We start from the raw sequence: 57,671 nt of genomic DNA, 5'->3' as shown, positions 1-57,671 counted from the left end.
CATTATCGCTCGATTGGCGATTCGCTCTGCTAGACCACGCGATCTTGCTCGCCTTCGCACCGCATTGCAACAGTTACCAGAACTAGAAGCAACATTAGAAGACCTAGTCAATCCGCACCTCAAGAGCTTGTCTCATGATGCTAAACCATTAGATAGTTTATGTGAGTTATTAGAGCGAGCAATCAAAGAAAATCCTCCTGTCGTCATTCGTGATGGGGGCGTACTTGCCGAAGGATATAACGAAGAACTCGATCAATGGCGAGATTTAGCTAATGGTGCGAAAGAGTACTTAGAAAAGCTTGAATCCGATGAACGAGAACGACACGGTATAGAGACCTTGAAGGTAGGCTACAACGCTGTTCATGGCTTTTACATTCAAGTGAGTCGTGGGCAGAGTCACCTTGTGCCTCCTCATTACATTCGTCGCCAAACGCTGAAGAATGCAGAACGCTACATTATTCCTGAGCTAAAAGAGCACGAAGATAAAGTTCTAAATTCTAAATCTAAAGCTCTGGCAGTAGAAAAGGCGTTATGGGAAGAATTATTTGACCTCATATTACCTCACCTTAATAGGCTGCAATTGCTGTCGTCTGCCGTTTCTGAAATTGACGTATTGCAAAACCTTGCCGAGCGCGCCGAAACCTTGGAATACTGTCGTCCAAACATTAAAAATGACATTGGATTATCGGTCACTAATGGTCGGCATCCTGTTGTTGAGCAAGTATTAGAAGACCCGTTTATTGCCAATCCTATTGAGCTTAATCCTGAACGTAAAATGTTGATCATTACCGGTCCGAATATGGGCGGTAAATCCACTTATATGCGTCAAACGGCTTTGATTGCATTACTTGCTCATATTGGTTCCTATGTTCCTGCGGAATCCGCGGATATTGGTTTACTTGATCGGATATTTACACGAATCGGTGCTTCCGATGATCTAGCCTCAGGACGCTCTACATTCATGGTAGAAATGACGGAAACGGCGAATATCCTGCACAATGCCACAAAACGAAGTTTGGTGCTAATGGATGAAATAGGGCGAGGAACCAGTACCTATGACGGACTGTCGTTAGCATGGGCTAGCGCCGAATGGCTGGCAAATCAGATTAGCGCCCTTACCTTATTTGCCACTCATTACTTTGAGTTAACGGAACTACCTTCTCAACTCAAAGAACTAGCAAACGTACATCTAGATGCTATTGAGCACGGCGACGATATTGCCTTTATGCACGCAGTACAAGAAGGTGCGGCTAGCAAGTCTTATGGTTTAGCGGTTGCAGGTTTGGCGGGTGTACCTAAACCTGTGATCAAGCAAGCGAGGCAAAAGCTCAATTTGCTTGAGCAGCTTAGCCATCAGCCTCAGACAAACAGTCCAAGTAGTGTCGAGATTGCAAACCAACTTAGCTTGATTCCAGAGCCAAGTGAGGTGGAAATAGCATTAGGTGCTATTGATCCTGATGATCTTACACCGAGGCAAGCTTTAGAAGAACTTTATAGATTGAAGAAGATGCTTTAGGTTATTTTAGTTATTAGCCTAGTTCTTGTGCATAGTGCATAGTGCATAGTGCATAGTGCAGGCTATAGGATATTAGTCATGTCCGAGTGCTTTTATCGGACATCTAGTTTCAAGCAATGCAACTACAAGGTCCCCGATAGAAGCGCTCGGGGACGACGGTTTGTTTAGTATTAATTCGAACTGAATTAACTTCTACATAGAAGCCAAGCTATCAGCTATCAGCTATCAGCTATCAGCTATCAGCAAATTTGAAGCTAAGGGCGAGTTATACAAACAAAAAGGTCAGCTTACGCTGACCTTTTTCAATTTAACCTATAAAATTTTATTCACTGTCAAAGTTAAACAGCGACTCCATATTCAGTCCTTGCTTTAACAGGATTTCACGTAGTCGACGTAGACCCTCTACTTGGATCTGACGTACACGCTCACGAGTTAGGTTAATTTCGCGTCCTACTTCTTCTAGGGTTGAAGGTTCATAACCAAGCAAACCGAAGCGACGAGCAAGTACTTCTTTCTGTTTTGGATTTAACTCATCGAGCCAATCGATAAGAGAGTGCTTAATATCGTCATCTTGAGTAGACACTTCAGGATCTGAGTTGTTGATATCAGGAATAATATCAAGCAATGCCTTGTCACCGTCGCCACCAATTGGTGTGTCCACAGAGCTCACACGTTCGTTGAGGCGTAGCATCTTACTTACATCATCAACGGGTTTATCGAGTTGCTGAGCAATCTCTTCCGCGGTAGGTTCATGGTCTAATTTCTGAGATAACTCACGCGCTGTTCTGAGATAAATATTTAACTCTTTAACCACATGGATCGGCAAGCGAATAGTGCGGGTTTGATTCATTAGGGCGCGTTCGATGGTTTGTCGAATCCACCAGGTTGCGTAGGTTGAGAATCGGAAGCCACGCTCCGGATCGAATTTTTCTACCGCACGAATTAGACCGAGGTTCCCCTCTTCAATTAGGTCCAATAGCGCTAAGCCACGATTGCTGTAACGACGAGAAATTTTGACAACCAGACGAAGGTTACTTTCAATCATACGCTTGCGTGCTGCTTCATCTCCGCGAAGTGCTCGTCTTGCGTAAAGAACCTCTTCTTCTGCTGTTAGGAGTGGTGAGAAGCCAATTTCGCCTAGATAAAGTTGCGTTGCATCTAGATTCTTCGTTGAAGCGTCAAATTCTTCTTTTACCTGAGTTTCGACCTTTTCAACAATACTATTTTCTTCTACTTCCGCACTTACTTTATCTTCTGTTAGGTCTTCCACTTTTGCTGCAGTGTTATCCATACTCATAGCGCCTCCAATGGCTCAACAGGTTGGCATTACTGCTTATAATGCCGTCAGTTAGGGTAAATATCTTTCCGGATTAACGGATTTTCCTTGATACCTAATCTCAAAGTGCAGTTTAACGCCGCTAGTGCCGGAACTACCCATAGTTGCAATCTTTTGCCCGGCCGATACTGTCTGTCCTTCTTGGACTAACAAACTATCATTGTGAGCATAAGCACTAAGGTAATCATCATTATGTTTAACAATAATAAGGTTGCCATAACCACGAAGCGCACTACCGGAATAAACTACACTGCCACTGGCAGCTGAGATAACCGATTGGCCACGTTGACCTGCTATATCAATCCCTTTATTGCCTTGTTCTCCTGATGAGAACTTGTTGATGACTCTTCCTTTAGTTGGCCACTTCCATGACGAGACCGCTTTATTTGCTGGCGGTTTCGATGTTGCGACACTGTTAACACCTTGTTTAGAACCAACATACTCCTTTGTCGACTGCTGATCAACCTTTGCAGTAGCACTATTTTGTAGATTTGTCGAAGTCTGTCCCGAACTTTGTGCTGTAGTCTGCGCAGTCTGAGGACTCTTTGTCGTGGAGGCTTGAGCTACAGCAACAGGTTTACTTGAACTATACACTGGAGTTGTATCTTTATAATCAGGATGCCAAAGCTTAATTCTCTGACCAACGCGCAGAGTATAAGGTGCTTTAATATTGTTAAAGCGGATAAGATTATTGACGTTTCGGTCAGTAATATAAGCGATATAATAAAGGGTATCCCCCTTATTCACCGTATAAAAGCTGCCTCGAAAGCTACCTCGATCAACCTGCTTATAATCACGATTCTTGCCTGAATACCCACTAGGGGCACAACCGACTAAGGTTGCAATCAGTACTATTCCAATAATCGAACGCAAAATCTTATCCATAAACCTAAGCTAGCTCTCCCTGAACTAAAGGCACAAATCGTACATCTTCTATGATTTCAGACTGAACTCCAGACTCATGTTTAACAATTTTCAATAACTGTTGTTGTGAGTCTCCAATTGGAATGATCAGTCGTCCACCAATCGCCAACTGGTCAACAAGAGCTTGGGGAAGCTCCGCTGCGGCTGCTGTTACAATAATAGCGTCAAATGGTGCATGTACGCCCCACCCTTTCCAGCCGTCGCCGTATTTTGATGATACATTGTAGATATCGAGCTTAGATAAGCGACGCTTTGCATCCCACTGTAATGTTTTAATACGCTCAATGGTATGCACACGCTCAACCAACTGCGCTAACACCGCAGTCTGATAGCCAGAACCAGTTCCAACCTCTAAGACCTTAGAGTTGTAATCCAGTTCCAATAGCTCAGTCATTCTTGCAACAATATAAGGTTGAGAGATGGTTTGCCCACTTCCGATAGGCAAGGCATTATTATCATAGGCTTGATGCCTCATCGCCTCTGATAAAAAAGATTCTCGCGGCAAATTAGCCATCGCCTTCAACACAGCAGAATCACGTATGCCCAACTGCTGCAAATGCTCTGACAAACGTTGAGCTTGATAATGTCCCATCTATGATCCTTTCAACCACTTATTCATACTCGGCAGTGACTCATGTGCGGTCAGGTCTACCTGTAGAGGTGTGATAGAGACTTTTTTCTGCTCTAACGCATGAAAGTCAGTGCCAACCCCTGCATCCTGCTCTTTGCCCGGAGGACCCAGCCAGTAAATCTGTTGCCCTCTTGGATCGAGCTGTTTAATCATGTTTTCTGCATGATGCCTAGCACCTAAGCGAGTCACCTCAATATCACTGAGATCTTCCCAGGCAACATCAGGAATATTCACATTAAGAAGTCTATTGGTTGGTATAGGTTGACGTTGGTGCTGTTCCACCAACTGACGCGCTATTTTAGCCGCAGTATTAAAATGTGTGTTTCCAACCAGAGACAATGCTATAGATTGCACGCCGAGAAAATGCCCTTCCATTGCAGCTGCAACGGTTCCAGAATAAAGCACATCATCACCAAGGTTTGCACCATGGTTGATGCCACTTAATACTAAGTCTGGATAGTCATCTTTCATTAGTTCATTCAGAGCAAAATGCACACAATCAGTTGGCGTTCCCTGCACTGAATGAACATTAGGAGCGATCTCATTAACTCTCAGTGGATTTTCCAATGTTAGTGAATTTGATGCGCCACTACGGTTTCTATCTGGTGCTACGATGATCACTTCTGCAATCTGTTTTAGCTCATCAGCAAGAACACGAATACCTTCGGCATGTACGCCATCATCGTTACTTAAAAGAATCTTCATTAAATCAGGTACTCTTAATCAAACGAACGTTCGAAAGGAATCTCTTCAATCACCTCTCGCATGATAGACGTAGCGAAGCACCCTGAGTCTAGCCAGAATTTCACCACAACTTGGTCATCACTGCTTTCCCAACTAAGCTGCTCAGGCAGCAATTTGATTGTTCTGCGGTCATGACGCATGCGATTACCTCGGATCAAAGCCATAAGATCAGGCTCTGCATCTACTGTGGCTTGTTCTATTTCCAGTGCTATACCAGAGGTGGGTAAAGCGTTATCACCAGCTAAAGCTGCCGTAATTTCACCCGATGGCTCAGAGAGCACATCCCCTGCAATAGTAGAGTCAAAGCATTCTTTGTTTAAACGTTCAGAGACGATCTGATTAAAGATCCATGAGCGTGCTGTTGAGAGATACAAGCTGCGCTTGTTTTGGTTTCGAGTACGAACGTTTTCCCGGCCCCAGCGGCGAGCTTCATCAAGGTTGTTACCATTATTTCCAAAGCGCTGTGCACCAAAGTAATTTGGCACGCCAGCTTCAGAGATAGCTTGCAAACGTGCTTCAACTTCAGTTATATCCGTTACTTCGCTCAAGGTAAGCTCGAAGAAGTTGCCCTTTAAATCACCAGGACGAAGTTTTTTGTTATGTCTGGTAACTTCTAGGATCTCGATACTTGGATGCATTTTTGTAAACAATGCAAAATCTAAATCATCGCCTTTTGGAAGGTGCACACTTAACCACTGCTCAGTAACAGCATGGCGGTCTTTCAAGCCAGCCCAACTTACGTCTTTAGACTTAACGCCGCAGAATTTAGCTAACTCATTTGCCACAAAACTGGTGTTCTCACCAATTTTGCGAACACGTAACATCAAATGCTCACCGGCGCCTAATAACTCAAAGCCTAGGTCTTCTTTCACTACAAAATGTTCGGCTTTAGCCTTAAGTTTAGCTTTCGCAGTTGGTTTACCGTGCTGATAAGCAAGATTTGACAATATGTCACTCATAGTCTGGAGTGCGCCTCTAATTAGAATGTTGAATCAGAACTACGGCTTCTACCGCAATCCCTTCTTTGCGTCCAGTAAAGCCCAAACGCTCTGTTGTTGTCGCTTTTACATTGACGTTGCTAAGCTCTGTCTGCAGGTCTTGTGCTATAGCCTCTCGCATACTTTGAATATGGGGTGCCATTTTAGGCGCTTGCGCCATGATAGTCACATCGAGATTACCCAATACATACCCTAGCTCTTGCACACGTCGGTATACATCCTTGAGTAATTCACGGCTATTTGCACCTTTCCATTTGTCATCGGTATCAGGAAAGTGATGGCCAATATCTCCTGCAGCAATAGCGCCAAGCAATGCGTCGCATACAGCATGAAGAGCAACGTCACCATCTGAGTGGGCAATAAGACCTTGCTCATAAGGAACCGCAATGCCACCTATGATAACAGGACCTTCACCGCCAAATTTATGTACATCAAAGCCATGCCCTATACGGATCATAATTACTCCTGAGTTGTAGGTCGTAAATAGAATTCTGCCAAAGCTAAGTCCTCTGGCTGGGTTATCTTAAGGTTGTCTGCACGACCTTCAACAAGAAGAGGGGATAGCCCTATCAATTCCATACAAGAGGCTTCGTCCGTCACTTGAGAGTGATTATTTAAAGCTGATTGCAAGGCTTGTTGCAAAGAGCAGCAACGAAACATTTGAGGTGTTAAAGCATGCCAAAGGTCAATGCGATCTACCGTACTTTCAATCTCTTTGGTCTGAGATGAACGCTTCATGGTATCCCGCACCTTAGCCGCCAATATAGCGCCGACTTGGTGTTTGCCCCCTTGCTCAATTAAAGCACTAATATCCTCATGACTGACATTAGGTCTGGCAGCATCATGCACTAAAACCCAGTCTTGATAGCCTTGTTGTTTGAGATAATCGAGAGCATTCAATACTGAATCACAACGCTCTTTTCCACCAGCAACACGAGTCACTAATGGGTGATTAGCGATAGTAGTTTCAGAGAAATATTCATCTTCTGCACTAACCGCAATCACTACCTCAGAAATTGCAGGATGCGATAGCAATTTTGCTACCGTATGCTCCAAGATAGTTTTTCCATGCAGCATGAGATACTGCTTCGGTCGATCTGCCTGCATTCGACTGCCAACACCGGCAGCAGGGACAATAGCGATATATTTATTCAAGTTAGGAACCGGTTATAAAAATTAGTCCGAATCGATAATACGGTAGAAGGTTTCTCCTTCTTTAACCATTCCGAGTTCATGGCGAGCTCGCTCTTCGATGGCATCAAGCCCTTGCCTTAGGTCATCAATTTCCGCAAACATTTCATCATTACGCTTGTGTAACTCCGAATTCACTGAGCTTTGAATGGCAATTTCATCCTGAACCTGGCGGTAGTCATTCACACCATTTTTGCCAGCCCACAGCTTTGCTTGCATCACTACCAGTAAACTAAACAGCAATACGGAAAAAATACGCACGTAAAAAATCCTTCTCCAATAACCGACCTACTGGCCTTTTAGCTCGAGAGCCAAGCTAACCTTAGTGAGTTAATATTTATAACATATTCGCGTAATAGACGACACGCATCAAACTTAATGACGAGAAAAATACAAAAAAAAACACCCCGCGAACGCGAGGTGTTTATGTTTTAAAGCTGACAGCTATAAGCTGTAAGCTTCAGGCTCAGCTAATAATTAAGCTTGGCCTTTAACTTCTTTAAGACCGTTGAAAGGAGCACGCTCACCTAGTGCTTCTTCGATACGGATAAGTTGGTTGTACTTAGCAACACGGTCAGAACGGCTCATAGAACCAGTCTTGATTTGACCTGCAGCAGTACCTACCGCTAGATCAGCGATAGTTGCATCTTCAGTTTCGCCAGAACGGTGAGAGATAACTGCTGTGAAACCAGCATCTTTAGCCATCTTGATTGCAGCTAGAGTCTCTGTAAGTGAACCGATTTGGTTGAACTTGATTAGGATTGAGTTAGTGATACCTTCTTTGATACCGCGCTCAAGAATCTTAGTGTTTGTAACGAATAGATCGTCACCTACTAGTTGAAGCTTGTCACCTAGTAGCTCAGTTTGGTGCTTGAAGCCAGCCCAATCAGACTCGTCAAGACCGTCTTCGATAGAAACGATTGGGTATTGGTTAGCAAGGTCTTGTAGGTAGAAGTTAAACTCTTCAGAAGTGAAGATTTTGCCTTCGCCTTTCATGTTGTACTTGCCAGTTTCTTTGTCGAAGAACTCAGAAGCAGCACAGTCCATAGCAAGAGTAACGTCTTTGCCTAGCTCGTAACCAGCAAGCTCTACAGCTTCTTTGATTGCAGCTAGTGCAGCAGCGTTAGACTCAAGGTTAGGAGCGAAACCACCTTCATCACCAACTGCAGTGCTCATGCCTTTAGACTTAAGAACTTTAGCTAGGTTGTGGAATACTTCAGCGCCGATGCGTAGAGCTTCTTTGATGTTTTTCGCGCCAACAGGTTGAATCATGAATTCTTGGATATCAACGTTGTTATCAGCGTGCTCACCACCGTTGATGATGTTCATCATTGGTAGAGGCATAGAGAATACACCTGGAGTGCCGTTTAGTTCAGCGATGTGCTCGAACAAAGGCATGCCTTTAGCTGCTGCAGCTGCTTTAGCGTTTGCTAGAGATACAGCTAGGATAGCGTTAGCGCCGAACTTAGACTTGTTCTCAGTAGCGTCTAGGTCGATCATGATTTGATCGATAGCAGCTTGGTCTTTTGCATCTTTACCAGCAAGAGCTGCAGCGATGTCGCCGTTTACAGCTTCAAGAGCTTTAAGTACGCCTTTACCAAGGAAACGAGACTTGTCACCGTCACGTAGCTCAAGAGCTTCACGAGAACCAGTAGATGCGCCAGATGGTGCAGCAGCCATACCTACGAAACCGCCTTCTAGGTGTACTTCAGCTTCTACAGTTGGGTTACCACGTGAGTCGATGATTTCACGACCTAGAACTTTAACGATCTTAGACATTAAATATATCCTCTTATAATCAAAAAAATGTCAATTTTAAGGGGTGCTGTACATCTCCGCTCAACACCCCTGCATTCCTTTACTTGTCGAATTCACCGCGTTGGAATTGACCTGCCGCTTTAACGAAACCAGCAAATAATGGGTGCCCATCACGTGGTGTCGAAGTGAATTCTGGATGGAACTGAGCCGCCACGAACCAAGGGTGCGCAGGGTTCTCGATAACTTCCACCAATTTTTTGTCTGCTGATAGACCCGATACTTTAAGACCAGCTTTCTCGATCAACGGACGTAAGTTGTTGTTCACCTCATAACGGTGACGGTGACGCTCGTGGATCTTAGCGCTGCCATAAAGTTCATGAGCTTTAGTGCCCTTCTCTAGGTGACATAACTGAGAGCCAAGGCGCATTGTACCACCAAGGTCAGAGGTTTCGGTACGCTCTTCAACGTTACCTTCTTTATCAACCCATTCGGTGATCAAGCCTACCACAGGGTTTGGTGTTTCTTTATTAAATTCTGTTGAATGCGCATCAGCAAGGTTAGCAACATTTCGCGCGAACTCAATCAGCGCTACTTGCATACCTAGGCAGATACCTAGATATGGAATGTTGTTCTCACGAGCGTACTGAGCAGCACGAATCTTACCTTCAACACCACGGTCGCCGAAGCCACCTGGTACTAGAATTGCGTCTAAACCAGCAAGTGCTTCTTCGCCCTTACTCTCAACATCTTGAGAGTCTACATACTTAATGTGGACGTTAAGACGGTTTTTCAACCCTGCATGTTTCAATGCTTCGTTCACAGACTTATAAGCATCTGGTAGTTCGATGTATTTACCGACCATACCAATAGTTACTTCGCCCGTTGGATTCGCTTCTTCGTAGATTACTTGTTCCCACTCAGACAAGTCTGCTTCTGGCGCATTAATGCCAAAACGTGAACAAACTAGATCATCTAGACCTTGTGACTTTATGTGCTGAGGGATTTTGTAGATAGAATCTACGTCTTTCATTGAGATAACTGCTTTTTCTTGAACGTTACAGAACAAAGCAATTTTCTTGCGTTCGTTTGCAGGAACCACACGGTCACTACGACAAACAAGAATATCTGGTTGAATACCAATCGAAAGCAACTCTTTAACCGAGTGCTGAGTTGGTTTTGTTTTCACTTCACCCGCCGCCGCTAGGTAAGGTACCAACGTTAGGTGCATGAACATAGTGCGCTCACGGCCTAGTTCTACCGCTAGCTGACGAATCGCTTCCATAAATGGTAGTGATTCAATATCACCCACAGTGCCACCCACTTCAACGATCGCTACTTCATGACCTTCAGAACCGGCAATTACACGGTCTTTGATCGCATTAGTGATGTGAGGGATAACCTGAATGGTAGCGCCTAAATAGTCGCCACGACGCTCTGCTGCTAGAACGTCTGAGTAAACTCGTCCCGCAGTAAAGTTGTTACGCTTAGTCATCTTGGTGCGAATGAATCGCTCGTAGTGACCAAGGTCAAGGTCAGTTTCAGCGCCATCTTCCGTGACAAACACTTCACCATGCTGAGTTGGGCTCATTGTACCCGGATCAACGTTGATGTAAGGATCAAGCTTCATCATGGTCACTTTAAGACCACGAGCTTCTAAAATAGCTGCAAGAGATGCTGCTGCAATACCTTTACCGAGTGAGGAAACAACCCCGCCAGTAACAAAAATGTAATTTGTCGTCATGTTTAACCTGAAATTGGTTGAATGAGGGAAATGGATATCTTCTGGACGGGATGCAAATATACCAGAAGCCCTTTATCGCCACAACGTGAAACTTATCACAGGCATTTTTTTTATTTTTTGCTTCAAATCAATTCAAACTTGTAAAGCCAGTTTTACGCCCTTTCATCTTGCTTTACTGAGTCCCACAAAGAATCAAGATACTCTAGATCACAATCGTCTAAGTTTCGACCTTGTTCTTGAACCTTTTTTTCTACAGCTCTGAAGCGTCTTTCGAATTTATTATTTGCTTTGCCTAGCGCCACTTCTGGGTTGCATTTAAGGTGTCGAACTAGGTTCACTGTAGCGAACAAAAGATCACCCAACTCATCCTCTACTTTTTCTTGTACAACAGTGACTTGTAGAGCTTCCTCTAGAACCTCTTGCACCTCTTCATGTACCTTGTCTACCACCGGTCCTATGGTATCCCAATCAAAGCCATGCTGAGCACAACGTTTTTGAATTTTATTGGCTCGACTAAGTGCAGGCAAAGACTTAGGTACAGAGTCTAGAATACTTTTTTCAACATTGCCTGAACGAGCTTTCTCTTTCGTTTTTTCCGCTTCCCAGTTGTCATTAATTTCTTGTTCACTGGCAAATTTCTCATCAGAAAAAACATGCGGATGACGACGCACAAGTTTTTCATTAAGTACTTCTAGCACATCTTCAAAATCAAACAGTTTTTGTTCCTTTGCCATTTGAGAATAGAAAATGACTTGAAAAAGTAGGTCACCCAACTCTTCTTTTAGGTTATTCCAATCTTGATTTTGAATGGCGTCCACTACCTCATACGTTTCTTCAATAGTATGCGGAACGATCGTGTCAAAGCTCTGTTTTTTATCCCACGGGCAGCCCTGAACAGGATCTCGAAGCGTAGCCATTATGGATAACAATTGTTCGATAGAGTTTGAAGCTGACATAAGATTTCCAATTCATATTCAAAAATAAAGCCCCTTTTCAGGGGCTTATTAGACGGGTTAACCAAGACGTTTGACTGAGATAACGTCTTTGATCTGTTCTATTCGAGATTGAACTCGAGAACTGATTTCGACACTGTTCACTTGAACATCTAAATCCATAATCGACATTTGGCGCTTATGGTCAGTCCGTGAACGCATACTTGCTACCTTAAGTTTTTCGTTCGTAATCAAGGTGGTGATATCCTTTAACAGACCTGTACGCTCTAATGCCTCAACCCTCAAGGTCAGAATAAACGAACCGACAAAACCACTGCCCCATACCGTATCTATGATTCGCTCTGGAGCATGATGCCTTAGCTCGTTAAGCTGGTCACAGTCACTGCGATGCACTGAAATACCTCGCCCTTGTGTAATGTAGCCACTGATTCTGTCTCCCGGTATAGGCTGGCAACAACGCGCCAAATGGATCATAAGATTATCAACACCCTCAACTACAACCGCGTCTTTATGTGGCTTACTTTCAAGCGGAGCTGTCGAGTCTACACTCTTCAGTTTCTCAAGCGCTTGCTTGTCTTCCTCTTCTGCTGTTGGCTTATTCACGAGGGCATTAATGTGATTAACCACTTGGTTAATGCGCAAATCACCACTGCCAATACCCGCATACAGCTCATCGGCTGAGTTTACGTTGAAGCGTTTTAAAGCGTAAAGATCGGCATCTTTCAAATTCGCGCCAATCTTATTCAGCTCAACTTCTAGAATATCCTTACCTGCATCGATGTTTTTCTCTCTACTCTGCTTTCTAAACCAAGCATTTATCTTGGCGCGAGCACGGCTTGAGTGAACAAAGCCTAAAGATGGATTTAGCCAGTCTCGAGATGGATTCGGCTCTTTTTGAGTGATGATCTCGACCTGATCACCCATCTCTAATTTATGGGTAAACGGAACAATCCTTCCTGCAACCTTAGCTCCAATACATCGATGCCCTACCTCTGAGTGAATGTGGTAAGCAAAATCGAGAGGCGTTGCCCCCATTGGCAAATCGACTACATCGCCACGAGGGGTAAAGGCGTAAACACGGTCATCAAATACTTGAGAGCGCAGTTCGTCCAGCATCTCGCCAGAGTCTGACATCTCTTCTTGCCAATCCAGTAGTTTGCGTAGCCACGTGATTTTTTCATCATAGCCACTGCGTCCACCTGAGCTACCCTCTTTGTATTTCCAGTGTGCTGCTACACCAAGCTCTGAGTCTTCATGCATTTGCTTAGTACGAATCTGAATTTCTATGGTTTTCCCTTCAGGTCCAAGCACAACAGTATGGATAGATTGATAACCATTAGGTTTAGGATTCGCGACATAGTCATCGAATTCACTAGGAAGGTGTTTATATTTGGTGTGTACGATGCCAAGAGCACCGTAGCAATCTTGAAGTTGGTCAGCAATAATTCGCACTGCTCGCACATCAAAAAGCTCATCAAAGGCAAGCTGTTTCTTCTGCATCTTACGCCAGATACTAAAGATGTGTTTAGGGCGACCGCTCACCTCTGCATTGATATGAGTAAGCTTCATTTCTGATTCGAGATCATCAACAAAGTCTTTGATATAGTGCTCACGATCTATGCGTCGCTCGGCCAGTTGCTTAGCAATTTTTTTATAGGTGGTCGGGTTTTGATAACGGAAAGCGTAGTCTTCAATTTCCCATTTCAGCTGACCAATACCTAGACGATTGGCGAGAGGGGCATAAATATTGGCACATTCTTTAGCAACAGCGTGGCGTACTTCATCTGGAGCATTTTTTACTTCACGTAGATTACAAATACGCTCGGCAAGCTTGATAATGACACAACGGAAATCATCCACCATAGCCAACAACATGCGCCGAACATTATCGACCTGAGAAGAAGCGCTACTGCTCTCCAAAGAGGCGTTTAGTTGACCGATGGCGGCCATCTCTTCAACACCTTCGATCAATTTCATGATCTCTTGGCCGTAGCGTTCTTTGAGCTCTTCAGTATCAAATAAACCACTGGATACTACTGGGAATAGCTGAGCGGCAAGCAGTGTCGCCCTATCCATAGATAGAGTGATCAATATTTCGATCATTTCACGCCCACGCCACAGCAACAATTCCTTTTGCTCATGACTTGCTAGCATTTCTTCACAATCGATGTACAGCTTGCGCAGCTTGTTCTCGGTTTTTTGCCCTTGCTTTAGGCTGTCTATCCAGCCATCAAGGTTAAACTCTTCATCCTTTTTTATGTGCGCACTACGTACCGCAACCATATTTCTTCCCTAAATAACTATGATTTTACTCTCGTACATTTCTTGCAACAGTATACCCTTAGGGCGATTCAGCTGTTTAACAAAATTTGGAAATTTGCGTTATTTCTCAAATAACACCATCGATTCCAGATGCCCAGTGTGAGGAAACATATCCAAAATTCTCATTTTTATTACCTTGTAGCCTTGTTCAAGTAATGATTCACTATCACGGGCTAGAGTCGATGGGTTACAAGATACATACACGATGCGCGAAGCACCAAATGAAGAGAGCTTTTCTACTACACCTGCCGCACCAGCCCGGGCAGGATCTAAAAGGATTTTATCAAAACGCTCGCTTGCCCAACTCTCCTTTCCAGTAAGTTCAGCAAGGTTGGCCTGATGGAATTTAGCAATATCTACGCCTAACGTTTGAGCATTATCATTCGCTCTTGAGACCATCTCCTCGACTCCTTCAATACCAACAACTGCTTTTGCCTTAGCACTGAGGGGAAAAGTAAAGTTGCCAATCCCACAAAACAGATCTAACACTCTTTCATTCTCACGAACATCAAGCCACTCGATAGCTTGAGACACCATTTGGTGATTCACTGAGCGATTGACCTGAATAAAGTCAGTAGGCAAAAAATCCAATTCAAAGCCAGTCTCATCACACTTTGGTGATTCGCCACACAATTTTCTCGGCTTACTTTGTCCTTCATGAAGATACAAAGTGAAATTATTCTTCTGTGCAAAGTCGAGAACTGCCTTGCTGTCTTTAGATCTTAATTCAGCACTAGTGCGAAGTAATATAACGTTGGTATTGTCGGCTTCAACCAGTTCCAGATGACCGAGAATCTTAGGTTGAGATACCCCTTCTAGCAAAGCCTTCATTTCTGGAAACAAGCTCGCAAGCGAATCAGCTAGAACAGGGCACTGATTAACGGTGACTATATTTTTGCTCTGACCTTCTCTAAAGCCAAAGTGTAATTTATTCTTTTTAGTATCCCATAGCAGACTGATGCGAGCTCTACGACGATAGCTGCGGCTATTACCCACTATCGGTGCTTCGAGTTCTTGTTGTGGTGCGACCTTGGACATTACCTTTGCAAAAGCTTGTTGCTTCACCTCTAACTGCTGCTCATAAGGCATATGTTGCAAGGTACAACCTCCACATTGCTGAAAGTGAGGACAAAATGCAGTAACACGCTCATCACTGGCCTTTAATACTTTAATTAATTTGGCCTTTATGAACTTTGCTTTGCTTTCCACAGGCTGACATACCACCTTTTCACCGACCAAGGCGCCAGAAACAAATACAGGCTTTCCTTGGGTGTATGCCATCCCTGCTCCCTGAAAATCGTACTTCTCGATAGTCAGACTCAAGTGCTTTTGCGTACGGTTGTTATTTTTTTGCGGTTTATAAAAGTTAGCCATAGAGGTGTGCCTAGTAAATTTTAACGGTCATGCATCAAGCTTTTGACTGAGTTTTCAGTCTGACAGAGTTCTTGGGAAGCAATTTTAATTTCAATGATTTAGACTTAGGTTCAAGTTTAGGAAACTCAAAAGCCTTTGAAGGCTTATTTTTTCACATCCGGCACATTAATAAAACATGACAAGATACGGACTTCGCGCACGCGTAATAACATTGACTCTCGCCCCAACACTCATCGTTGGGATGTTGCTGAGCGTGTTCTTTACTTCAAATCGATATAACGACCTTGAAGCGCAATTGATCACTGCTGGAACCAACATTGTGGAGCCACTAGCGATCGCGAGTGAATTCGCTATGTTACAACAAAATCGCGAAGCTGTGAGAAAACTGATTAGCTATAGTCATCGTAAGCGCTCAGATGTGGTGCGAAGTATCGCAGTATTCGATGCCAATCACGAACTATTTGTTACCTCAAACTTTCATCCTAATTTCCAAAGCCTGATGTTTCCTCAATCAGAGCCTATTCCATTGCACAGCACCGTTCAGTTAATTGATACCAAGCTTATTATCAGAACCCCTGTTATTGCTGAAGCTCAATTTGTCGCGCCTCAGGCTGACTCCAAAGAAAGCAATCAAGTGCTTGGCTACATAGCCATAGAGCTCGATCTTTCTAGCTTGAGACTTCAACAGTACCAAGAGATCGTAGTAGCACTGGTAGTGATGTTCCTTGGAGTGGGGTTATCTGCTTTTTTCGCCTATCGATTGATGCAAGATATTACTGCGCCGATTACCCATCTTAAAAATAGTGTGGACCGTATTCGTCGCGGACAATTAGACGTTCGTATTGAAGGCAAAATGCATGGTGAGCTCAACTCACTGAAAAACGGTATCAATGCCATGGCAATGTCGCTCTCTGAGTACCACATAGAGATGCAACACAGTATTGACCAAGCCACATCGGATCTTCGTGAAACCTTAGAACAGCTTGAGATCCAAAATGTTGAGCTGGATATCGCTAAGAAACGTGCGCAAGAAGCTGCGCGAGTTAAGTCTGAGTTCTTAGCCAATATGTCACACGAGTTGAGGACACCGCTCAATGGGGTAATAGGCTTTACACGTCAAATGCTCAAAACCAACTTGTCTCATAGCCAAACTGATTACCTATTAACTATCGAACGTTCAGCTAACAATCTGCTTAGCATTATCAATGATATTCTGGATTTCTCGAAGCTTGAGGCTGGTAAGCTGCTTCTAGAAAATATCCCATTTGATTTCCAAGAATCATTGGAAGAAGTCGTCAATTTGCAAGCCCCAAGCGCCCATGAAAAAGGCTTAGAGTTGACCTTAAAAGTGGACCCTAAGATCCCCGCAGGGGTTGTGGGGGATTCTTTACGTATCCAGCAAGTACTCACCAACCTAGTGGGTAATGCGGTTAAGTTTACCGAGCGCGGCAACATTGATGTCAGCATTGAGCTTCGCACGCAAAAAGAAGATCAAGTTGAAATTCAGTTTATGGTGAAAGATACCGGCATTGGTATCTCTGAGCGTCAGCAAGCTCAGTTATTCCAAGCATTTAGCCAAGCGGACGCCAGTATATCTAGGCGCTACGGCGGCACGGGTCTTGGTCTTGTGATTACCCAGAAACTGGTTCGCCAAATGGGCGGGGAAATCAGTCTGACGAGTCGTCTTCATCAAGGCTCGACGTTCTGGTTCACTATTCGTCTTAATACTACCGACTTGCCACTAGAACAGATCGACCTTACGGATCTTCGAGGAAAAGAAGTACTACTGATTGAGCAGAACCTTCAAGCTGCCAATGTATTACAACAACTGTTAACTCAAGAAAATATTGTTACTCAATATCGCTCTGCAATCCCTGAATCTATTACTCCTCATGATTATATTATCTATAACGTTCCGGTTAATGAGATCATGGGAGAAGCAGAACTGGTCGAGTTTATTTACCAAGCCAAGGCAGTCTGTCCGAGTGTCATTATTGGGCTGCCAAGTAATCAGTTAGCCCTATCTGAAACCTTGATGGCTCAGCATGCTGTCAACTGTATTATCAAGCCTCTGACTCGCACCAAGATCATGCAGGCTATGCTACGCGGTCAAGATAGTAATGCACCTATCTACGAAAAACCTGAGCCATTATTGCTTGAGAAGCTGTCACTTAAAGTCATGGCAGTGGACGATAATCCCGCTAACCTCAAACTCATCAGCGCCTTGCTTGATGAGCATGTCGAGTCCGTAGTGACCTGTTCCAATGGTCAGAGCGCGGTCGACGAAGCCACACGTACTCATTTTGATTTGATCTTAATGGATATTCAGATGCTGGGGATGGACGGTGTCTCTGCTTGTCGAGCAATTAAGCAAACGACAACCAATAAAGACACACCAATCATTGCCGTTACGGCTCATGCGATGAGTGGCGAACGGGATAGGTTGCTGCAAGCAGGAATGGATGACTATCTGACTAAACCCATTGAAGAAAGAGTTCTGCTCAAGGTACTCAACCATTGGGGCGGAAACCCCATTGATGAGCCAGTAGCAGTCTCAGCAACAGAAGTTGAATCTGCGCCAAGTAGTGACGTTATAATTGACTGGCGTGCGGCTCTAGCGCAATCGGCGAACAAAGAAGATTTAGCCAAAGAGATGTTGCAAATGCTCGTGGACTATATTCCAGAAGTGAATGAGATTGTGGAGCAAGCGATTGATGAGCAGTTAGGCTCACGAGAAGATCTAATCCACCACATTCATAAACTGCATGGTAGCAGTAGCTATTGTGGTGTCCCTAAACTCAAGAAGGCATGTGCTCTACTCGAACAGATGTTGCGTTCAGGAGAAACAATTGAGGATATTGAGCCGGAGTTGTTAGAGCTTCAAGATGAAATGGAAAAGGTACAAACAACAGCTCGCTTGTACCTACAGAGTTAACGTTCGAGAATGACCGTCGCTACGGCATAGTGCCTTTCATCAGAAATTGACAGATGAATATGAGCAACGCCAAGCTGCTGAGAGATTTCTTGAGCCTTACCCGAAAGCAACAGCTCAGGCTTGCCCAAGGCGTTATTGCTAATGGTGAAGTCTTGAAACGATACACCTTTCGCTATCCCTGTACCTAAAGCCTTAGAGGCGGCTTCTTTAGCGGCAAAGCGTTTGGCCAGAAACTTAGCCTTTGATGTTAGCTGATGAAATCGCTCCATCTCAACTTCCGTTAAGATACGCTCAGCAAAGCTCACACCAGTGCGATTGAGCGCTTTCTCTACGCGCTCAATCTCTGCAATGTCAGTCCCTAAACCAACAATTGCCATTACTTTCTAGCCTGTTCCATGATGGCTTTCATATCAGCGACGGCTTTATTCAAACCATCAAATACTGCACGGCCCATAATCGAGTGACCTATGTTCAGCTCATAGATTTCAGGCAGTGCTGCCACAGGACCTACATTATGATACGTCAAGCCGTGACCTGCATTTACCGTAATACCTAAACCTGATGCATAGGTTGCAGCTTCAGCGATAACCCCAAGCTCTTTGTGTTGTTCTTCTTCAGTGTGCGCTTCCGCGTAATGACCAGTGTGAAGCTCAATGAAAGGTGCACCTGCGTCCTTTGATGCATCGATTTGCTTTGGGTTTGGGTCAATAAACAGTGATACTTTGATACCTGCAGCTGTCAGTTTTTCTGTAGCAGCCTTAATCTTATCAAACTGACCTACTACATCCAGACCACCTTCTGTAGTGAGCTCTTCGCGCTTTTCAGGAACCAAGCATACAAACTCCGGCTTCGTCTTAAGCGCAATATCGACCATCTCGTCGGTAACGGCCATCTCAAGGTTCATACGAGTTTGAATAGTCTCAGCTAGAATACGAACGTCTCTGTCTAGGATGTGACGACGATCTTCACGTAAGTGAATCGTGATGCCATCAGCACCTGCACGTTCAGCAATTTCTGCAGCATGTATTGGATCTGGATATTTAGTTCCACGTGCATTTCGTAGGGTGGCAATGTGGTCGATGTTGACCCCAAGTAAGATTGGATTCATTTTCCGATACTCCGTGTTCGGGGCATAAATAACTCCCGACTTTTTATTGGTTTTCCGCCAAGATAAGGCTTTAAGGCTATACGTGTAAAGCGCTTTGCCGCGCTCAACTGAGATTTAGAGTTAAAACGCCTTTCACTCAAGGCTATCAACTCTTCCCCCATAAAGGTTAGATTGTCCTTTCGTACTGACGCAATGAAACCTTGCTGCTCTCGGTAGCGATAGGTCATCTTAGGGTCTATGGGTTCCCCTGTGCCTGAGCAGTGCATAAAATCAACACCATAGCCAAGAGCATTCAACAAAGCGAGTTCAAAGCGACGTAGCGCAGGTTCAGGGTTATCAGCTTGAGCAAGCTCAGTTAACGCATGCAGATAATCAATAAACAGCTCTGGATAAGGCACCTCTTGTGCAATCACTCGCACTAAGATTTCATTGATGTACATTGCCGAATAAAGGTTAACACCACTTAAAGGCAAGCCCAGACTAATCGGTTCGGCTTGGCGCAGGGTTTTCATTGAGCCGCCACCTGACCATTTAAGCAGTAAAGGCGTAAAGGACTGCAGGGCCCCTTTTAATGGAGAGCGCTTGCTTCTCCCGCCTTTACTCAGGATAGTCACACGACCAAATTCCTCAGAAAAAACATCTAAGATCAAGCTAGATTCTGTATAGGGGCGACGATGCAATACAAAGCAACGTTGGAAGCCTTCAATTACCGACATAGTATTGATGCCATAAAAAACTCCACGTCTAAGGTGGAGTTTTGAGTTTAATTTTTATAGGTCATCCATGTAGCCTAATGAACGAAGTGCTCGCTCATCGTCAGCCCAACCAGATTTGACCTTAACCCAAGTTTCTAGATAAACCTTGCGACCAAATAATTCTTCCATATCTAGACGAGCTTCTCGTCCGATAGTTTTTATCTTATCACCGCCCTTACCAATGACCATTTTCTTCTGGCCACTGCGCTCAACGAGAATCAGTGCGTTAATGTGGAAGCCATCATTATCAGGATTGTAATCAAAGCGCTCTATTTCGACTGTGACTGAGTATGGTAACTCGTCACCAGTGAAACGCATTAATTTCTCACGCACGATCTCTGATGCCATAAAGCGCTGAGAACGGTCTGTGACGTATTCTTCAGGAAAATGGTGCGTTGCTTTTGGTAAATGTTCGCGAACATGCTTGCGCAATACGTCGATATTTTTCCCTAATTTTGCAGATATAGGCACAACATCAACGAAATCCATCTTCTGAGTCATTTCTTGCATATGACTCATTACAAGGTTTCTGTCTTGTACTTTATCAACTTTATTCACACACAATACGACAGGGAAATTTGCTGCTCTTAGCTTGTTCAGCACCATATCATCGTCAGCTGTCCAGTGAGTGCCATCAACCAAGAAAAATACAAGGTTTACATCACTCAGTGAACTGTTGGCAGCACGATTCATCAAACGGTTGATAGCGCGTTTTTCTTCGATGTGGAGTCCTGGAGTATCCACAAAGATTGCTTGATAATCACCATCAGTATCTACACCCATAATACGGTGACGAGTTGTCTGAGGCTTACGAGAGGTAATCGAGATCTTCTGACCAAGGATATGGTTAAGGAGCGTTGATTTACCTACGTTAGGTCGACCTACAATAGCAATAAAGCCACAGTGTTGATTATCAACAGAGGTTGTTTTGTCTTGATTGTGCGTAGCAAAATACGCATCAAGGTCGATGCCTTGATCTTCTGGCTGATCGTGATTAGACATTAGTTAGTTTCTCCAACGCAAGTTCAGCCGCAGCTTGTTCAGCTTTACGACGACTGGTGCCTTTACCTGTGAAAGGTTTTTCTACACCTGATACAACGCAATCAACGGTAAACTCTTGGTTGTGAGCCTCACCTTTGATCTTAATGACGTCGTAAGCCGGTAAAGGTTTACGACGACCTTGCAAGAACTCTTGAAGACGTGTCTTAGGGTCTTTTTGTGATACGCCAGGTTCAATCGCTTCAAGGCGACTCATGTACCAACTCAGAACAATAGCTCGAACAGGCTCTGTACCACTGTCTAGGTATATTGCTCCAATAATGGCTTCTACCGCATCTGCAAGGATAGAATCGCGACGGAATCCGCCACTTTTCAACTCACCTGGACCTAATTTTAAGTAGTCTCCGAGTTCAAATTCACGTGCTAGCTCAGCCAGAGTTTTACCTCTTACCAATGTGGCACGCATTCGACTCATGTCGCCCTCGTTTACCTTAGGAAAACGATGGTACAAATCATCAGTGATGACAAAACTTAAAATTGAATCGCCCAGAAACTCCAGTCGTTCATTATGTTTGCCATTGGCGCTGCGGTGTGTCAGCGCCAAGTTCAGTTTATCTAAGTCATTGAATTGGTATCCAATGCTCTTTTCTAATCTAGCTAATTGAGAAGTCATACTCTCTGATTACTCTATGCCGCCAATGCGGTTTAAACGGATACCGGTTGGAATCCAAGATGGCAGGAAGCTGTCGTCACTGCGATCAAACTCAAAGCTCACCCATATTCCAACTGCTTTACCAACTAAGTTGGCTTCAGGAACAAAGCCCCAATAACGGCTATCTGCACTGTTATCACGGTTGTCACCCATCATGAAATAATGCCCTTGTGGCACAATCCATTCGCGAACACCAGCTCTAGGCTGATACGCCGCTACGTTATCCTGACGCAGTGGGTTCACCAAAACTTGGTGCTGATGTTCACCCATGGTTTCGTCTAGACGAATCAATGGGACGTTATTTTGTATAAACTCACTTTCCGTATAGTTGGTTAGAGGCACTGGTGTACATTGCTTCTCCCCACTTGGTTTAATACAAAGTTTCTTATCTTGAGTATAGCGAACCGTATCACCCGGCAAGCCGATTACTCGCTTAATGTAGTCAATGTTCGGTTGAGGTGGGAATTTAAATACCGCTACGTCACCGCGCTCAGGTTTACCGATTTCAACTAACTGGTTACGCCATACAGGATCTTTCAAACCGTAAGAGAACTTCTCTACGACAATAAAGTCACCAATCAGCAGTGTTGGCATCATAGATCCTGATGGGATCTGAAAAGGTTCATAGATAAACGAACGCAATACCAACACAAAAGCGATTACAGGAAAAATAGAAACACTGTTCTCTATCCACCATGGCTGATGAGCTATCTTAGCCTTAGTCTTATCATCTAAGCCTGTTGTTTGAGCCTCAACTTCGGCCACCTTGGCTGCTCTTTTCTTTGCCCAAACGAGCTTTTCTAGAGCGTAGACAATACCAGTAACCAAAGTCACACAGACTAGGATTAGTGAAAACGTATTAGCCATTGAAATCCCTTAAATTTAACTGTTTCTAAAACAACGAAAGTGAAAGGGTCATTAACCCTTTCACTTTGTAATTCTTAATTAACCATTTTTGATGATTAATCTTTGCCTATGTGAAGAATCGCTAGGAAGGCCTCTTGCGGAAGCTCAACGTTACCGATTTGCTTCATTCGTTTCTTACCTTCTTTCTGCTTCTTCAACAGCTTTTTCTTACGACTCACATCACCACCGTAACATTTAGCGATTACGTTTTTACGCAACTGCTTAACCGTTGAACGAGCAATAATGTGGTTACCAATCGCTGCTTGAATTGCGATATCAAACATCTGGCGAGGAATGAATTCCTTCATCTTCTCTACCAATAGTCGACCACGACCTTGAGCGTTGTCTTTATGAGTAATAATAGCTAAAGCATCAACTGTATCACCATTTAGCAATACATCGACGCGTACCATGCTTGACTCTTCGTAGCGATGGAAATTGTAATCTAATGACGCATAGCCACGAGATGTCGATTTTAGACGATCAAAGAAGTCTAGTACCACTTCTGCCATTGGCAGGTCGTAAGTCAGAGCAACTTGGTTTCCGTGGTAAACCATATCCACCTGAAGACCACGCTTCTCAACACAAAGAGTAATTACATTACCCAAGTAATCAGAAGGTACTAGAATGTTACAGCGAGCAATCGGCTCACGAATCGCTTCAAGGTCGTTTACTGCAGGTAGTTTAGCTGGGCTATCTACATACAAGACTTCGCCATTGGTTTTCTCTACTTCGTACACTACGGTGGGTGCTGTAGTGATTAGGTCTAGATCGTATTCACGCTCCAAACGCTCTTGAATAACTTCCATGTGAAGCATACCCAAGAAACCACAACGGAAACCAAAACCAAGTGCAGCTGAGCTCTCTGGCTCGTAGAATAGCGACGCATCATTTAGGCTCAGTTTACCTAGTGCATCACGGAAGTTTTCATAATCATCAGATGATACTGGGAATAGACCCGCGTATACCTGTGGCTTCACTTTCTGGAAACCTGGCAGTGCTTTTTCACAGCCGCCTTTAGCATGAGTTAAGGTATCGCCAACAGGTGCACCAAGGATATCCTTGATACCACATACAACCCAACCTACTTCACCCGTGTTCAGCTCAGTGGTATCAACTTGCTTAGGCGTAAAGATGCCTAGGCGATCCACACCCCAAACTTGACCAGTGCTCATTACTTTTATCTTGTCGTGTTTCTTTAGCTTGCCGTTTTTGATACGCACAAGAGAGACAACGCCAAGGTAGTTATCAAATCAAGAGTCGATGATTAGTGCTTGCAGTGGACCTTCTGGTTCACCCTTTGGTGCAGGAATCGACTTTACAATTTCTTCCAGTACTTCATCAACACCAAGACCTGTTTTTGCCGAGCAACGAACTGCTTCCAAAGCATCGATACCAACGATCTCTTCGATTTCTTCAGAAACACGCTCAGGATCAGCAGCCGGCAGATCAATCTTATTCAAGATTGGCACAACTTCTAGATCCATTTCGATTGCGGTATAACAGTTAGCTAGAGTCTGTGCTTCAACGCCCTGACCTGCATCAACCACCAGCAAAGCACCTTCACAAGCTGCTAGAGAGCGGGATACTTCATATGAGAAATCCACGTGTCCTGGAGTATCGATGAAGTTCAGCTGATAGGTTTCCCCATCATTTGCCTTGTAGTCTAGGGTCACGCTCTGAGACTTGATCGTGATGCCACGCTCTCTTTCAAGATCCATAGAATCAAGAACTTGTGCTTCCATTTCGCGATCACTAAGGCCTCCACAAACTTGAATCAGGCGATCTGATAAGGTGGATTTACCATGGTCAATGTGGGCAATAATCGAAAAGTTACGAATGTTCTTCATAGTAAGGTGCGGTTAGACTCATACAAAATTGAAAGGGAAAATGATGTTTTTTTCATCATCATTTTGCTCAGGTTGGCAGATTCTACCCAATTTCAGCGCTTGCCGCTATCTTCATTTTACTTCTAATTGTTGGCCTAGGGTACGAATCAGGGTTACTTGTTGTTCTGCATCATGCTTGGTTCGCCTGAGTTTTGCTTTAACCAGCATTCCACTTAACAGCGCAAAACCCGCCCCCAACACAATGCTCAGCCATTCTTGTCCTTCAAATATAGCCTCTGATATCTCCGCACCAATCACGGCACCAAGAAACAAAAACAACAAAGGAACAAGATAAACTAAGGCAGCAGCGGAGAGCAGTGCTTTCTCGGGGAGAGCAATTTCGACTATATCACCCTCAGATACTTTCAGAGGAGTTGTTAAAGACCAAGCGTGCTGCTTGTTACCAATCGCCTTGGTCACTTGCCCTGTTGCACAGCTGGATTTAGAGGCACAACTGTTACAGCTAGTTTGCTGCTCGCACGAGAGATCCACTTTAAAAAGTTGCTCATCTAAGTCGGGTGACCCTATTTCTGTCACCCTTGTCACTTGAGCCAGTGCGTTCATCATGATCAGTTACCTAATGAAAAGTCACTGATTGTAATATACGTTGTGCGGTACTAGGAGGAATATCTCCTACCACGATCACTTCATGTTGATTTACAACAGCGCTTTGCAGAGTGCGCCTACCCTGTCTAACAAGTTGACGCTTCAAAGACAATTCATCTTCAGGGGCCACATAGATAGAAAACTGGAACAAACCATCAGAATATATCTGACTCTCTACCATTCGGTCTGAACCAAACAGGGGATGGCTTTGCATTTTTTTGCTTTCAAAACCTCTAGGCATCCAGTCTGCACTCCAAGAGATTTCATCAACACTACTGTCCGGTAATGTCACCACATCAGGCAGTGCCGCTTTCTCTAGGCCCTTCATTATCGGGATAAGATGATCAGTGACAGAGTAAGAAACCGTCCGATATTGCTCGAGGATTTCTCCATCTCTATCGATCAAATCCGCACGAAGAGGCAATGCTGTTTGCTCATCAATCCACACTATGTACGAGTATCGCTGTCCGTCCTTAGGCACTACACGCACGACTTGAGCAGGCGCTCCAGCCTCACGAGCACGCCCAACTTTAACAAAGTCGTAGTAAGCTTTGAGTCGGTGTGTGTCAACATTGAGCATAGGCATTAAAGGCGCGACCATTTTATCGGACGCAATCGTGAAAGGATCAATACCCGGCTCGATATAACTGACTTGTTCGCCTCTGCGAATCACTTCTCGCACAGGTCCACTCAAATACATGAGTTGTGCAAATCGCATTTCGTTATCATTGGCTTGGCGATAGACCAAAGGCTCAATACTGCTCTTTCGAATCAACACATATGACATCTCATAATTGAGAGTGCTGCTTGCATCGCTCATCTTGTGGAGAAGAGCCTCAGCAGGGTTGTCTTCTGCTAAGGCTAAAGGAGAGGCTGTTAAGCTGAGCAGCGCAAAGGCGCTGGCCAGAAATTTCTTCATTTGACTTCCGTTTCTACGTCAGAGTTCGTTTCGCTATGATTAAGGCGAAGCTGCAACTCATAGTCTTGCAACACAGTGTTAATGCGGCGACGTTGCTCTGCAATTTGCTCATCCTGTGGCGATATCTTGTTCGCATCAGTCTTTGCACGCACAGAGTCGCGAGTCAAGCTTACCGGCTCAACGCTGCCCGCCATAGGGATAGTTTGTAGAACAGGAAGAGTCTCCGCTACCTGTGAAGGTTGCCCATCAACACTACCACCGTACTGTTGAACCCCTAGAATGACCGCAAAAGATACACAAGCAGCTACTGCTACTTGGCCAAATTGGGTGAGCCATTGAGGGAGACCTTTTTTAGCCTTCATCGGTGCCGGTTGCTCTTCAAGCATTGGCTGAACCTTGTTTGAGTGAGCTGGCTCATCTTCAAGAGCTAGAGCTACTCGACTGGCAATATCCCAGTTAGGGTTATCCGGAGCATCTCCTCGCATCACATCACCAATGAGATGGTAGTTCTGCCAAGTCTGCTGAGCGTCCTTCTCATTTTCAACCTCAGAGATCAGGCTTAAGTCTATCGACTCACCATCCATCAAAGCTGAGATTTTATCTTTGTTAGACATTACTTTCACCATTGTGATTATCTTCTAACGCTGAAGAAGCGGTTGCATTTTTTTCTCTACCGCTTCTCGAGCTCTAAATATTCGCGAACGAACAGTGCCTACAGGACAATCCATAACCGCTGCGATCTCTTCATAACTTAATCCATCAAGTTCTCGCAACGTCATAGCTGTTTTTAGGTCTTCTGGTAGTGCTTCAATCGCATTGAAAACTACCTCTTTCAATTCATTCGACAACGTTAAGTTTTCTGGGTTCGATATTTCTTTTAGCGCATTCCCAGTTTCTAAATATTCGGCGTCCTCAGCATCTACGTCAGTAGCAGGTGGCCTGCGTCCTAGCGCGACAAGATGATTTTTAGCCGTGTTCACCGCAATGCGATATAGCCAAGTATAAAATGCACTTTCACCCCTAAAGTTAGGGATAGCACGATACGCCTTAATAAAGGTCTCCTGCGCCACATCGGCTACATCACTTTGATTATTCACGTATCGAGAAATCAAGTTACACACTTTATTCTGGTATTTGACTACCAGAAGATTAAAGGCTTGCTTATCTCCATTTTGAATGCGCTCAATCAGTACCTGATCGGTCAACTGCTCGTTCATTCGAGCTTTTACTCCTATGTTCAGCTCTCATCTTCTCAGATATGAGTTTTTTCAGTGCATAATGTATTATTGACAGCACCAATTACTTGAGCACTATTGTGACTCAATCAAAGTACAAAAGTTCATTTTGATTAAGGTTTTTTTAAAACTTAGTCAAAAATGTGATGTACTAGGCGCTTGATAGCCAATTAGAAGCGAACTTCAGTCTAAGGTTAGAACTGTTGATGCAGCGCATTGCTTTGCGCGACAAGTAGTAGTCGAATAGTAGCACCCTAGTTCCCATGTGGGTTAAGAACACGTCAAAAACTATAAAATAAAGCGAGTGTTCGATTAGAGGTTAATAGTTAGCACAGAAGCTAACAGACAATAAAGGAAACAACGTCTCAATGAATTCAATCTCTCAGCATCAATGTGATGTACTGGTTATAGGTAGCGGTGCAGCTGGACTATCTTTGGCTCTTCGTGTTGCCAAAAAATCCAAGGTGATCGTTTTAAGTAAAAGTTTAAGCCGTGAAGGCGCTACTTTCTACGCTCAAGGCGGTATCGCAGCTGTATTCGATGAAGCTGACACTATAGAGTCTCACGTTGATGACACTTTAATTGCTGGCGCTGGCCTTTGTGAAAAAGACAAGGTTCAGTTTATTGCTGAAAACGCCAAAAAGTGTGTTCAATGGCTGATCGATGGTGGAGTTCCATTTGATCAAGAAGAATCTGATGATGACGATGATAAACCTCGCTACCACTTAACTCGCGAAGGAGGTCACAGCCACAGACGTATTTTGCATGCGGCAGATGCCACTGGCATGGCCATGCAGACTTCTCTTCAAGAGAATGTACTTAATCATCCAAACATTACCGTACTAGAGAGACATAATGCGGTCGATTTAATCACTGAAGATAAGATTGGTGGTGATGCACAAAAAGTCGTGGGTGCATATGTGTGGAATCGCGACTCTGAGCATGTAGAGACTATCGCCGCTAAATTTGTGGTGCTTGCTACCGGTGGCGCTTCGAAGGTGTACCAGTACACCAGTAACCCTGATGTATCTTCTGGTGATGGTATTGCCATGGCATGGCGCGCAGGATGCCGCGTTTCGAACCTTGAGTTCAATCAGTTTCATCCAACATGTTTATTCCACCCTGAAGCTCGAAATTTCTTATTGACCGAAGCACTTCGTGGTGAAGGCGCTTACCTTCTGAGACCTGATGGCACGCGCTTTATGCCTGATTTTGACTCTCGCGAAGAATTGGCACCACGCGACATCGTTGCTCGCGCTATCGATTTTGAAATGAAGCGCCTAGGTGCAGACTGTATGTACCTCGACATCAGCCATAAGTCTGCTGATTTCATTACTAAGCACTTCCCTACAATACACATGCGCTTACAAGACCTTGGACTCGATATGACCAAGGAACCCATTCCAATTGTTCCTGCTGCACACTATACCTGCGGTGGCGTAATGGTGGATCCTCAAGGTCAGACAGACGTTAAGCAACTGTACGCGATTGGCGAAGTAAGCTACACCGGATTGCACGGTGCAAATCGCATGGCATCTAACTCTTTACTCGAGTGTGTTGTATATGCCTGGTCGGCAGCAAAGAGCATTCTGAAGCAGCTAGACCAAGCGGAAATGCCTGATAACTTGCCATGCTGGGATGAAAGTCAGGTATGTAATTCTGATGAAGAGGTTATTCTTCAGCACAACTGGCATGAGCTAAGACTATTTATGTGGGATTACATGGGGATTGTTCGCACAGACAAGAGACTTGAGCGCGCTCTGAGACGTATTCAACTCCTGCAACAAGAGGTGAACGACTACTACAGCAACTTCCGTGTCTCTAATAATCTTCTTGAGCTGCGCAACTTATTGCAGGTTGCTGATTTGATGGTGCGCTGTGCTATGGAACGAAAAGAGAGTCGAGGACTGCACTACACTCTAGACTATCCTGAGATGCTAGAAGAGGCAAAACCGACAGTTTTAGTGCCTAACCACTCAGATAAAAGTTACCCAAACTAATCAATACGTTTTCATTCTAAAAAAGACTAAAAAGGCGCTCTTTAGAAGAGCGCCTTTTCTATGAATGCAGGTAGTACTGAGTACTTAAGAGCGTACTTTACTCAGGTTATGTGCAACAACTTTATCAATCATAGACGCTAGGGCTAAGTTTTCACTACGACCATGCCCCATCACCCAAGTAAATAGATCTGGGTCATCACACTCTAATAGCGCTACAAAATCCTTCTTTTCTTGGTCAGTCAACTCGTCAAAGCACTCTTCAAAGAAGGGCATAATGACAACATCCAACTCCAACATACCGCGTCGACACGCCCATTTAATACGTGCTTTTTGCTCTGGTGTGTACATGCGTTACCTCAAAAATAAATCATTCCTTTTGTCCGAGTGTACCAGTCCCATTAGATTGTAACTATTAGCTCAATCACAGCTTACTGCTTACATTTAATGATTTGTATGCCTTAGGGTTGAATTTGTATCCTTAGACATACACATTATTAGTGATTACCATATACCCAACGACTTAGCTCAAGGAATCACTATGAGTGCAACATCTTCTGTTTCTTTAAACTTGCCTTCACTCGCATGGACTTTACTTCCTGACTGGCAAGCTATCGCGGTAACCGGTGCAGACAGTAAATCATATCTTCAAGGTCAGGTAACTTGTGATGTAGTCCAGTTGGACGCTGAGCATTCTACTCTGGGTGCCCACTGCGATGCTAAAGGGAAAATATGGAGCTTGTTTCGACTGTTTCATCACAATCAAGGCTACGCCCTCTGGCAGCACAAGTCAGGCATTGAAACCGCCTTACAAGAAATCAAAAAGTACTCGGTTTTCTCTAAGGTAGACCTTGAACTCTCTTCGCAAATCAGTATTGGTGTGCTCGGTGAGCAAGCAGATAGCTTTATCGACTCCATTACTGACGGCAGAGGGGATGTGCGTTCTATAACCTCTGGTAGTGCGATAAAAATTGATTCGCAACGCTGGTTATTACTGCTTGATGAAGGTGAACTCGATAATCTAAAGCAACAATTGCAAGGTGCCGAAGAAATCAGTGCTGATAATTGGGACTATATTGATGTAGTTAGTGGCATTCCTCGTGTTACTCAATCTCAGCAAAATACTCATATTCCTCAAACCTTGAATCTGCAAGTTCTTGGTGGTGTTAGCTTTGAAAAAGGTTGTTACACAGGTCAAGAAACCGTTGCCAGAGCGAAGTATCGTGGGACCAATAAAAAAGTCATGCGCTTACTGCAAGGCTCAGCAAATGAAAACACAGCCTTCACCTTTGAACGTCAAGTCGGTGAAAACTGGCGTGGCGCTGGTGAAGCCATAGCTCAATACCGCAACCAGCAAGGTGAGGCTTTGGCTCTAATTGTTCTTAATAAAGATATTGAGTTTGACACTCAATTTAGATTAGCCGAAGACAGCAATAGCGCTTGGTCTTTGGTTGAGTTGCCCTACGATTTAGAAGAGTAAATGCTAGAAACTGCGGTAACCCGATATTTAAAAAAGAATGGAGTAGGGTTCAGTATGATGCCCCACTCCACTCCAGCTATCTCTATTGAAGATGCAGCCAAGCAGCGGGATATTTCCCCACACATCATGCTAAAAACTGTGTTGCTAAGGGATATGGGCGGGAGACTTTTCTTAGCTTGCGTACCTGGAAATCAACAGGTCGATCCTAAAAAAGTCCGAGCACACTTCAACTGCCGCCGCACAACCTGTGTCAATGCAAACGAGGTGGTTCATATCACTGGTTTTAAGCCAGGCACCTTAACTCCACTCATACTCCCTGAATCGATTACTACGATCTTCGACCACTCTGTTTTGCAGTTATCCGAAATCACCATAAGTAGTGGTAGCGACATGGCAGGACTCATGCTTCGTACAGAAGATATTATTAAGATTTGTCAGCCTCATTTCTCCTACATAACAAAAGCTCATCCCCCCTTGTAAACTCGCTTTCTCGCCAAAAAACTTACACTTAGTTACATCTATAATTCTATTTGTTAGAACTTTTTGCACAATCTTACGGTCTATATGAGTGTAAGTTCATTTTGTAAGCAACAAAGTCAGTACTTAAAGCTATGCAACTTCAAATGAACGCAATTTAAATCTGAGCTGAATCGCAAAACTAGTTAAAAACATCGGACCAGACGTACGTTCTGTTTATTAATCCAGTTGCATCACAATTTCGTAGACATAAATAACATATAATCAGCCTCGCCATGGAGGCAAAGAATAAATAAAAATTAGAAAGGGTTCAGAAATGAGACTGTTTAAGCGTTATGCACCTAGCATGATTGCAAAACACGTAAGTAGACTATTCAAAGGAAGAATATACATTTACGGCGTCGGTAAGTTTGAGTTTGACAATGGGAAGCTAATCCTTCCTCATCACGCTGAAGAGCGTCACTTCAAAGCAGTAAATGAAGTGAACGTCGAAGTGAAAAGACTACGAGCTTGTTACATTTAGTTGGCTAAAACAAAGGAGGCTTTAGCCTCCTTTTTTTATTTTGATTATTCGCTTTCTTATTTGGCTAGTTTGGGAAGATCGCCCTTCAGCCCTAAAGCATGCTTCATTACTTCATTTTTTACACCCGGTAATGTACCGGCAAGGTTCATCCCAACACCACGTAATAATTTTTTCAACGGTTCATCACCGCTAAACAACTCCTTGAAACCTTGCATACTAGAGATCATCTTCACAGCTTCAGTTTTTCTCCAACGCTCAAAATGACGCAAATTGGCGTAATCACCAATATCTTTACCGGTATTCCAGTATTTCTCGATTTCTTGCGCCAAAGTTGCCGCATCAAGAAGCCCAAGATTAACGCCCTGCCCTGCCAGAGGGTGAATCGTATGTGCTGCGTCACCAATCAGAGCCACTCTGTTCTTAGCAAAGTCTCGTGCGTAGCGCATTTTTAAAGGAATGGCCTGTCTCTGGGTACAATGCTTAACCGTACCCAAACGCATATCAAAATCGACCGCTAACTGCTTGCAGAAGGCATCTTCAGACAGTTCCATTAATTGCTGAGCTTTATCTGTAGACTGCGACCAAACAATAGAGCAAAGATTCGACTCATGAAGCGGTAGGAAGGCCAATGGACCCGTTTCGGTAAAGACTTGCCTCGCTATACCATTGTGAGGCTCATCCATTGTCACGTTGGTCACGATGGCTGTGTGGTCATAATCCCACTCAGTCAACGGGAAACCTTGCTGCTCGCGTACCCAAGAGTTAGCTCCATCAGCGGCCACCACAAGCTTGGCGGTCAAGTTCTGGCCGTTATCAAGGGTTAACCAAGCTTCTCTTTCTCCTACCACTAAATTAGTGCATTTGTTGGGTTGCAAGAGAATCACATTTGGCAATTGCTTAACTTGCTCAAGAAGGAAATGCTGGATAATCTGATTTTCAACAATATGACCAAGGTTACTTTCATGCAGTTCTTTCGCCGAGAAGTCTATTTTGGCAAAGGTATCTTTTTCCCATACCTGCATGCCTGAATAGGCTGTACAGCGATGATTAGAAATACGATCCCAAGCACCCAGCCTTGCTAAGATTCTCTCACTGGCCCGACTCAATGCTGAAACGCGAGAAGTGGCTTGTTGGGAAATCTCCGTTGGTTCATTGCTTTCAATAATCGCGATTCGAATATCAGTCTCTTTTAATGCGAGCGCAAGCGTCAATCCGACCATGCCGCCGCCAACAATTACCAAATCTACATTCTTCATCATTCTGTGTTCTACACCAGTCCTAGGCTGCGGTTTTTAACCGGGCCTTGCATGGAGGGGGCTATATCAAAAATAGCGAGCCCTAAATTTCGAGCAACCACCATAGGTAGCCATTCATTTGAAAAGATTCTGACCAAAGAAGAGGTCATAGTGCAAGTTGCTTCACGATCTTGTTCACGAAAGCGCTTAAACTCTGCTAAGCAAGCATACTCACCACAGTCTGTGTATTTAGTGGTGACATCAATGAGTGTTGCCACATCACGAATACCAAGATTAAACCCCTGCCCCGCGATAGGATGAAGCGCTTGAGCAGCATTACCAATAAACGCAACGCGGTGATGAGTCAGACGGTCTCTTTTGTGCAGCATTAAAGGATAACTCGCTAGGCTTCCGACTTTCTTGAAGCGGCCTAATCGCCAGCCAAACTCTTGTTGTAGCTCAGATAAAAATTGCTCTTCATTCCAACATAACGCTTGTTGCAACATAGATTCTGTCATGCACCACACCAGTGACATACGATTGTCTGTCATCGGCAATAACGCAACAGGACCATGAGAAGTAAAACGCTCATAGGCTCTATTGTGATGTGATTTCTCAAGCTCAATATTCGCAATCAATGCATGCTGCTCGAAATCATCTACTGATTTGGATACATTGATAAGCTCTGCGACTTTAGAATTTGCACCATCAGCTGCTACGACAAGCTTTGCACACAGTTTGGTTCCAGAACAAAGAACAACCTCAACACTGTCTTGGTGCTGAATGAGCTCCTCTATTGCATCAGGACAAAAGACATCAATATTAGAATCAAGCTGTAATTTTTCTCGATACACAGCGCCCACATCAGCAAGTTCGACTACCGAACCCAGAAATTCTTTTCCTAACTGATCTGCATCGAATCCTGTTTGTGCAAAGTGACCACGGTCAGACACATCAATAGATTTTATTGAAGTCGCCTTTGGTTGGATTTCATCCCAAAGCCCATAACGACGCAAAAGCTCTACGCTACCCAATGAAAGGGCAATAGCTCTTGAATCAAAGCCTGGATGCTTTGAAGAGTCGGCAACCGCTTCTACTACAGCCACTTTTTTATTCGCGATACTACTCAATGCAAGGGCTAATGTTGCACCACTCATCGCACCGCCAATAACAACTACATCGTACTGCAAAGCAAATTTCCTTATTGTTTCGCGGGGTTAATGAACTGTTTTCGGTTGAGGTTTTGCTGGCTTTGCTCCTAACTCAGCATGAACCGTTAGTGCACAAACTTTAACATGCTCTAGCACCTGCTCGAGCAAAACCGCTTGCTCTTCTAGATCATCCTCTGGATCAACTTCTAATTTTGCGATCTCTAGTAGATCTTGAAGTGCTTCTTTTGTTTGCTCACTGGCTTTATTTATTTGTGCATCAATCAAACCTAGTCCTGATACAAAATGACTTACCCATTCACTCAATGCCCCTGAATAGCTGACGATGTCACTATCTATTGGTAACAAAATACTTAGTTCAAAATTGTCATCAGTCAGCTCCTGTCGAGCAACCTTTAAGATCTGTTCAGCAAGAGCTAAACACGTCATAGGCCAACCCATACCGTCATTGGTGTAGTCAAACAACAGTGCTTGCCATGCTTCACTGTCTTTGGCTAACCCACCACTTAACATACCAATTAGTAGGCCATGCATTTCTGCTGGGGTCACGGCAATGCCCGCTGTTTTAAGTTCATCAGCAACGGATAGGTAATTAGGTAAAGAGGTTTGGCTCATAAGGGAGATATCCTAAAAGGGAGTAGTACTGCTATCTTATCATTTGGTTAAGACTCGATACAGACGCAAAATTGAACTCAGCTCTCCCATTGTTCGTATTAATCACCTATCAGTTATACTAAGAATGTCGAGCAATTGAGCAAATTGCTCTGTTTCTGGCTAGTTAAACACTCTATCTCTCGTACATGAGCGGAAAAGCTTGAATCTTGGTTGGGGTTTTTCTATAGTTTCTTGCCTAAAGGTGCACAGGACGCACAAGGCTTTATTGGAGCGGTAACGAGTTGTCGAGCATGAGCAATCAAGCAGTTGAAGTCGAAATTTTAGGTAAGATTACTCGAGTAAATTGTCCAGCGGGCAAAGAGGATGCTTTACGACAGGCAGCGCAAAATCTTGATCAACGAATCAAGGATATGGCTGAGAAGACTAAAGTCGCTAATACCGAAAAACTTCTAACTATCGCAGCACTTAACGTTTGCTACGAGTTGCTAGAAACAGAGATTTCTTCTGAAATTCAGCATGATATCGAGCAACGCTTAGAACTACTCGATGACAAGCTAGACAAAGCTCTAACTAAAGAGTAACAATACATAGCCAAGTGGATGGCAGAATTAAAATTACCCTGGGGTGTGCGTCAGCTGGATTTATGTCCCTGAGCCGATAAGCAATCCTTAAGGGTTAGTACTTGATGGCTATTGAGCAAGCTCGACTCGTATCGAGAAGCCTACGGTCTTCATTGCTGATCCGCCTTGAACCAGCTGGTTCAAGGGCCAAAATCCGCAACGGCACTCTGGGGTCCCTCATGCAATCACTCTCTACTCGCAGTGACATTCGCAAACACATCCGCACACTTCGAGTGGCGCTTACTAAATCTGAACAGCAGTCTGCTGCCTTTCAATTAGTTGCTCAATTTCATCAACTTCCTGAACTTAATAGCGCTAAAAACGTAGCCCTGTATTTGGCTAATGATGGCGAAATTGACCCATACTTAGTCATACAATGGTGCTGGAAGAATAACATCAATACCTGTATCCCAGTGCTTCACCCTTTTTCTAAAGGGCAACTACTGTTTCTTCGTTTCACCCCTGACACCGAGCTCGCCCCCAACAAATATGGCATTCTTGAGCCAACATTATCGGTGGCAGAAATCGTACCGGTCGCTGAATTAGACATTATCTTTACGCCGCTAGTCGCCTTTGATACTCACGGGCACAGACTGGGAATGGGGGGTGGATATTATGACCGAACTCTAACTCCCTTTATTGATAGCTCGACTCCAAAACCTATCGGTATTGCACACGATTGCCAACAACTCGATACACTACCGAATAAGGATTGGGATGTGCCGTTAGGGAAAATCATTACCCCAAGTAAAACCTGGAGTTGGTAATCCTTCCTTGTTGATTCAAATATTCAATCAATGAGTATATAATCGCGACGACCCCCTTATACCTCTTATCTGGAGAATCAGAATGACCCAAGATGAAATGAAAAAAGAAGCTGGTTGGGCAGCGCTTAATTACGTTGAACCAGACACTATTGTTGGTGTTGGTACGGGCTCTACCGTAAACCACTTTATCGATGCCTTGGGTACCATGAGCGATAAAATTAAAGGGGCCGTATCAAGTTCTGTTGCATCAACTGAGAAACTAGAGCAGTTGGGTATCAAAATATTTGATTGCAATGAAGTTGCCTCTTTAAGTGTCTATGTTGATGGCGCTGACGAAATAAATGCTGATAAAGAGATGATAAAGGGTGGTGGTGCTGCACTGACTCGCGAAAAAATTGTTGCTGCTATCTCAGAAAAATTTGTTTGTATCGTTGACGGTACCAAAGCAGTTGATGTTCTGGGTGAATTCCCTCTTCCGGTCGAAGTTATCCCGATGGCTCGTTCTTATGTGGCGCGTGAACTGGTTAAACTAGGCGGCGACCCTGTCTATCGTGAAGACTGCATCACCGACAACGGTAATGTTATTCTTGATGTGTACAATATGAAGATCACTAACCCTAAGCTACTTGAAGATCAGATTAACGCTCTACCTGGCGTAGTCACCGTAGGCCTATTTGCCCATCGCGGTGCTGATGTTGTAATTACAGGTACGCCAGAAGGCGCGAAAATTGAAGAATAAGATATAGTTTTTAGCTATTAAAGCCTAACTAACTAGCTGATTTTACTATTCAAATAAAAAAGCAGAAGCTCAAAAGAGCCTCTGCTTTTTTTTTATTGTAATTTTCTTACCCAAATTGTTCTTTTTTTGATAATTTAGAGATAGTTCACTTTTAGAAAACGTTTGCTTTTCGAAATTAATTTACCCATACGTTAAGGAATAACCATTATGACCAGAGTCTCTTTACACAAAGATAAGATAAAAATCTTGCTTCTAGAAGGTCTACACCCTTCGTCAGTTGAAGTGTTAGAGGCGGCAGGCTATTCCAACATTGAATACCATAAAGGTTCAATTTCTGAAGAAGAGCTGATAGAAGCGATTAAGGATGTACACTTTGTTGGTATCCGCTCTCGTACTAATCTGAATGAGCGCGTATTAGCGGCAGCAAACAAACTAGTGGCTATTGGTTGTTTCTGTATTGGTACAAACCAAGTCGACCTGAATGCGGCAGCAGTCAAAGGGGTACCGGTATTCAATGCTCCATTTTCAAATACCCGTAGTGTTGCTGAACTAGTATTGGGGCAAATCTTACTGCTAATGCGTGGCATTCCAGAAAAGAATGCCCTTGCTCATCGCGGCATTTGGAAGAAAAGTGCAGATAATTCTTACGAAGCTCGTGGAAAACGTTTGGGCATCATCGGCTACGGTCATATCGGCACCCAGCTAGGTATTATCGCCGAGAACCTTGGCATGCGAGTCTATTTCTATGACATCGAGAATAAGCTTTCTCTAGGTAACGCTACCCAAGTACAAACCATGGCTGAGCTACTTAACAAGTGTGATGTTATCAGTTTGCACGTACCTGAAACCCCCGGAACAAAAGATATGATGAGCGCTAATGAGTTCGCTCTAATGAAGCCTGGCGCTATCTTTATTAATGCTGCACGCGGCACAGTCGTGGATATCCCAGCACTGTGCGACTCACTAGACTCTGGCCACCTTGGCGGCGCTGCTGTGGATGTATTCCCTGTAGAACCTAAAACCAACGCTGACCCATTTGAATCCCCATTAATGCAATTTGACAACGTAATCCTGACTCCACATGTGGGGGGATCAACACAAGAAGCTCAAGAGAATATCGGTGTAGAAGTTGCAGGTAAACTGGCAAAATACTCTGATAACGGTTCAACGCTTTCAAGCGTAAACTTTCCAGAGGTCTCTTTACCACAGCATCAAAGCGCTTCTCGCTTACTCCATATTCATGAAAACCGTCCAGGTGTGCTAACACAAATCAACACCATTTTTGCTAGCGCAGGTATTAACATCGCAGGCCAGTACCTGCAAACGAACGGTGATCTTGGTTATGTGGTTATCGATGTTGAAGCTGAGCGTTCTGAGGAAGCATTGGCGAAACTTAAAGAAATCGACGGTACTATCCGTGCCCGCCTACTTCACTAATTAGTCATTAAGTATAAAAACAAAAAGCCCTTGTTCCGATAATCGTGACAAGGGCTTTCTTTTATCCAGGGAATGTTACTTCAGCTTGTAAACCACCTGTACTCTATCCTTGATCACTATGGTGGCATCCTGATAGCTATTTGAGCGCTCTGACGCATCCATTGCCATGGTTTTAGAAAGCATAGGTCTTGCTTGTGGGGATTGATAATTAACCTGCCACACGCCATCTAAGGCCTTTTCAAAACCTTCAGCGACTGACTTAGCTTTGGCTTGAGCATCTTTAATCGCTTCGCTACGTGCAATTGCCTGATACTTAGAAGGGTCCTTTACGCTCAGTTGTACTTGATCGATACGATTGATGCCGGATTCGAGTGCCACATCAAGTAATTTAGGTAAAGAGACTAATTCCTCTACAGTCACCCTTACTTGCCGAGAGGCTCGATAACCTTTTTGCTCTGGCTTAGCGTTTTTGGGGTAATGCATTTGTGGCATGAGTTGGATGTTACCACTTTGAATATCTTCTCTAGAGAGCCCTGCGCCTTGCAAACTAGCGAGAAACTCATCTACTACTGAATCAACTTGTGATTTCGCTTCCTCTGCACTGTCTTTGATTGCGACTACCTGTACCGAAAATTCCGCCATATCAGGCTCAGCAAGAACTTCTCCATAACCAGTCGTGCTTAGGTGAGGAAAATCGAACGATTGCGCCTGTGCACTAATAGCCCAGATAGACAAAAGTGCACCAAACATCAACTTGACCATTTTCATATTACTCTCCATTTCCTGTTTCTTTTTTGACTATTCAAAACGCAAAAGGTTGCACATTCCTTTGAACGAAAAAGCGCGCCATTAGGCGCGCTTTATAATCTCTCTATATCGATTAAGATTCGACTTTATTGAGATGCACATCCATTTGTGGGAATGGGATCTCGATACCATTTTCATCAAGAGCAATCTTAATGGCTTGAAGTGTATCAAAGTAAACATCCCAGTAATCTTCTGTACGACACCAAGGGCGAACAACAAAGTTTACTGATGAATCTGCCAGCGCTAACACACCAATTTGAATGCCTTTGTCTTTTATTAGACGATCATCTGCCTCAAGTGTTTGGCGAATAACCTGCTCGGTCTTCTTCAAGTCTGCGCTATAAGAAACACCAATAACATGATCCACTCGTCGAGTCGCGTGCCTAGAGTAGTTAGTAATTGGGCTACCGATTACACCACCATTAGGCACAACTACCATTTTATTATCTGGTGTAGTTAAAACTGTTTGGAAGATTTGGATAGAGTCAACAGAACCGGCAACACCACCAATCTCAACGTAGTCGCCTGATTTGAATGGGCGGAATGCAACAATAAGTACACCTGCGGCAAAGTTTGATAGTGAGCCTTGCAGTGCTAGACCAACCGCTAAACCCGCAGCACCAATTACAGCAACTACTGATGCAGTTTGAACACCTAAGCGTCCAAGTGCAGCGATAAGAACAATAACGAATAGTAAGTAGCGAACTAAAGCATGAACAAAATCTACGACCGCTTTATCCATGCGGCGTTTTTCGAGCATCCGGGAAACACTATTAGCTACCATTTTGGTAACGATGTTACCGATAAATAGAATCAGAACCGCTGTAATAATATTCACAGCATAACCAATCAATAAATCAGAGTTATCAGTTAGCCACATATGGGCATCTTGCATCCCTTCGTGAAGGGCATCTACGCTTGGGACTTCTGGTACTTCAGGGGTTTCTTGTGACATTGTAAGTTTCTCTTCCGTAATAAAGTGTTACAACTGAAATGCGACGGCATCATACTTTCATATGTGCATTTTAGGTCAGGTTTCTGTGAAAAATCAGCTTCCTGCAAATTATTAAAATAACACTCAAAAACTATAGTACAGAAGACAAAAAAAACCCGCTATAAAAGCGGGTTTTTCTTAAATTAATTAATAAGTTGCGAGCTTATTACAGAACGTCAACCGCGTTAAGGTCAGCAAATGCTTTCTCAAGACGAGTAACCATTGAAGCTTGACCAGCACGTAGCCATACGCGTGGATCGTAGTACTTCTTGTTTGGTTGGTCTGCACCTTTAGGGTTACCGATTTGACCTTGTAGGTAATCACGGTTTTCAGCTTCGTAATTACGGATGCCGTCCCAAGTAGCCCACTGAGTATCAGTATCGATGTTCATTTTGATAACACCGTAGCCGATAGACTCTTTGATTTCAGCTTCAGAAGAACCAGAACCACCGTGGAATACGAAGTTTAGAGCGTTAGGTGCAATACCGAATTTCTCTGCACAGTATGCTTGAGAGTCACGTAGGATAGTTGGAGTAAGAACAACGTTACCTGCTTGGTAAACACCGTGTACGTTACCGAAAGATGCTGCGATAGTGAAACGAGGGCTGATTGCGCTTAGTTTCTCGTATGCGTAAGCAACGTCTTCAGGAGAAGTGTAAAGCTCAGATGCATCCATGTCAGAGTTATCTACGCCATCTTCTTCACCGCCAGTACAACCCAGTTCAATTTCTAGAGTCATACCCATCTTAGCCATACGCTCTAGGTATTTAGCACAGATTTCGATGTTCTCTTCTAAAGACTCTTCAGAAAGGTCAATCATGTGAGAAGAGAATAGAGGTTTACCCGTTTGAGCGAAGAACTCTTCACCAGCGTCTAGTAGACCGTCAATCCAAGGAAGAAGTTTCTTAGCTGCGTGGTCAGTGTGAAGAATAACTGGCACACCGTAAGATTCAGCTACAGCGTGAACGTATTTAGCACCAGCAACAGCACCAAGGATTTGAGCACCTTGACCTTCTAGTTTCACGCCTTTACCAGCGAAGAAACCAGCACCGCCGTTAGAGAATTGAACAACAACTGGAGCTTTCACTTTAGATGCTGCTTCTAGTACACCATTTACAGAGTCTGTGTTTACAACGTTTACCGCTGGAAGAGCAAATTTGTTTTCTTTTGCTACTTCAAAAACTTTTTGAACGTCGTCGCCAGAGATAACACCTGGTTTTACAAAATCGAAGATCTTAGACATGGAATAAGTCCTATTTTCTGTCGTTTAGTATTAAATTGCACTTTTGCAAAGATTAAAAAACCTTGCTTACAATGCAAAGCATTGCAGCAAAATTAACAAAAAGGCGAGAACAAAGTTCTCGCCTTAAAAAATTACGCTTTTGCGCGCTCTTCTAGCATAGCAACTGCTGGAAGTACTTTACCCTCAACAAACTCAAGGAAAGCACCGCCACCGGTTGAGATGTAAGAGACGTCAGCCTTGATACCGAACTTGTCGATAGCAGCTAGTGTGTCACCGCCACCTGCTACAGAGAAACCTGCAGAGTCAGCGATTGCTTTAGAGATGCCCGCTGTACCCGCTTCGAAGTTCTTGAATTCGAATACGCCTACAGGGCCATTCCAAAGAATAGTTTTTGCGTTAGCAATGATATCAGCAAGTACAGCAGTTGAATCTGGACCAAGGTCAAAGATCATGTCATCGTCTTGAACTTCAGAAACATGCTTGATTTCAGCTTCTGCATTCTCATCAAATGCTTTTGCACATGCAACGTCAGTAGCAACTGGAATTGCACACTCTTTCATTAGCTTCTTCGCAGTATCAACTAGGTCAGCTTCGTATAAAGACTTACCTACGTTGTGGCCTTCAGCAGCGATGAACGTGTTAGCAATACCACCACCAACAACAAGTTGATCAGCGATTTTTGATAGTGACTCAAGAACCGTCAGCTTAGTAGAAACTTTAGAACCACCTACGATTGCAACTAGTGGACGCTCTGGGTTATCCATTGCTTTGCCTAGAGCTTCAAGCTCAGCAGCAAGTAGAGGACCAGCACAAGCAACAGGAGCGTGAGTACCGACACCGTGAGTAGACGCTTGAGCGCGGTGAGCTGTACCAAATGCATCCATAACAAAGATGTCACAAAGAGCAGCATACTTCTTAGATAGCTCTTCTTCGTTTTTCTTCTCGCCTTTGTTGAAACGAACGTTCTCAAGAACAACTAGCTCACCAGCGTTCAACTCAAGACCTTCTAGGTAGTCTTTCGCTAGTTTAACTTCGCAATCTAGAGCATCGTTTAGGTAGTTTACTACTGGCTGTAGTGAGAACTCTTCAGCGTACTCGCCTTCAGTTGGACGACCTAGGTGAGAAGTAACCATTACTTTAGCGCCGGCTTCTAGGCAACGCTTGATAGTAGGAAGAGATGCAAGGATACGAGCATCAGAAGTTACTTTACCGTCTTTTACAGGAACGTTTAGGTCAGCACGGATAAATACACGTTTACCTGCTAGTTCCAGGTCAGTCATCTTGATTACAGACATTGTTAGTCCTCTAAAGTTTAAATATAAAAACTGTCCACTCATCTCGGCGCAGTCGCCAGAACAAGTGTTCGAAATCCATCTAATGTAAGCTTACATTGAGCCATTTATCTAATATTTCAAGAGCTAGAACAAAAAAGCTACGGATTTATTTCGCGCGATGTAATTAATGTGACGCATGCATCGCTAAGGCCGTATCTAGCATCCTATTTGCAAAGCCCCACTCATTATCGCACCACACTAGCATCTTGACTAGTTGGCCATCACTGACACGGGTCTGAGAACCATCAACAATTGCACTGTGGGAGTCATGGTTAAAATCTATAGAAACAAGCGGCGCTTCAGTATAGTCAACTATTGACTGTAATGTACACTGAGATGCTTGCAGGATGGTTTGATTTACGTCATTAACTTTCACATTTGTATCTAAAGTTACACTCAGATCCATCGCCGTAACATTTACTGTGGGAACACGCACAGATATCGCCTCAAACTTGTTTTCAAATTTCGGGAATATTCTTTCAATCCCCTTGTGTAGCTTGGTATCCACAGGAATAATCGATTGACTGGCACTGCGTGTTCGTCTCAGATCTGGATGATAAGCGTCAATGACTTGCTGGTCATTCATCGACGAATGAATCGTAGTAATTGTGCCTCGCTGAATGCCATAAGCATCATCTAGCACCTTGATAATTGGGACAATACAGTTTGTAGTACACGAACCATTTGAGACGACTTTATGTGTAGGTTTAAGCGTCTCGTGGTTAATACCGTAGATAATCGTGTTATCAAGGTCTTGCGAACCTGGGTGAGAAAAAAGAACTTTATCAGCCCCTGCTAAGATATGCTGCTGACCATCAGCTTGCGTACCAAAAACGCCAGTGCAATCTAAAACGATATCAACATCAAGATCACGCCAAGGAAGCAAATCCAGTTCAGCAAGATGTAAGATACGAATCTCATCTTTGGTACCATCAGTATGGTGGATATTCAGGTACTCTTGAGTGTGACTAACTTTATGGAGAAAGCGCCCATGACTCGTATCATATTGAAGGAGATGCGCCATAGCATCTGGTTGCGCCAGTTCATTAACTGCCACCACCTTTATTAAGTCTTGCTTTCCGCTCTCATATACCGCCCGCAACACATTGCGCCCGATACGACCAAATCCATTTATTGCGACTCTTAGCATGGTGTTCCTCCCAGCCAGCTTCATTGTTTTTTATGTCACTGAAGTGTACCAGATCACAATTGGAGAACCATGTACTAATCATAGCAACTTGATTGCTTTGACTAATTCACCCATGCTAGAGAAAGTAAATGAACAAGGATGCTCAAAGTGCGAAGAAGTTGGTTATGGACAAACCGAAAGGATCTCGGTTTTGTCGTTCTGTTTTGGTTTTTTCTCGCCACCGCCTATCTCATTAGTGAATGGCCAAACGTATCTTCCCTACAGTTGGGAGACAACGATAATTTCATGCGCTATGTGCAGTTCACTTCTTGGATAGAATTCGGCAATTGGTATCTGCATCCTATGCCAGATTTCAACCCTCACGACGGTGTCCTCATACATTGGTCGCGTCTCCCTGATATCCCGCTAGCTGTAACAAGCATAATAATGATGCAGTTTGTAGAACCGGCCACTGCTCATGCTGTTACGATGAGCATAATTCCCCTTTTTTATTTTTTGCTCCTAGCTATTTTAGGCTTTGCCTATTGTGAGCATTATTTGGGGAAGGAGCAGAGATTTGTCGCAACCTTATTTATCCTACTATCACCATTAATTACAAAGTTTCTTCCAGGATCCATAGATCATCACAATGTCCAACTTTTATTCGTAGTAGCCTTCTTACTCTTCTCTCCTAACACAAATCAGCAGTTTCAAGAACAATTCAGAGCATATCTACAAGGCCTACTGATAGCTCTATCTCTTTGGACGGGGTTAGAAAATTTCATCCTGTGGGTACTTTACCTTAGTTTATACACCCTGCATGCGATCTGGTTCGACTCATCAAGAGTCTCTCATCTTAAACGACTGTGCTTCACGGTATTTGGGCTTGGTCTAATTTTGATACTGATTAACAGGCCGGCATCTGAGTTTTTCTATCCTAGATACGACGCTATTTCTCTACCCTTTATTCTCTGTTTTTTGGGAGGAGGAGTGTTTCTCTTCATTTACGAAAAGAGTTTTGTAGAGATACTAAACCCGATAAAGCGAACTCTCTCCATAGCTCTAATCGCTCTACCTATCTTCGGTATTATTACTCTGCTCTATCCTGAGCTACTAAAGGGAGCCTACGCTGACTATCCTTTACAATTACAAGAGTTTTGGTTAAATAATGTAAGCGAAGCTAAATCGATGTTTGAATGGATAAAAAAAGACGGCTTTTTTTCTTTAGAAAATTACTTCTTCTACTTTATTCCGGCTCTTTGCTACCCCTTAATGAAGAAAAAAAACACAAACCTAAGCCTACTTTACTTCCTTCTAGTTCTGAATCTTATCATCGCTTTTATATGGCAGATAAGAGCAATTAACCTCTGCTTTATAATAAGCGCACCTTTGCATTCTTATGTGATCTATCAATACTTCTCCACAGCAAAAAATGAAGTAATTAAGGCTATAACCTTAATCATAACGACACCTTTAGTAATTCTGTTACTTATTACCTATTTGTTCCATAAACCTAGTAATTCAGTCAACAAAGAGATTATAAACAAAAATATTTCACTCACTAAATTATTTAATGAATACAGAATCAACAATAATGTAGTTCTTACTGGAATAGAAAGTGGTGCTAAAACTTTAGCTATTAGTAACAACAAAATAATAGCAGCACCGTATCACAGAAACATCACTGCCAATACTTTAATGATTAACATATTCATAGAGGAAGATATGGGTGAAGCTTTAAAAAAAATAAAAACAGGACAAGTGGAGTACATTCTAATAAATAATGACTCTCAACTAAAGTTACTATTTAACTCAGCGACAAACAAGTCATTAATTAGACGCCTTGAAATTAACAACCCACCATCATGGCTAAAGTTGATTAACTCAACTGATAGCGAGAACATGCTTTACAAAGTAGATTATGAATAACATTAAGGATTTCAGTTACTATGAAAGACTCTATTGAACTTACAATATTGATGCCCTGCCTAAATGAATCCGAAACTTTAGAAATCTGTATAAATAAAGCAAAAGAGTATGCAGAAAAATCGAAAACTATTACTGAAATATTAGTCGCGGATAATGGTAGTACAGATGGTTCACAAGAAATAGCATTGAAGTGTGGAGCAAAAGTTGTAAACGCCGAAGAGCGAGGTTATGGAGCAGCATTGAGAGAAGGCATAACGCATGCTAAAGGTAAATACATAATTATGGGGGATGCTGATGACAGTTATGACTTTTCTAGTTTACAACCTTATATGGACAGCCTACGTTCAGGCAATGACTTAGTGATGGGAAATAGATTTAGGGGTGGGATATCAAACGGAGCAATGCCTATACTTCATCGATTTATTGGAAACCCTGTACTAAGTTTTCTTGGAAGAGTATTTTTTAATATTTCATGTAAGGACTTTCATTGTGGTTTAAGAGGTTTTAAAAAAGACTCTATTGTGGATCTGGGGCTTAATACCACTGGAATGGAGTTTGCCAGTGAAATGATTGTAAAATCAGCTTTGAACAAACTAAAAATAGATGAAGTCCCTACAACGCTCTCTGTTGATGGAAGAACTCGCTCGCCACACTTAAATACATGGACAGATGGGTGGAGACACCTATGCTTTCTTCTACTGCATACACCAAAATGGTTATTTTTATACCCATCTATGATCATGTTTTTTTTCGGATTGATAATTACTATTACTTTACTTTTTCAGCCTGTAGAATTAAACAATATTCAATTCTCCAATAACACCTTTTATGCCGGGTGTCTTTTCCTGATCGTTGGATTTCAATGCCTATCAACAGGAGTATTAGTTAGAAATTATGCTGCCATAAAAGGATTACTACCTCCTCACAAATACAAGATAATTGATAAGATCACTTTAGAAAAAGGAGCCCTGACTTCACTCAGTCTCATATCGGCAGGTTCGATCTTGTTAATGGTTTGCGTCGCAAAGTGGGTCCTAGTAGGTTTTGGAGATATAGAGTCTCAAGCACTTAGCAGAGGCATGGTACTATCTATGACTTTAATAGCATCTGGATTCCAATCGTTCTTTACTATGTTTGTTTGGGGCATAATGAAAACCCCTAAAAATCAACAATTTAGCAACAACTAATATGCCAGAAGTATATATAATTATAATTAGGCACTTCCAAGCATTATTAATCATATCTTGCTTAGTATATGTTTTTTTTAACCGGAGAAGCATAACGCTAAAGTTAGCATCTATGACTCTTCTAGCAATCTCTCCATATTTATTGAACATAAGTACTATTTTAAATAGATTAGGTATCGATTCTTTTAGGGAGGTAATCTCTCCATCTTTTAGTGAAGTGATATTTTACCTAGAAACATTAGTCTATAATTTAGAACTGCATACGAGTGATTATTTCTCTGCCATACTTGCTCTGAATTATTTTATATTTTCAATTCATCTTATATCCAAGTATAAGTTGACAAAAATAATTGCATATTTTGTATGCATTTTGATATTTACAATAAATTCAATCAAACTTGGAACCAACATAAACAAAGGTATTAATGAACACTCCAATTTAATTGGAAAATATAAAGAATTCAAAACCGACAATAAATCAAAAGCAAATGATATTGACATAATAATTATTATTGGAGAATCTACTACATCACTAAACATGAGCTTATATGATTACTTTAGGAATACAACACCATATTTAAATAATCTTGTAGGCCTAAATAACTTCCGCTTCTATGATAATATCTACTCCACACATACTCATACCAGTCCAAGCCTATTAGAAGCATTATCTATTCCATCCGAAAATAATAAAGGAATGAATTTCTTTAAAGAAATATATAGTCAGAACAGACATTCTATAATTGACATATTGAAAGCATACAACATAACTACCAGTCTATATAATAATCAAAACCCCAATGGTTCTTGGAGTTATGCAAACTCAATTATTTTCAAAAATATAGACAATAGAATAGATAGTAAAAAAGGAACAACTTTTGGTAATTTAGAGTCAAAGTCATCCATTGAATTGTATGACCATTATTTAATTGATGAAAATATTGATGAAATAATTAAAAACAAAGGTATCTCTTTTATTCACACATATAGTGGGCATGGCAGTTATTGCAAAAATATACCAAAAGAAAACAGGAAAAGAGTTGATAACTTTCTTAACGAAATAGTTTCAACTAGCGTAATTGGCCTTTCTAGTGCAAAAGTAAAAAACATAGAATGTTATGATGCTGCAATCAAATATATTGACAATAATATTGAGAGAGTTATCGAGTCAGTTAAGAAATCTAAAGTACCAAAAGTAGTAATATATTTTTCCGACCATGGAGAGTCCGTTTATACAGGATCTGGCCATGACTCATCAAGATTTAAATTTGAAATGATAAAAGTACCATTTTTAATATTTGCTAACGATAGTTATTTGGAAGAGTATAATATCGACTCTCTTGATAATTTTATACTTCAATCAAAAGATCTATCTATAATACCATACTTAATTCTAAAAATACTCGGAATTGTGATAAATCAGGATCATCAAGATGACATCATCTTTGTTAGAAAACAAGAAAATGATATCAGTTATATTGATTTATCTTCTACCAACAATGAGTATTGGTTATTAAATCACTACATAAGAAATAAAATAAGTCTTGACCAAGAAGCATGCTTACATAGATCAAATACTATAGCTAGATTAGTTAGGGGGCGACTTGCCTTTAACTGTTTAGAGTTAGATGTAGTAATTGAAAATAACTCTTTATTAGTCCGGCATGACAAAAGAGAAGGAAATGAAGATACACTAACTAAAAATGAGTTAACGCTAAATAAACTCATAGATATGAAAATAATGTCGAATAAATTCATATGGATTGACGGAAAAAATATAGACCACATTAAAAATTGTACATTAATGCTAGACGAATTAAGGGGTGTAGATTTTGATTATCTAATTGAATTCCCAAGTCAATCAATAAGTAAATTAGACACGTTACATAATTGCATCATTAAGTTTAGGGAAATTGCAAGATATACATCATATTATATACCGACTGAGTTGTTATTAAACTGTAATAGAGGGTCAGTATCAAGTTGTAATCAGTTGCAATTAATCATAGAAACAGTTGGGAATCTGAACTTATTTGATTCTATCTCTTTCGATTATAGGGGCTATGACGCCATTGATAAAATAATTCAAGAGCTAGAAATTGATCTTTACCTTCACGTCTGGAATGTAGAGAACTTAAATGACTCAAACCTGAATAATGTTAAGTTGAAAATTATTAACTCTAACCGCATGGACAATCCATTTTAGTCCATTTTCAAGTACAAAAAACCAGCAATAAACTACTGGTTTTTTGTCTTACAAGAAAGCTCTAAGCTAAAAGCTCTTTCGCTGTCTTCACTACGTTTTCAGTAGTAAAGCCAAACATCTTGAATAGTTCGCCTGCTGGAGCAGATTCACCAAAGGTAGTCATGCCGATGATCTTGCCGCCGAAGCCAACGTACTTGTACCAGAAATCAGCGATACCCGCTTCAACAGCGATGCGTTTAGTTACTGATGATGGTAATACTGACTCACGGTAAGCTTCATCTTGCTTGTCGAACGCATCAGTAGAAGGCATAGATACAACGCGTACCGCTTTGCCTGCTGCTGTTAGTTCAGCTTGCGCTGCAACTGCTAGTTCTACTTCAGAACCTGTTGCTATGATGATTAACTCTGGAGTGCCTGCACAATCTTTAAGGATGTAAGCACCCTTAGCGATGTCAGCCACTTGAGAAGCGTCACGTTCTTGCTGTGCTAGGTTTTGGCGAGAGAAGATAAGCGCTGTTGGCGCATCTTTACGTTCAATAGCCAGTTTCCATGCCACTGCAGACTCAACTTGGTCACATGGGCGCCATGTGCTCATGTTTGGAGTTAGACGTAGAGAAGCCATTTGCTCAACGGGTTGGTGAGTTGGACCATCTTCACCTAAACCGATAGAGTCATGCGTGTAAACTTGGATGTTCTGAATCTTCATCAGAGCAGCCATACGCATTGCATTACGCGCGTATTCCATGAACATTAGGAAAGTTGCGCCGTACGGTACAAAACCACCGTGCAGAGCAATACCATTCATGATAGCCGTCATGCCAAACTCACGCACACCGTAGTGGATGTAGTTGCCTGAGAAGTCATTCGCTTCAAGAGACTTAGAACCAGACCACATGGTTAGGTTAGAAGGCGCAAGGTCAGCAGAGCCACCCATGAATTCAGGAAGCATTTGACCAAACGCTTCTAGTGCGTTTTGTGATGCTTTACGTGATGCAATGTTTGCTGGGTTTGCTTGAAGATCAGCAATGATTTGGGATGTTTTCTCTTCCCACTGTGCAGGAAGTTCACCGTTGATGCGACGTTTAAGTTCAGCCGCGTCGCTTGGGTATGCAGCAGCGTAAGCTTCAAATTTTGCGTTCCAAGCCGCTTCTTTCTCAGCACCAGACTCTTTTGCATCCCACTGTGCGTAAATGTCAGTAGGAACCTCAAATGGACCGTGCTCCCAACCAAGGGCAGCTTTAGTCGCAACGATTTCGTCTTGGCCAAGTGGTGCGCCGTGACAGTCGTGTGTGCCTGCTTTGTTTGGAGAACCAAAACCAATCACTGTCTTAGTACAGATAAGTGTTGGGCGTGGGTCTGCTTTCGCTGCAAGAATAGCTGCATTAATTGCTTCGCTATCATGACCGTCTACCGCTGGAATTACGTGCCAGCCATACGCTTCAAAGCGCTTAGGAGTGTCGTCAGAGAACCAGCCTTCAACTTCACCATCGATAGAGATGCCGTTGTCATCCCAAAAAGCAACAAGCTTGCCAAGACCTAAAGTACCAGCAAGAGAACATGCCTCATGTGAGATACCTTCCATCAGACAGCCGTCACCCATGAATGTATAGGTGTAGTGGTCAACGATATCGTGACCTTCTTTGTTGAACTGAGCTGCAAGCGCTTTTTCAGCCATCGCCATACCAACAGCGTTGGTAATACCTTGACCTAGAGGACCAGTAGTGGTCTCGATGCCGGGTGCGTAACCATACTCTGGATGGCCTGGAGTCTTAGAGTGCAACTGACGGAAGTTCTTAAGGTCATCGATAGATAACTCGTAACCCGTCAAATGAAGCAGAGAGTAGATCAGCATTGAGCCGTGACCATTTGACAGAATAAAACGGTCGCGGTCAGCCCACTCTGGGTTTTGTGGGTTATGGTTCAAATGACCACGCCAAAGTACTTCAGCGATGTCAGCCATACCCATAGGTGCGCCTGGGTGACCAGAGTTAGCTTGTTGAACACCATCCATGCTAAGGGCACGGATTGCATTGGCTAGATCTTTACGAGAAGACATGTCTGCTCCTGAATGCATAAGCAATTTATTAAAAATAAGTCCTGAATCCCAACAGAGGGTGTTGGGCGTCGTTATTGTCGCAAAGCACCTCTATTACTGCAAACTCTTTCCCGAGCAAAATTCAAACTATGAGAGATTAATTTGTTTAACATCTCACTATTTTCATTAAAAACTTATGTGACCTAGCGCAAACGTTTGGCTCACTTAAATCGTAAAAAAGCTTGTATTTCACACATTCAAAATTAGAATAGACGTCTAGAAGTAGAAACACCTACTAAACAGTACGATTCAAAAGACGCCAAGATGCGTCTTTTCTTAACTAAGAAATAAGGGAGCCCATCATGGCTAAGCACCTGTTTACTTCTGAGTCAGTATCAGAAGGTCATCCAGATAAAATCGCAGACCAAATCTCTGATGCGGTTCTAGATGCAATTCTTGAGCAAGACCCAAAAGCTCGCGTTGCTTGTGAAACCTACGTGAAAACAGGCATGGTAATGGTAGGCGGTGAAGTCACTACCTCTGCTTGGGTTGATATCGAAGAAATTACTCGTGAGACAGTACGTGAAATCGGCTACGTGCACTCTGACATGGGTTTTGATGCAGACTCTTGTGCTGTACTAAATACCATCGGTAAGCAGTCTCCAGACATCAACCAAGGTGTTGATAAAGCAGACCCTAAAGATCAAGGCGCTGGCGACCAAGGTATCATGTTTGGTTACGCAACTAACGAAACGCCAATCCTAATGCCAGCTCCAATTACTTACTCTCACTTACTTGTTAAGAAGCAAGCTGAAGTTCGTAAAAGTGGCAAGCTAGACTTCCTTCGTCCAGATGCTAAATCTCAGGTAACGTTCCAGTACGACCAAGGGTCGATCGTTGGTATCGATGCAGTGGTACTTTCAACTCAACACTGTGATTCAGTAACGACACCTGATCTACGTGAAGCGGTAATGGAAGAAATCATCAAGCCAGTACTTCCTGCTGAGTGGATTAACAAAGACACTAACTTTTTCATCAACCCAACAGGCCGTTTCGTAATCGGTGGCCCAATGGGTGATTGTGGTCTAACGGGTCGTAAAATCATCGTTGATACCTACGGCGGCGCAGCTCGCCACGGTGGCGGTGCTTTCTCTGGAAAAGATCCATCAAAAGTTGACCGTTCTGCAGCTTACGCAGCTCGTTACGTTGCGAAAAACATCGTGGCTGCGGGTATGGCTGACCGTTGTGAGATTCAGCTGTCTTACGCTATCGGTGTTGCTGATCCAACATCTATCATGGTTGAAACGTTTGGTACTGAGAAAGTTGCTCACGACATCATCATTGAAGCAGTGCGTCAAAACTTCGACCTGCGTCCATACGGTCTGCAAGAAATGCTGAATCTACTTCAGCCTATCTACAAGAAAACTGCTGCATACGGCCACTTTGGTCGCGAAGAGTTCCCATGGGAAGCAACAGATAAAGCTGCAATCCTTAAAGATTTTGCTGGCATCAAGTAAGCTTAAAAACTTTATTGCTAAGACCTCAGCCATTGTGCTGAGGTTTTTTTTGCTTCAAATCTACCTCCTTCTGATTAATTTCCGCACAAAGTTTGTAATTAACTCCATCCAAGGCGATAGTTATAAAAGTTAAAAAACTGTTAAATAGATCGACTTTTTTAGCAAGAGGATCGTATTTATAACAGGCAAACTCCCTTGATCTTTCTATTAGAGATGCGCTGCTCTATACATCGAGGGTAAACATTACGGGACAGAATCAGGAGGATTACCATGCCTCGTACATACGATGAAGATGATTTCCAGAAAACAACGGAAGTCAAAGACAGTGATTATGCAAAGACACTGCCATGCAAAAAAATCACCATTAGCGACCCATTCCAGTGGTTATCTTTGGGGCTTAATGATTTTGTTAAGTCTCCACTAATCAGCCTTTTCTACGGAGTTTGCTTTGCCGCTGCTGCCGCTGGTATTGTTGGGCTTATCTATCTACAAGGGAATCATTCACACCTAGTGATACTCCCAGCCCTTATCGTATACATGTTAATTGGCCCCTTCCTTGCTCTGGGTTTATACGATGCTAGTTGGGCGAGAGAACGAGGAAAACAGCCAAGCTTACTTCATTCAATGAAGGCCATTGGGCGCAACTCAACATCACAATGGAGTTTTGCCGTCCTTTTAGTAGTAGCAATGATTTTTTGGATGAGAGTAGCGGCATTACTGCACGCTCTTTACCCTTCTGTTGAAGGTGCTAGCATTATTGAGTTTGCGCCGTTCCTTATTACGGGTTCAATCGCAGGCTTCATCTTGGCATCCGTTGTATTTAGCATTTCAGTTTTCTCAATGCCGCTGATGTTAGAGCGTAGAGTCGATATAATGACAGCGGTATTTACCAGCTTTCACGCTGTTCTCCGTAACCCAGGACCAATGCTAGTTTGGGCTGCGATGATTTGTGGTGGCGTATTGATAGGTTTTGCCACTTACGGTATTGGCATGATAGTAACAATGCCAATTCTTGGTTATGGCACATGGCATGCCTATCACGCAACCATTCAAAAGAAGCACTAATCTAACCAATCTCTACTAGGGAAGCATTCGCTTCCCTTTTTCATCTCAATTTTTGCCTCTTTTTTGTATAAGCAGATTACGCTAGAGTGCTTGCATAATCAGGTAGTAAACTAGATCCAATGACTCCGAATCAATATCAATTGTCCAAGAAAACAGCACTACTGATAGACGTTGCAAGTAAGCACTTTCAACGAAGCTTTCCAATGCCCAAAGTCGAAGTCGATATGCGAGGGAAAGCAGCAGGAAAAGCATTGCTACAACTCAATATCATCAAACTAAATAAAGTACTGTTTTCTGAGAACCAACAAAAATTTATAGATGAGGTACTACCACACGAACTAGCACACCTAATCACCTATCAGGTGTTTGGAAGAGTTAAGCCTCATGGCAAGGAATGGCAATACGTGATGGTTAAAGTGTTTAGTATTAAGCCTGAGCGAACCCACACAATGGATGTTAGCTCCGTGCAAGGTAAGACCTTTGAATATCAATGTGCTTGTCGTAACTACCCTCTCTCTATTCGCCGTCACAACAAAGTCTTACGCAAAGAGAATCAATATACCTGTCGTAGTTGTGGTAATGGGTTGGTTTTCACAGGCAAGCAGCTCAGCTAATCGACGCTTCTTTCTAGAGCGAGCAACTCGTTCAATAAAAGCATCGTCATACTTAGCTGAACAAAATCTGGTCAATTTATCTAAAAATCGCTACTCTACCCTCTGTTTCCGCTCACTTGACGTTGTTTATTCTTGATACGCTTTATTTTTCCAATTATCAGCCTAGTACTTATTTCTGCATCGGTTAATGCTAAACCGCAATCCTTTTATAAGTCTAAGCAACTTGCCGTTGGCATCTATCAGCAACACCCACAATCCTTTTACTGTGGATGTAAGATAGATTGGCAAGGAAAAAAGGGTACACCACTACTTGCTGATTGTGGCTACCAAGTCCGCAAGCAAGAGCGACGCGCAAACCGTATTGAGTGGGAACATGTCGTTCCTGCTGCACACCTAGGTAAACAAAGACAATGTTGGCAAGAAGGTGGCCGTTCGAACTGCACCAAAAGCGATCCTATCTACAAAGAAATGGAAGCCGATCTCCACAATCTAGTCCCTGCTATTGGCGAGGTAAATGGTGATCGTTCGAATTTTGATTTCAACCAATGGAATGGAGAACGCGGAGTTAGTTATGGCCAATGCCAAATGCAGATAAGCTTTAAAGATGACAAGGCTATGCCACCCGAACAATCTCGAGGTGCTATTGCTCGTACTTATCTATATATGGAAAAGCAATATCCCATCACCCTATCAGAACAGCAAATTAAGCTAATGCAAGCGTGGAACAAAACCTATGCAGTGACTGACTGGGAGTGTCAACGCAATCAATTGATCTCTGAAGCGCAAGGCAATTCAAACTCATTCGTTGAGCAAGCATGTAGCCACTAAAAATTCATCTCTATCAGACTAAGCCACGCCTCTTGTTATTTGCTACCATAGCAACCATATTTAGTGAGTTCAGTTAGTTACGGGTAAGAATTTAATGCGTACACCAAGGATATATCATCCTGAGTCTTTGTCTTCAGCCACACATGTCCAGTTATGTGATGATGCCGCAGGGCACATTGGTCGTGTATTAAGAATGCAGATAGGACAAGCCGTTACCTTGTTTGATGGCAGCGATGTAGAGTATTCCGCTGTTATTACAGAGGTTTCTAAGAAAAATGTCGCGGTTGAGATAACAAATTCTCATCAACACAGTGTCGAATCACCACTCGATATCCATCTAGGACAAGTCGTTTCTCGAGGCGATAAGATGGAGTTCACTATTCAAAAGTCGGTGGAACTTGGCGTCAATACGATTACTCCTCTTATTTCTGAGCGTTGTGGCGTTAAACTTGATACCAAACGATTTGAGAAGAAACTCATGCAGTGGCAAAAAATCGCCATTGCAGCTTGTGAGCAAAGTGGTCGTAATACCGTCCCACTGATTAGACCCGTCATGCAATTAGAAGAATGGTGTAGCGAAGAGTACCAAGGTCTTAAGCTCAACCTTCACCCTAGAGCCCCTTACTCTATTAATACCCTTCCACAGCCAATCAAGCACGTTAAGTTATTGATTGGTCCTGAAGGTGGGCTATCTAGCTCTGAAATTGATATGACCACTGAGCATAACTTCGAACAAACACTGTTAGGGCCGCGTGTTCTCAGAACAGAAACAGCAGCCCTTACCGCAATTACCGCACTTCAAGTTCGCTTTGGCGATCTTGGCTAGGAGAAATAAATGATCAAGATCGGCATAGTGATGGACCCTATCTCGTCCATCAACATCAAGAAAGATTCAAGTTTTGCCATGCTACTCGAGGCCCAAAAGCGTGGCTACGAGCTTCACTACATGGAAATGAACGATCTACACCTAGATCAAGGTGTAGCAGTAGCTGATACGAAAACTCTAAGGGTCGAGAAGAATGCCGATTCTTGGTATGAATTCCTTTCAGAGCAAACCATCAAACTCTCGGAGTTGGACGCTGTATTGATGCGTAAAGATCCTCCGTTTGATACTGAGTATATTTACGCAACCTATATTCTAGAGCGCGCTGAGGTTGAAGGCACACTCATCGTCAATAAGCCTCAAAGCCTGCGCGATTGTAACGAAAAGCTATACACAGCTTGGTTTGCAGATATGACCCCGACCACTATTGTGACGCGTAAAGCTGAGAAGATAAAAGCCTTTCAACAAGAACATGGCGATGTGATCCTTAAACCACTAGATGGTATGGGCGGCGCATCTATCTTCCGTGTAAAAGACGGCGATCCAAACGTATCAGTCATCATAGAAACATTGACAAATCACGGACAAAATTACGCAATGGCACAAGCATTTGTGCCTGACATCAGCAATGGTGATAAGCGTATTTTGATCGTTGATGGTGAACCGATGCCATTCTGCCTAGCCCGTATTCCAGCAAAAGGCGAGACTCGTGGCAACTTGGCGGCTGGCGGACGCGGCGAAGCTCGTCCTTTAAGTGAAACTGATTTTGCGATAGCAAATGCGATAGGTCCTACACTTAAAGAGAAAGGGTTGATCTTTGTTGGTCTAGACGTAATCGGCGACAAAGTGACTGAAATTAATGTCACTAGCCCAACCTGTATTGTTGAGATTGAAACTGAGTTTGGTATTTCAATCACGGGTAAACTGATGGACGCAATTGAGAGACGCATTAACAAGTAGCTCAAAGGCACGTCAGAGCATAACTCGCAGCCACCGCAGTGCGGTGGCTTGTTTTCGGAGGTAGCGCATGAATCTTACTAATCACTTTTTAGTTGCCATGCCATCAATGCAAGACCCCTATTTCAAGCGCTCTGTTATCTATATCTGCGAGCACAATGAAAATGGCGCTATGGGTATTATGATCAACGCCCCTATCGACATCACTGTTGGTGGTATGTTGAAGCAGGTAGAACTGAAGTCAGAACATATCCAAGCCGGTGATAGTCTAAAGCAACCTGTGCATAATGGTGGCCCTGTCGCAGAAGATCGTGGTTTTATTCTTCATCAATCCAAAGGCAGATATCAATCCAGTATAGAAATGGCCAATGGCCTAACTATGACTACATCTA

At 43.0% G+C, this 57,671-nt stretch carries 53 protein-coding genes, 1 other RNA gene and 1 pseudogene (2 of these 55 running past the window's edge); 21 read left to right on the top strand and 34 right to left on the bottom strand.

The features are described 5' to 3' along the window. Nucleotides 1-1,516 carry the 3' portion of a DNA mismatch repair protein MutS gene (gene mutS, locus OCU48_RS02210; RefSeq protein ID WP_141346823.1) on the top strand. It extends 1,052 nt beyond the left edge of the window, so only the last 1,516 of its 2,568 coding nucleotides appear in the window; the start codon falls outside the window, past its left edge; its stop codon occupies nt 1,514-1,516. Nucleotides 1,517-1,838: 322 nt separating this feature from the next. Here the strand turns inward: mutS and rpoS are convergent, their stop codons facing one another. The 13 genes from rpoS to rlmD form a co-directional block, all read right to left on the bottom strand. Continuing rightward, nucleotides 1,839-2,813, bottom strand: coding sequence for an RNA polymerase sigma factor RpoS (gene rpoS / locus OCU48_RS02205; RefSeq protein ID WP_141346824.1), 975 nt, complete (start codon nt 2,811-2,813; stop codon nt 1,839-1,841). Between the two features lie 51 nt (nt 2,814-2,864). Beyond that, on the bottom strand, nt 2,865-3,737 hold the full coding sequence (gene nlpD, locus OCU48_RS02200; protein WP_141346825.1) for a murein hydrolase activator NlpD: 873 nt from the start codon (nt 3,735-3,737) through the stop codon (nt 2,865-2,867). Between the two features lie 4 nt (nt 3,738-3,741). Next, on the bottom strand, nt 3,742-4,368 hold the full coding sequence (locus OCU48_RS02195) for a protein-L-isoaspartate(D-aspartate) O-methyltransferase (protein ID WP_141346826.1): 627 nt from the start codon (nt 4,366-4,368) through the stop codon (nt 3,742-3,744). After that, nucleotides 4,369-5,112, bottom strand: a complete 744-nt coding sequence (surE, locus tag OCU48_RS02190) for a 5'/3'-nucleotidase SurE (RefSeq protein ID WP_141346827.1) — start codon at nt 5,110-5,112, stop codon at nt 4,369-4,371. Between the two features lie 14 nt (nt 5,113-5,126). Next, nucleotides 5,127-6,110 carry a tRNA pseudouridine(13) synthase TruD gene (gene truD / locus OCU48_RS02185; RefSeq protein ID WP_141346828.1) on the bottom strand — a complete coding sequence of 328 codons (984 nt, stop codon included), beginning with the start codon at nt 6,108-6,110 and terminating at the stop codon, nt 5,127-5,129. Nucleotides 6,111-6,126: 16 nt separating this feature from the next. Beyond that, entirely contained in the window at nt 6,127-6,606 is a 480-nt protein-coding gene (gene ispF / locus OCU48_RS02180; protein WP_141346829.1) for a 2-C-methyl-D-erythritol 2,4-cyclodiphosphate synthase, read from the bottom strand. Between the two features lie 2 nt (nt 6,607-6,608). After that, entirely contained in the window at nt 6,609-7,304 is a 696-nt protein-coding gene (gene ispD, locus OCU48_RS02175; RefSeq protein WP_141346830.1) for a 2-C-methyl-D-erythritol 4-phosphate cytidylyltransferase, read from the bottom strand. Between the two features lie 21 nt (nt 7,305-7,325). Then, nucleotides 7,326-7,601: a cell division protein FtsB gene (ftsB, locus tag OCU48_RS02170; RefSeq protein ID WP_141346831.1), complete on the bottom strand. Its 276-nt coding sequence runs from the start codon at nt 7,599-7,601 to the stop codon at nt 7,326-7,328. 216 nt (nt 7,602-7,817) lie between these two features. Then, a complete protein-coding gene (gene eno, locus OCU48_RS02165; protein ID WP_141346832.1) occupies nt 7,818-9,119 on the bottom strand; it encodes a phosphopyruvate hydratase in 1,302 nt (433 codons plus the stop codon). Nucleotides 9,120-9,198: 79 nt separating this feature from the next. Beyond that, the gene (locus OCU48_RS02160) at nt 9,199-10,839 is read right to left on the bottom strand and encodes a CTP synthase (protein ID WP_141346833.1); all 1,641 of its coding nucleotides are present in this window, start codon (nt 10,837-10,839) and stop codon (nt 9,199-9,201) included. Between the two features lie 152 nt (nt 10,840-10,991). After that, nucleotides 10,992-11,795, bottom strand: coding sequence for a nucleoside triphosphate pyrophosphohydrolase (gene mazG, locus OCU48_RS02155; protein ID WP_141346834.1), 804 nt, complete (start codon nt 11,793-11,795; stop codon nt 10,992-10,994). A gap of 57 nt (nt 11,796-11,852) precedes the next feature. Beyond that, the gene (relA, locus tag OCU48_RS02150) at nt 11,853-14,075 is read right to left on the bottom strand and encodes a GTP diphosphokinase (RefSeq protein ID WP_141346835.1); all 2,223 of its coding nucleotides are present in this window, start codon (nt 14,073-14,075) and stop codon (nt 11,853-11,855) included. Nucleotides 14,076-14,174: 99 nt separating this feature from the next. Then, the gene (rlmD, locus tag OCU48_RS02145) at nt 14,175-15,488 is read right to left on the bottom strand and encodes a 23S rRNA (uracil(1939)-C(5))-methyltransferase RlmD (protein ID WP_141346836.1); all 1,314 of its coding nucleotides are present in this window, start codon (nt 15,486-15,488) and stop codon (nt 14,175-14,177) included. A gap of 175 nt (nt 15,489-15,663) precedes the next feature. On the opposite strand from rlmD, the gene barA reads away from it, so the two are divergent. Then, on the top strand, nt 15,664-18,423 hold the full coding sequence (gene barA, locus OCU48_RS02140) for a two-component sensor histidine kinase BarA (protein WP_337983898.1): 2,760 nt from the start codon (nt 15,664-15,666) through the stop codon (nt 18,421-18,423). Here the strand turns inward: barA and acpS are convergent. The 11 genes and pseudogenes from acpS to rpoE all read right to left on the bottom strand — a co-directional run bounded on the left by acpS (nt 18,420) and on the right by rpoE (nt 27,534). Beyond that, on the bottom strand, nt 18,420-18,800 hold the full coding sequence (gene acpS, locus OCU48_RS02135) for a holo-ACP synthase (RefSeq protein WP_141346838.1): 381 nt from the start codon (nt 18,798-18,800) through the stop codon (nt 18,420-18,422). The two genes, barA and acpS, sit on opposite strands and share 4 nt — an antisense overlap. Then, the gene (gene pdxJ / locus OCU48_RS02130) at nt 18,800-19,531 is read right to left on the bottom strand and encodes a pyridoxine 5'-phosphate synthase (protein ID WP_141346839.1); all 732 of its coding nucleotides are present in this window, start codon (nt 19,529-19,531) and stop codon (nt 18,800-18,802) included. The genes acpS and pdxJ overlap by 1 nt, the downstream gene beginning before the upstream one ends. Beyond that, nucleotides 19,528-20,247 (bottom strand): DNA repair protein RecO, encoded by a 720-nt coding sequence (gene recO, locus OCU48_RS02125; RefSeq protein WP_141346840.1) that lies wholly within the window; start codon nt 20,245-20,247, stop codon nt 19,528-19,530. Before recO ends, pdxJ begins: the two co-directional genes overlap by 4 nt. Before the next feature lie 54 nt (nt 20,248-20,301). Continuing rightward, on the bottom strand, nt 20,302-21,288 hold the full coding sequence (gene era / locus OCU48_RS02120; RefSeq protein ID WP_141346841.1) for a GTPase Era: 987 nt from the start codon (nt 21,286-21,288) through the stop codon (nt 20,302-20,304). Further along, complete coding sequence (gene rnc / locus OCU48_RS02115; protein ID WP_141346842.1) at nt 21,281-21,958, bottom strand: ribonuclease III; 678 nt, start codon at nt 21,956-21,958, stop codon at nt 21,281-21,283. The genes era and rnc overlap by 8 nt, the downstream gene beginning before the upstream one ends. A gap of 9 nt (nt 21,959-21,967) precedes the next feature. Further along, complete coding sequence (lepB, locus tag OCU48_RS02110; protein WP_141346843.1) at nt 21,968-22,864, bottom strand: signal peptidase I; 897 nt, start codon at nt 22,862-22,864, stop codon at nt 21,968-21,970. 95 nt (nt 22,865-22,959) lie between these two features. Next, a pseudogene (gene lepA / locus OCU48_RS02105) lies at nt 22,960-24,753 on the bottom strand (translation elongation factor 4). Between the two features lie 111 nt (nt 24,754-24,864). Further along, on the bottom strand, nt 24,865-25,359 hold the full coding sequence (locus OCU48_RS02100) for a SoxR reducing system RseC family protein (RefSeq protein WP_141346845.1): 495 nt from the start codon (nt 25,357-25,359) through the stop codon (nt 24,865-24,867). Between the two features lie 10 nt (nt 25,360-25,369). Further along, nucleotides 25,370-26,317: a sigma-E factor regulatory protein RseB gene (gene rseB, locus OCU48_RS02095; RefSeq protein WP_141346846.1), complete on the bottom strand. Its 948-nt coding sequence runs from the start codon at nt 26,315-26,317 to the stop codon at nt 25,370-25,372. After that, entirely contained in the window at nt 26,314-26,931 is a 618-nt protein-coding gene (locus tag OCU48_RS02090; RefSeq protein ID WP_141346847.1) for an RseA family anti-sigma factor, read from the bottom strand. The genes rseB and OCU48_RS02090 overlap by 4 nt, the downstream gene beginning before the upstream one ends. Before the next feature lie 24 nt (nt 26,932-26,955). Further along, nucleotides 26,956-27,534 carry an RNA polymerase sigma factor RpoE gene (gene rpoE / locus OCU48_RS02085; RefSeq protein WP_017027173.1) on the bottom strand — a complete coding sequence of 193 codons (579 nt, stop codon included), beginning with the start codon at nt 27,532-27,534 and terminating at the stop codon, nt 26,956-26,958. A gap of 386 nt (nt 27,535-27,920) precedes the next feature. Between rpoE and nadB the strand changes: the two genes are divergently transcribed. Further along, a complete protein-coding gene (gene nadB, locus OCU48_RS02080; RefSeq protein ID WP_141346848.1) occupies nt 27,921-29,552 on the top strand; it encodes an L-aspartate oxidase in 1,632 nt (543 codons plus the stop codon). Nucleotides 29,553-29,636: 84 nt separating this feature from the next. On the opposite strand, the gene OCU48_RS02075 is transcribed toward nadB, so the two are convergent. Next, nucleotides 29,637-29,900: an FAD assembly factor SdhE gene (locus OCU48_RS02075; RefSeq protein WP_141346849.1), complete on the bottom strand. Its 264-nt coding sequence runs from the start codon at nt 29,898-29,900 to the stop codon at nt 29,637-29,639. A gap of 190 nt (nt 29,901-30,090) precedes the next feature. On the opposite strand from OCU48_RS02075, the gene ygfZ reads away from it, so the two are divergent. The 3 genes from ygfZ (at nt 30,091) to OCU48_RS02060 (ending at nt 32,029) form a co-directional block, all read left to right on the top strand. Beyond that, a complete protein-coding gene (gene ygfZ, locus OCU48_RS02070; RefSeq protein WP_141346850.1) occupies nt 30,091-31,029 on the top strand; it encodes a tRNA-modifying protein YgfZ in 939 nt (312 codons plus the stop codon). Next, the gene (locus OCU48_RS02065) at nt 31,030-31,509 is read left to right on the top strand and encodes an aminoacyl-tRNA deacylase (RefSeq protein WP_141346851.1); all 480 of its coding nucleotides are present in this window, start codon (nt 31,030-31,032) and stop codon (nt 31,507-31,509) included. A 313-nt stretch (nt 31,510-31,822) separates the two neighbouring features. Beyond that, nucleotides 31,823-32,029, top strand: a complete 207-nt coding sequence (locus OCU48_RS02060; RefSeq protein ID WP_141346852.1) for a DUF1107 domain-containing protein — start codon at nt 31,823-31,825, stop codon at nt 32,027-32,029. Nucleotides 32,030-32,085: 56 nt separating this feature from the next. On the opposite strand, the gene OCU48_RS02055 is transcribed toward OCU48_RS02060, so the two are convergent. The 3 genes from OCU48_RS02055 to OCU48_RS02045 are packed head-to-tail and all read right to left on the bottom strand — an operon-like array spanning nt 32,086 to nt 35,048. Continuing rightward, complete coding sequence (locus OCU48_RS02055) at nt 32,086-33,288, bottom strand: FAD-dependent 2-octaprenylphenol hydroxylase (RefSeq protein ID WP_141346853.1); 1,203 nt, start codon at nt 33,286-33,288, stop codon at nt 32,086-32,088. 8 nt (nt 33,289-33,296) lie between these two features. Continuing rightward, nucleotides 33,297-34,454 (bottom strand): 2-octaprenyl-6-methoxyphenyl hydroxylase, encoded by a 1,158-nt coding sequence (gene ubiH / locus OCU48_RS02050; protein WP_141346854.1) that lies wholly within the window; start codon nt 34,452-34,454, stop codon nt 33,297-33,299. A gap of 27 nt (nt 34,455-34,481) precedes the next feature. Next, nucleotides 34,482-35,048, bottom strand: coding sequence for a YecA/YgfB family protein (locus OCU48_RS02045; RefSeq protein ID WP_141346855.1), 567 nt, complete (start codon nt 35,046-35,048; stop codon nt 34,482-34,484). Between the two features lie 290 nt (nt 35,049-35,338). Here OCU48_RS02045 and zapA point away from each other — a divergent pair, with 290 nt between their 5' ends. The 5 genes from zapA (at nt 35,339) to serA (ending at nt 38,611) form a co-directional block, all read left to right on the top strand. Further along, nucleotides 35,339-35,629, top strand: coding sequence for a cell division protein ZapA (zapA, locus tag OCU48_RS02040; RefSeq protein ID WP_141346856.1), 291 nt, complete (start codon nt 35,339-35,341; stop codon nt 35,627-35,629). A gap of 32 nt (nt 35,630-35,661) precedes the next feature. Further along, nucleotides 35,662-35,846, top strand: a non-coding RNA gene (ssrS, locus tag OCU48_RS02035) — 6S RNA. 1 nt (nt 35,847) lies between these two features. Next, a complete protein-coding gene (locus OCU48_RS02030) occupies nt 35,848-36,435 on the top strand; it encodes a 5-formyltetrahydrofolate cyclo-ligase (RefSeq protein WP_141346857.1) in 588 nt (195 codons plus the stop codon). Nucleotides 36,436-36,517: 82 nt separating this feature from the next. Next, entirely contained in the window at nt 36,518-37,174 is a 657-nt protein-coding gene (gene rpiA, locus OCU48_RS02025; RefSeq protein ID WP_141346858.1) for a ribose-5-phosphate isomerase RpiA, read from the top strand. Between the two features lie 207 nt (nt 37,175-37,381). Next, on the top strand, nt 37,382-38,611 hold the full coding sequence (serA, locus tag OCU48_RS02020; RefSeq protein ID WP_141346859.1) for a phosphoglycerate dehydrogenase: 1,230 nt from the start codon (nt 37,382-37,384) through the stop codon (nt 38,609-38,611). 75 nt (nt 38,612-38,686) lie between these two features. On the opposite strand, the gene OCU48_RS02015 is transcribed toward serA, so the two are convergent. The 5 genes from OCU48_RS02015 to epd form a co-directional block, all read right to left on the bottom strand. After that, nucleotides 38,687-39,379, bottom strand: a complete 693-nt coding sequence (locus OCU48_RS02015; protein WP_141346860.1) for an oxidative stress defense protein — start codon at nt 39,377-39,379, stop codon at nt 38,687-38,689. 112 nt (nt 39,380-39,491) lie between these two features. Then, complete coding sequence (gene mscS / locus OCU48_RS02010) at nt 39,492-40,313, bottom strand: small-conductance mechanosensitive channel MscS (protein ID WP_141346896.1); 822 nt, start codon at nt 40,311-40,313, stop codon at nt 39,492-39,494. Nucleotides 40,314-40,578: 265 nt separating this feature from the next. Beyond that, nucleotides 40,579-41,655: a class II fructose-bisphosphate aldolase gene (gene fbaA / locus OCU48_RS02005; RefSeq protein ID WP_141346861.1), complete on the bottom strand. Its 1,077-nt coding sequence runs from the start codon at nt 41,653-41,655 to the stop codon at nt 40,579-40,581. A gap of 131 nt (nt 41,656-41,786) precedes the next feature. Further along, entirely contained in the window at nt 41,787-42,950 is a 1,164-nt protein-coding gene (locus OCU48_RS02000) for a phosphoglycerate kinase (RefSeq protein WP_141346862.1), read from the bottom strand. A 163-nt stretch (nt 42,951-43,113) separates the two neighbouring features. After that, nucleotides 43,114-44,139 (bottom strand): erythrose-4-phosphate dehydrogenase, encoded by a 1,026-nt coding sequence (epd, locus tag OCU48_RS01995; RefSeq protein ID WP_141346863.1) that lies wholly within the window; start codon nt 44,137-44,139, stop codon nt 43,114-43,116. A gap of 147 nt (nt 44,140-44,286) precedes the next feature. On the opposite strand from epd, the gene OCU48_RS01990 reads away from it, so the two are divergent. The 3 genes from OCU48_RS01990 to OCU48_RS01980 all read left to right on the top strand — a co-directional run bounded on the left by OCU48_RS01990 (nt 44,287) and on the right by OCU48_RS01980 (nt 49,440). Next, nucleotides 44,287-46,047, top strand: a complete 1,761-nt coding sequence (locus OCU48_RS01990) for a hypothetical protein (RefSeq protein ID WP_141346864.1) — start codon at nt 44,287-44,289, stop codon at nt 46,045-46,047. A gap of 20 nt (nt 46,048-46,067) precedes the next feature. Next, nucleotides 46,068-47,234: a glycosyltransferase family 2 protein gene (locus OCU48_RS01985; RefSeq protein WP_141346865.1), complete on the top strand. Its 1,167-nt coding sequence runs from the start codon at nt 46,068-46,070 to the stop codon at nt 47,232-47,234. A 112-nt stretch (nt 47,235-47,346) separates the two neighbouring features. Further along, nucleotides 47,347-49,440 carry a sulfatase-like hydrolase/transferase gene (locus tag OCU48_RS01980; RefSeq protein ID WP_167496228.1) on the top strand — a complete coding sequence of 698 codons (2,094 nt, stop codon included), beginning with the start codon at nt 47,347-47,349 and terminating at the stop codon, nt 49,438-49,440. A gap of 61 nt (nt 49,441-49,501) precedes the next feature. Here the strand turns inward: OCU48_RS01980 and tkt are convergent, their stop codons facing one another. Then, complete coding sequence (gene tkt, locus OCU48_RS01975; RefSeq protein WP_141346867.1) at nt 49,502-51,496, bottom strand: transketolase; 1,995 nt, start codon at nt 51,494-51,496, stop codon at nt 49,502-49,504. A 341-nt stretch (nt 51,497-51,837) separates the two neighbouring features. Here tkt and metK point away from each other — a divergent pair, with 341 nt between their 5' ends. The 7 genes from metK to OCU48_RS01940 all read left to right on the top strand — a co-directional run. Further along, on the top strand, nt 51,838-52,992 hold the full coding sequence (gene metK / locus OCU48_RS01970; RefSeq protein WP_141346868.1) for a methionine adenosyltransferase: 1,155 nt from the start codon (nt 51,838-51,840) through the stop codon (nt 52,990-52,992). A gap of 270 nt (nt 52,993-53,262) precedes the next feature. Continuing rightward, nucleotides 53,263-54,057, top strand: coding sequence for a DUF2189 domain-containing protein (locus tag OCU48_RS01965; RefSeq protein ID WP_141346869.1), 795 nt, complete (start codon nt 53,263-53,265; stop codon nt 54,055-54,057). Between the two features lie 119 nt (nt 54,058-54,176). Further along, on the top strand, nt 54,177-54,671 hold the full coding sequence (locus OCU48_RS01960) for a SprT family zinc-dependent metalloprotease (protein WP_141346870.1): 495 nt from the start codon (nt 54,177-54,179) through the stop codon (nt 54,669-54,671). Between the two features lie 132 nt (nt 54,672-54,803). Next, nucleotides 54,804-55,499, top strand: a complete 696-nt coding sequence (locus OCU48_RS01955; RefSeq protein WP_141346871.1) for an endonuclease — start codon at nt 54,804-54,806, stop codon at nt 55,497-55,499. A gap of 94 nt (nt 55,500-55,593) precedes the next feature. Then, nucleotides 55,594-56,325 carry a 16S rRNA (uracil(1498)-N(3))-methyltransferase gene (gene rsmE, locus OCU48_RS01950; RefSeq protein WP_141346872.1) on the top strand — a complete coding sequence of 244 codons (732 nt, stop codon included), beginning with the start codon at nt 55,594-55,596 and terminating at the stop codon, nt 56,323-56,325. A 9-nt stretch (nt 56,326-56,334) separates the two neighbouring features. Continuing rightward, nucleotides 56,335-57,282, top strand: coding sequence for a glutathione synthase (gene gshB, locus OCU48_RS01945; RefSeq protein ID WP_141346873.1), 948 nt, complete (start codon nt 56,335-56,337; stop codon nt 57,280-57,282). A 67-nt stretch (nt 57,283-57,349) separates the two neighbouring features. Next, nucleotides 57,350-57,671: the 5' portion of a YqgE/AlgH family protein gene (locus OCU48_RS01940; protein WP_141346874.1), read on the top strand. It continues 239 nt past the right edge of the window; 322 of the gene's 561 nt are visible here — the first part of the coding sequence; its start codon is at nt 57,350-57,352; its stop codon lies beyond the right edge, outside the window.

The sequence above is a fragment of the Vibrio inusitatus genome (assembly GCA_024346935.1).
GTDB lineage: Bacteria > Pseudomonadota > Gammaproteobacteria > Enterobacterales > Vibrionaceae > Vibrio > Vibrio inusitatus.
Note: the sequence above shows the minus strand (reverse complement) of the source record. Positions and strands in the feature narration are given on the sequence as shown.

What these genes read in the sequence shown, in the direction of transcription:
- rpoS (WP_141346824.1), bottom strand. Translation starts at nt 2,813, where the DNA reads ATGAGTATGGATAACACTGCAGCAAAAGTGGAAGACCTAACAGAAGAT.
- nlpD (WP_141346825.1), bottom strand. Translation starts at nt 3,737, where the DNA reads ATGGATAAGATTTTGCGTTCGATTATTGGAATAGTACTGATTGCAACC.
- OCU48_RS02195 (WP_141346826.1), bottom strand. Translation starts at nt 4,368, where the DNA reads ATGGGACATTATCAAGCTCAACGTTTGTCAGAGCATTTGCAGCAGTTG.
- surE (WP_141346827.1), bottom strand. Translation starts at nt 5,112, where the DNA reads ATGAAGATTCTTTTAAGTAACGATGATGGCGTACATGCCGAAGGTATT.
- truD (WP_141346828.1), bottom strand. Translation starts at nt 6,110, where the DNA reads ATGAGTGACATATTGTCAAATCTTGCTTATCAGCACGGTAAACCAACT.
- ispF (WP_141346829.1), bottom strand. Translation starts at nt 6,606, where the DNA reads ATGATCCGTATAGGGCATGGCTTTGATGTACATAAATTTGGCGGTGAA.
- eno (WP_141346832.1), bottom strand. Translation starts at nt 9,119, where the DNA reads ATGTCTAAGATCGTTAAAGTTCTAGGTCGTGAAATCATCGACTCACGT.
- OCU48_RS02160 (WP_141346833.1), bottom strand. Translation starts at nt 10,839, where the DNA reads ATGACGACAAATTACATTTTTGTTACTGGCGGGGTTGTTTCCTCACTC.
- mazG (WP_141346834.1), bottom strand. Translation starts at nt 11,795, where the DNA reads ATGTCAGCTTCAAACTCTATCGAACAATTGTTATCCATAATGGCTACG.
- relA (WP_141346835.1), bottom strand. Translation starts at nt 14,075, where the DNA reads ATGGTTGCGGTACGTAGTGCGCACATAAAAAAGGATGAAGAGTTTAAC.
- rlmD (WP_141346836.1), bottom strand. Translation starts at nt 15,488, where the DNA reads ATGGCTAACTTTTATAAACCGCAAAAAAATAACAACCGTACGCAAAAG.
- barA (WP_337983898.1), top strand. Translation starts at nt 15,664, where the DNA reads ATGACAAGATACGGACTTCGCGCACGCGTAATAACATTGACTCTCGCC.
- acpS (WP_141346838.1), bottom strand. Translation starts at nt 18,800, where the DNA reads ATGGCAATTGTTGGTTTAGGGACTGACATTGCAGAGATTGAGCGCGTA.
- pdxJ (WP_141346839.1), bottom strand. Translation starts at nt 19,531, where the DNA reads ATGAATCCAATCTTACTTGGGGTCAACATCGACCACATTGCCACCCTA.
- recO (WP_141346840.1), bottom strand. Translation starts at nt 20,247, where the DNA reads ATGTCGGTAATTGAAGGCTTCCAACGTTGCTTTGTATTGCATCGTCGC.
- era (WP_141346841.1), bottom strand. Translation starts at nt 21,288, where the DNA reads ATGTCTAATCACGATCAGCCAGAAGATCAAGGCATCGACCTTGATGCG.
- rnc (WP_141346842.1), bottom strand. Translation starts at nt 21,958, where the DNA reads ATGACTTCTCAATTAGCTAGATTAGAAAAGAGCATTGGATACCAATTC.
- lepB (WP_141346843.1), bottom strand. Translation starts at nt 22,864, where the DNA reads ATGGCTAATACGTTTTCACTAATCCTAGTCTGTGTGACTTTGGTTACT.
- OCU48_RS02100 (WP_141346845.1), bottom strand. Translation starts at nt 25,359, where the DNA reads ATGATGAACGCACTGGCTCAAGTGACAAGGGTGACAGAAATAGGGTCA.
- rseB (WP_141346846.1), bottom strand. Translation starts at nt 26,317, where the DNA reads ATGAAGAAATTTCTGGCCAGCGCCTTTGCGCTGCTCAGCTTAACAGCC.
- OCU48_RS02090 (WP_141346847.1), bottom strand. Translation starts at nt 26,931, where the DNA reads ATGTCTAACAAAGATAAAATCTCAGCTTTGATGGATGGTGAGTCGATA.
- rpoE (WP_017027173.1), bottom strand. Translation starts at nt 27,534, where the DNA reads ATGAACGAGCAGTTGACCGATCAGGTACTGATTGAGCGCATTCAAAAT.
- nadB (WP_141346848.1), top strand. Translation starts at nt 27,921, where the DNA reads ATGAATTCAATCTCTCAGCATCAATGTGATGTACTGGTTATAGGTAGC.
- OCU48_RS02075 (WP_141346849.1), bottom strand. Translation starts at nt 29,900, where the DNA reads ATGTACACACCAGAGCAAAAAGCACGTATTAAATGGGCGTGTCGACGC.
- ygfZ (WP_141346850.1), top strand. Translation starts at nt 30,091, where the DNA reads ATGAGTGCAACATCTTCTGTTTCTTTAAACTTGCCTTCACTCGCATGG.
- OCU48_RS02065 (WP_141346851.1), top strand. Translation starts at nt 31,030, where the DNA reads ATGCTAGAAACTGCGGTAACCCGATATTTAAAAAAGAATGGAGTAGGG.
- OCU48_RS02060 (WP_141346852.1), top strand. Translation starts at nt 31,823, where the DNA reads ATGAGACTGTTTAAGCGTTATGCACCTAGCATGATTGCAAAACACGTA.
- OCU48_RS02055 (WP_141346853.1), bottom strand. Translation starts at nt 33,288, where the DNA reads ATGATGAAGAATGTAGATTTGGTAATTGTTGGCGGCGGCATGGTCGGA.
- OCU48_RS02045 (WP_141346855.1), bottom strand. Translation starts at nt 35,048, where the DNA reads ATGAGCCAAACCTCTTTACCTAATTACCTATCCGTTGCTGATGAACTT.
- zapA (WP_141346856.1), top strand. Translation starts at nt 35,339, where the DNA reads ATGAGCAATCAAGCAGTTGAAGTCGAAATTTTAGGTAAGATTACTCGA.
- OCU48_RS02030 (WP_141346857.1), top strand. Translation starts at nt 35,848, where the DNA reads ATGCAATCACTCTCTACTCGCAGTGACATTCGCAAACACATCCGCACA.
- rpiA (WP_141346858.1), top strand. Translation starts at nt 36,518, where the DNA reads ATGACCCAAGATGAAATGAAAAAAGAAGCTGGTTGGGCAGCGCTTAAT.
- serA (WP_141346859.1), top strand. Translation starts at nt 37,382, where the DNA reads ATGACCAGAGTCTCTTTACACAAAGATAAGATAAAAATCTTGCTTCTA.
- OCU48_RS02015 (WP_141346860.1), bottom strand. Translation starts at nt 39,379, where the DNA reads ATGAAAATGGTCAAGTTGATGTTTGGTGCACTTTTGTCTATCTGGGCT.
- mscS (WP_141346896.1), bottom strand. Translation starts at nt 40,313, where the DNA reads ATGCAAGATGCCCATATGTGGCTAACTGATAACTCTGATTTATTGATT.
- fbaA (WP_141346861.1), bottom strand. Translation starts at nt 41,655, where the DNA reads ATGTCTAAGATCTTCGATTTTGTAAAACCAGGTGTTATCTCTGGCGAC.
- OCU48_RS02000 (WP_141346862.1), bottom strand. Translation starts at nt 42,950, where the DNA reads ATGTCTGTAATCAAGATGACTGACCTGGAACTAGCAGGTAAACGTGTA.
- epd (WP_141346863.1), bottom strand. Translation starts at nt 44,139, where the DNA reads ATGCTAAGAGTCGCAATAAATGGATTTGGTCGTATCGGGCGCAATGTG.
- OCU48_RS01985 (WP_141346865.1), top strand. Translation starts at nt 46,068, where the DNA reads ATGAAAGACTCTATTGAACTTACAATATTGATGCCCTGCCTAAATGAA.
- OCU48_RS01980 (WP_167496228.1), top strand. Translation starts at nt 47,347, where the DNA reads ATGACTCTTCTAGCAATCTCTCCATATTTATTGAACATAAGTACTATT.
- tkt (WP_141346867.1), bottom strand. Translation starts at nt 51,496, where the DNA reads ATGTCTTCTCGTAAAGATCTAGCCAATGCAATCCGTGCCCTTAGCATG.
- metK (WP_141346868.1), top strand. Translation starts at nt 51,838, where the DNA reads ATGGCTAAGCACCTGTTTACTTCTGAGTCAGTATCAGAAGGTCATCCA.
- OCU48_RS01965 (WP_141346869.1), top strand. Translation starts at nt 53,263, where the DNA reads ATGCCTCGTACATACGATGAAGATGATTTCCAGAAAACAACGGAAGTC.
- OCU48_RS01960 (WP_141346870.1), top strand. Translation starts at nt 54,177, where the DNA reads ATGACTCCGAATCAATATCAATTGTCCAAGAAAACAGCACTACTGATA.
- rsmE (WP_141346872.1), top strand. Translation starts at nt 55,594, where the DNA reads ATGCGTACACCAAGGATATATCATCCTGAGTCTTTGTCTTCAGCCACA.
- gshB (WP_141346873.1), top strand. Translation starts at nt 56,335, where the DNA reads ATGATCAAGATCGGCATAGTGATGGACCCTATCTCGTCCATCAACATC.